This window comes from Prevotella sp. lc2012 (genome assembly GCF_900107065.1).
GTDB lineage: Bacteria > Bacteroidota > Bacteroidia > Bacteroidales > Bacteroidaceae > Prevotella.
Genome location: NZ_FNUF01000001.1, coordinates 1 through 57,671, shown reverse-complemented (window position 1 = coordinate 57,671; position 57,671 = coordinate 1). Strand labels below are relative to the sequence as shown.

General features: G+C 48.8%; 48 protein-coding genes and 2 pseudogenes (1 of these 50 running past the window's edge). 22 read left to right on the top strand and 28 right to left on the bottom strand.

The window, feature by feature from the left end; translation table 11 throughout:
* The 5 genes in view from BLU99_RS00245 to mnmE are tightly spaced (at most 40 nt apart) and all read left to right on the top strand, a layout consistent with a single transcriptional unit that may run on beyond the window.
* Window positions 1–1,425: the 3' portion of a bifunctional dihydroorotate dehydrogenase B NAD binding subunit/NADPH-dependent glutamate synthase gene (locus tag BLU99_RS00245; protein WP_091899191.1), read on the top strand. 957 nt of this gene lie to the left of the window's left edge; only the last 1,425 of its 2,382 coding nucleotides appear in the window; its start codon lies off the left edge, out of view; the stop codon is at window positions 1,423–1,425.
* Window positions 1,412–2,206 carry a PP-loop family protein gene (locus BLU99_RS00240; RefSeq protein ID WP_091899190.1) on the top strand — a complete coding sequence of 265 codons (795 nt, stop codon included), beginning with the start codon at window positions 1,412–1,414 and terminating at the stop codon, window positions 2,204–2,206. Before BLU99_RS00245 ends, BLU99_RS00240 begins: the two co-directional genes overlap by 14 nt.
* A 3-nt stretch (window positions 2,207–2,209) precedes the next feature.
* Complete coding sequence (locus tag BLU99_RS00235) at window positions 2,210–3,379, top strand: hypothetical protein (protein ID WP_091899189.1); 1,170 nt, start codon at window positions 2,210–2,212, stop codon at window positions 3,377–3,379.
* Window positions 3,380–3,393: 14 nt separating this feature from the next.
* Window positions 3,394–4,269 carry a nucleoside phosphorylase gene (locus BLU99_RS00230; protein WP_091899188.1) on the top strand — a complete coding sequence of 292 codons (876 nt, stop codon included), beginning with the start codon at window positions 3,394–3,396 and terminating at the stop codon, window positions 4,267–4,269.
* A gap of 40 nt (window positions 4,270–4,309) precedes the next feature.
* Window positions 4,310–5,680 (top strand): tRNA uridine-5-carboxymethylaminomethyl(34) synthesis GTPase MnmE, encoded by a 1,371-nt coding sequence (gene mnmE, locus BLU99_RS00225; protein WP_091899187.1) that lies wholly within the window; start codon window positions 4,310–4,312, stop codon window positions 5,678–5,680.
* 371 nt (window positions 5,681–6,051) lie between these two features.
* Here mnmE and BLU99_RS00220 read toward each other — a convergent pair whose 3' ends face one another.
* The 13 genes and pseudogenes from BLU99_RS00220 to BLU99_RS00170 all read right to left on the bottom strand — a co-directional run bounded on the left by BLU99_RS00220 (window position 6,052) and on the right by BLU99_RS00170 (window position 16,626).
* On the bottom strand, window positions 6,052–6,699 hold the full coding sequence (locus BLU99_RS00220; RefSeq protein ID WP_091899186.1) for a hypothetical protein: 648 nt from the start codon (window positions 6,697–6,699) through the stop codon (window positions 6,052–6,054).
* Between the two features lie 207 nt (window positions 6,700–6,906).
* A complete protein-coding gene (locus BLU99_RS00215) occupies window positions 6,907–8,070 on the bottom strand; it encodes a hypothetical protein (RefSeq protein WP_091899185.1) in 1,164 nt (387 codons plus the stop codon).
* Window positions 8,071–8,088: 18 nt separating this feature from the next.
* A complete protein-coding gene (locus BLU99_RS00210; protein ID WP_091899184.1) occupies window positions 8,089–8,961 on the bottom strand; it encodes an RES family NAD+ phosphorylase in 873 nt (290 codons plus the stop codon).
* 32 nt (window positions 8,962–8,993) lie between these two features.
* Window positions 8,994–9,797 (bottom strand): nucleotidyl transferase AbiEii/AbiGii toxin family protein, encoded by an 804-nt coding sequence (locus tag BLU99_RS00205; protein WP_091899183.1) that lies wholly within the window; start codon window positions 9,795–9,797, stop codon window positions 8,994–8,996.
* The gene (locus BLU99_RS00200) at window positions 9,794–10,597 is read right to left on the bottom strand and encodes a type IV toxin-antitoxin system AbiEi family antitoxin domain-containing protein (protein ID WP_091899182.1); all 804 of its coding nucleotides are present in this window, start codon (window positions 10,595–10,597) and stop codon (window positions 9,794–9,796) included. Before BLU99_RS00200 ends, BLU99_RS00205 begins: the two co-directional genes overlap by 4 nt.
* A 616-nt stretch (window positions 10,598–11,213) precedes the next feature.
* Window positions 11,214–12,038 (bottom strand): MerR family transcriptional regulator, encoded by an 825-nt coding sequence (locus tag BLU99_RS00195; RefSeq protein WP_091899181.1) that lies wholly within the window; start codon window positions 12,036–12,038, stop codon window positions 11,214–11,216.
* Window positions 12,039–12,143: 105 nt separating this feature from the next.
* The gene (locus tag BLU99_RS12355) at window positions 12,144–12,404 is read right to left on the bottom strand and encodes a winged helix-turn-helix domain-containing protein (protein WP_255397432.1); all 261 of its coding nucleotides are present in this window, start codon (window positions 12,402–12,404) and stop codon (window positions 12,144–12,146) included.
* A gap of 24 nt (window positions 12,405–12,428) precedes the next feature.
* Window positions 12,429–14,102: pseudogene (locus tag BLU99_RS00190) on the bottom strand (Na/Pi cotransporter family protein); the annotation flags it as partial.
* Between the two features lie 110 nt (window positions 14,103–14,212).
* Entirely contained in the window at window positions 14,213–14,590 is a 378-nt protein-coding gene (locus BLU99_RS00185; RefSeq protein ID WP_091899180.1) for an MmcQ/YjbR family DNA-binding protein, read from the bottom strand.
* 32 nt (window positions 14,591–14,622) lie between these two features.
* Window positions 14,623–15,036, bottom strand: a complete 414-nt coding sequence (locus BLU99_RS00180; protein ID WP_091899179.1) for a secondary thiamine-phosphate synthase enzyme YjbQ — start codon at window positions 15,034–15,036, stop codon at window positions 14,623–14,625.
* Window positions 15,037–15,104: 68 nt separating this feature from the next.
* A complete protein-coding gene (locus tag BLU99_RS00175) occupies window positions 15,105–15,578 on the bottom strand; it encodes a GNAT family N-acetyltransferase (protein WP_091899178.1) in 474 nt (157 codons plus the stop codon).
* A gap of 28 nt (window positions 15,579–15,606) precedes the next feature.
* Window positions 15,607–15,750, bottom strand: a complete 144-nt coding sequence (locus BLU99_RS12205) for a hypothetical protein (RefSeq protein ID WP_176770994.1) — start codon at window positions 15,748–15,750, stop codon at window positions 15,607–15,609.
* A 60-nt stretch (window positions 15,751–15,810) separates the two neighbouring features.
* Entirely contained in the window at window positions 15,811–16,626 is an 816-nt protein-coding gene (locus BLU99_RS00170) for a helix-turn-helix domain-containing protein (RefSeq protein WP_255397391.1), read from the bottom strand.
* A 149-nt stretch (window positions 16,627–16,775) separates the two neighbouring features.
* Between BLU99_RS00170 and BLU99_RS00165 the strand changes: the two genes are divergently transcribed.
* The 4 genes from BLU99_RS00165 (at window position 16,776) to BLU99_RS00150 (ending at window position 20,619) form a co-directional block, all read left to right on the top strand.
* On the top strand, window positions 16,776–17,378 hold the full coding sequence (locus BLU99_RS00165) for a flavodoxin (RefSeq protein WP_091899177.1): 603 nt from the start codon (window positions 16,776–16,778) through the stop codon (window positions 17,376–17,378).
* Between the two features lie 12 nt (window positions 17,379–17,390).
* Window positions 17,391–18,236, top strand: coding sequence for an aldo/keto reductase (locus tag BLU99_RS00160; RefSeq protein WP_091899890.1), 846 nt, complete (start codon window positions 17,391–17,393; stop codon window positions 18,234–18,236).
* A 64-nt stretch (window positions 18,237–18,300) separates the two neighbouring features.
* Window positions 18,301–19,323 (top strand): carboxymuconolactone decarboxylase family protein, encoded by a 1,023-nt coding sequence (locus BLU99_RS00155; protein ID WP_091899889.1) that lies wholly within the window; start codon window positions 18,301–18,303, stop codon window positions 19,321–19,323.
* Window positions 19,324–19,479: 156 nt separating this feature from the next.
* Window positions 19,480–20,619, top strand: a complete 1,140-nt coding sequence (locus BLU99_RS00150) for an alpha/beta hydrolase (RefSeq protein ID WP_176770995.1) — start codon at window positions 19,480–19,482, stop codon at window positions 20,617–20,619.
* 89 nt (window positions 20,620–20,708) lie between these two features.
* Here the strand turns inward: BLU99_RS00150 and BLU99_RS00145 are convergent, their stop codons facing one another.
* Both BLU99_RS00145 and BLU99_RS00140 read right to left on the bottom strand, forming a co-directional pair.
* On the bottom strand, window positions 20,709–21,932 hold the full coding sequence (locus BLU99_RS00145) for a hypothetical protein (protein ID WP_091899175.1): 1,224 nt from the start codon (window positions 21,930–21,932) through the stop codon (window positions 20,709–20,711).
* A gap of 34 nt (window positions 21,933–21,966) precedes the next feature.
* Window positions 21,967–24,087, bottom strand: coding sequence for a TonB-dependent receptor (locus tag BLU99_RS00140; protein ID WP_091899174.1), 2,121 nt, complete (start codon window positions 24,085–24,087; stop codon window positions 21,967–21,969).
* Window positions 24,088–24,381: 294 nt separating this feature from the next.
* Here BLU99_RS00140 and BLU99_RS00135 point away from each other — a divergent pair, with 294 nt between their 5' ends.
* Together BLU99_RS00135 and BLU99_RS00130 are read left to right on the top strand one after the other, a co-directional pair.
* Window positions 24,382–27,402, top strand: a complete 3,021-nt coding sequence (locus tag BLU99_RS00135) for an FAD-binding and (Fe-S)-binding domain-containing protein (protein ID WP_091899173.1) — start codon at window positions 24,382–24,384, stop codon at window positions 27,400–27,402.
* A 26-nt stretch (window positions 27,403–27,428) separates the two neighbouring features.
* Window positions 27,429–29,042 carry an L-lactate permease gene (locus BLU99_RS00130; RefSeq protein ID WP_091899172.1) on the top strand — a complete coding sequence of 538 codons (1,614 nt, stop codon included), beginning with the start codon at window positions 27,429–27,431 and terminating at the stop codon, window positions 29,040–29,042.
* 47 nt (window positions 29,043–29,089) lie between these two features.
* Here BLU99_RS00130 and BLU99_RS00125 read toward each other — a convergent pair whose 3' ends face one another.
* Together BLU99_RS00125 and BLU99_RS00120 are read right to left on the bottom strand one after the other, a co-directional pair.
* Complete coding sequence (locus BLU99_RS00125) at window positions 29,090–30,601, bottom strand: phosphatase PAP2 family protein (protein WP_091899171.1); 1,512 nt, start codon at window positions 30,599–30,601, stop codon at window positions 29,090–29,092.
* 17 nt (window positions 30,602–30,618) lie between these two features.
* On the bottom strand, window positions 30,619–31,689 hold the full coding sequence (locus tag BLU99_RS00120) for an MBL fold metallo-hydrolase (RefSeq protein WP_255397390.1): 1,071 nt from the start codon (window positions 31,687–31,689) through the stop codon (window positions 30,619–30,621).
* Between the two features lie 148 nt (window positions 31,690–31,837).
* Between BLU99_RS00120 and BLU99_RS00115 the strand changes: the two genes are divergently transcribed.
* Window positions 31,838–32,353 (top strand): thioredoxin family protein, encoded by a 516-nt coding sequence (locus tag BLU99_RS00115; RefSeq protein WP_255397389.1) that lies wholly within the window; start codon window positions 31,838–31,840, stop codon window positions 32,351–32,353.
* 5 nt (window positions 32,354–32,358) lie between these two features.
* The gene (gene greA / locus BLU99_RS00110; RefSeq protein WP_091899169.1) at window positions 32,359–32,829 is read left to right on the top strand and encodes a transcription elongation factor GreA; all 471 of its coding nucleotides are present in this window, start codon (window positions 32,359–32,361) and stop codon (window positions 32,827–32,829) included.
* A gap of 23 nt (window positions 32,830–32,852) precedes the next feature.
* Here greA and ettA read toward each other — a convergent pair whose 3' ends face one another.
* On the bottom strand, window positions 32,853–34,568 hold the full coding sequence (ettA, locus tag BLU99_RS00105) for an energy-dependent translational throttle protein EttA (protein WP_091899168.1): 1,716 nt from the start codon (window positions 34,566–34,568) through the stop codon (window positions 32,853–32,855).
* 38 nt (window positions 34,569–34,606) lie between these two features.
* Window positions 34,607–36,046 (bottom strand): pyruvate kinase, encoded by a 1,440-nt coding sequence (pyk, locus tag BLU99_RS00100; protein ID WP_091899167.1) that lies wholly within the window; start codon window positions 36,044–36,046, stop codon window positions 34,607–34,609.
* Between the two features lie 188 nt (window positions 36,047–36,234).
* On the opposite strand from pyk, the gene BLU99_RS00095 reads away from it, so the two are divergent.
* The 5 genes from BLU99_RS00095 (at window position 36,235) to BLU99_RS00075 (ending at window position 41,933) form a co-directional block, all read left to right on the top strand.
* Complete coding sequence (locus BLU99_RS00095; RefSeq protein WP_091899166.1) at window positions 36,235–36,510, top strand: HU family DNA-binding protein; 276 nt, start codon at window positions 36,235–36,237, stop codon at window positions 36,508–36,510.
* Between the two features lie 229 nt (window positions 36,511–36,739).
* Window positions 36,740–38,314, top strand: a complete 1,575-nt coding sequence (locus BLU99_RS00090) for an Rne/Rng family ribonuclease (RefSeq protein WP_091899165.1) — start codon at window positions 36,740–36,742, stop codon at window positions 38,312–38,314.
* A gap of 20 nt (window positions 38,315–38,334) precedes the next feature.
* Window positions 38,335–39,519 (top strand): glycosyltransferase family 2 protein, encoded by a 1,185-nt coding sequence (locus BLU99_RS00085; protein WP_091899164.1) that lies wholly within the window; start codon window positions 38,335–38,337, stop codon window positions 39,517–39,519.
* 78 nt (window positions 39,520–39,597) lie between these two features.
* Window positions 39,598–40,857 carry an ATP-binding response regulator gene (locus BLU99_RS00080; protein WP_091899163.1) on the top strand — a complete coding sequence of 420 codons (1,260 nt, stop codon included), beginning with the start codon at window positions 39,598–39,600 and terminating at the stop codon, window positions 40,855–40,857.
* A 17-nt stretch (window positions 40,858–40,874) separates the two neighbouring features.
* Window positions 40,875–41,933, top strand: a complete 1,059-nt coding sequence (locus BLU99_RS00075; RefSeq protein WP_091899162.1) for an endonuclease/exonuclease/phosphatase family protein — start codon at window positions 40,875–40,877, stop codon at window positions 41,931–41,933.
* A 32-nt stretch (window positions 41,934–41,965) separates the two neighbouring features.
* On the opposite strand, the pseudogene BLU99_RS00065 reads toward BLU99_RS00075, so the two are convergent.
* Window positions 41,966–44,094, bottom strand: a pseudogene (locus tag BLU99_RS00065) (alpha-amylase family glycosyl hydrolase).
* Window positions 44,095–44,171: 77 nt separating this feature from the next.
* A complete protein-coding gene (gene fabD, locus BLU99_RS00060; protein ID WP_091899159.1) occupies window positions 44,172–45,065 on the bottom strand; it encodes an ACP S-malonyltransferase in 894 nt (297 codons plus the stop codon).
* A 192-nt stretch (window positions 45,066–45,257) separates the two neighbouring features.
* On the opposite strand from fabD, the gene BLU99_RS00055 reads away from it, so the two are divergent.
* From BLU99_RS00055 to BLU99_RS00045, 3 genes are read left to right on the top strand one after another with little or no spacing between them, the layout of a single operon-like run.
* Window positions 45,258–45,866, top strand: a complete 609-nt coding sequence (locus BLU99_RS00055) for a thiamine phosphate synthase (protein WP_091899158.1) — start codon at window positions 45,258–45,260, stop codon at window positions 45,864–45,866.
* A 30-nt stretch (window positions 45,867–45,896) separates the two neighbouring features.
* Window positions 45,897–46,835 carry a ribose-phosphate pyrophosphokinase gene (locus BLU99_RS00050; protein ID WP_091899157.1) on the top strand — a complete coding sequence of 313 codons (939 nt, stop codon included), beginning with the start codon at window positions 45,897–45,899 and terminating at the stop codon, window positions 46,833–46,835.
* Window positions 46,836–46,842: 7 nt separating this feature from the next.
* Window positions 46,843–47,409, top strand: coding sequence for a DUF4369 domain-containing protein (locus BLU99_RS00045; RefSeq protein ID WP_091899156.1), 567 nt, complete (start codon window positions 46,843–46,845; stop codon window positions 47,407–47,409).
* Between the two features lie 63 nt (window positions 47,410–47,472).
* On the opposite strand, the gene glgP is transcribed toward BLU99_RS00045, so the two are convergent.
* Window positions 47,473–50,049: an alpha-glucan family phosphorylase gene (gene glgP / locus BLU99_RS00040; protein ID WP_091899155.1), complete on the bottom strand. Its 2,577-nt coding sequence runs from the start codon at window positions 50,047–50,049 to the stop codon at window positions 47,473–47,475.
* 55 nt (window positions 50,050–50,104) lie between these two features.
* On the bottom strand, window positions 50,105–51,829 hold the full coding sequence (locus BLU99_RS00035; RefSeq protein ID WP_091899154.1) for a glycogen/starch synthase: 1,725 nt from the start codon (window positions 51,827–51,829) through the stop codon (window positions 50,105–50,107).
* A 138-nt stretch (window positions 51,830–51,967) separates the two neighbouring features.
* On the opposite strand from BLU99_RS00035, the gene BLU99_RS00030 reads away from it, so the two are divergent.
* Complete coding sequence (locus BLU99_RS00030; RefSeq protein ID WP_091899153.1) at window positions 51,968–52,387, top strand: hypothetical protein; 420 nt, start codon at window positions 51,968–51,970, stop codon at window positions 52,385–52,387.
* Window positions 52,388–52,558: 171 nt separating this feature from the next.
* Here the strand turns inward: BLU99_RS00030 and BLU99_RS00025 are convergent, their stop codons facing one another.
* The 5 genes from BLU99_RS00025 to BLU99_RS00005 all read right to left on the bottom strand — a co-directional run bounded on the left by BLU99_RS00025 (window position 52,559) and on the right by BLU99_RS00005 (window position 57,359).
* Entirely contained in the window at window positions 52,559–52,960 is a 402-nt protein-coding gene (locus BLU99_RS00025) for a (deoxy)nucleoside triphosphate pyrophosphohydrolase (protein ID WP_091899152.1), read from the bottom strand.
* Window positions 52,957–53,583 carry a very short patch repair endonuclease gene (locus BLU99_RS00020; protein ID WP_091899887.1) on the bottom strand — a complete coding sequence of 209 codons (627 nt, stop codon included), beginning with the start codon at window positions 53,581–53,583 and terminating at the stop codon, window positions 52,957–52,959. Before BLU99_RS00020 ends, BLU99_RS00025 begins: the two co-directional genes overlap by 4 nt.
* A 196-nt stretch (window positions 53,584–53,779) precedes the next feature.
* Window positions 53,780–54,778, bottom strand: coding sequence for an HNH endonuclease (locus BLU99_RS00015; protein ID WP_091899151.1), 999 nt, complete (start codon window positions 54,776–54,778; stop codon window positions 53,780–53,782).
* The gene (locus BLU99_RS00010) at window positions 54,775–56,082 is read right to left on the bottom strand and encodes a DNA cytosine methyltransferase (protein WP_091899150.1); all 1,308 of its coding nucleotides are present in this window, start codon (window positions 56,080–56,082) and stop codon (window positions 54,775–54,777) included. The genes BLU99_RS00015 and BLU99_RS00010 overlap by 4 nt, the downstream gene beginning before the upstream one ends.
* 881 nt (window positions 56,083–56,963) lie before the next feature.
* A complete protein-coding gene (locus tag BLU99_RS00005) occupies window positions 56,964–57,359 on the bottom strand; it encodes a hypothetical protein (protein WP_144006061.1) in 396 nt (131 codons plus the stop codon).
* Window positions 57,360–57,671: the final 312 nt, after the last annotated feature.

The following is a 57,671-nucleotide window of genomic DNA, read 5'->3' as shown; positions in this document are numbered from 1 at the left end:
CGCAAGGAGCTCCGTGCTTCGATGAAGCCCAAAGAGCGCACACAGATAGAACGTGTTGTCATGCCAGAACTCGATCCCGTATATCGTGCCACAACGCGTACTGAGGAAGTTAACATCGGGCTCACCAAGGAAATGGCCATGACAGAGGCCAAGCGTTGTCTTGACTGCGCTAAGCCCAGTTGTGTAGAGGGTTGTCCTGTGAACATCAATATCCCGTCGTTCATTAAGAACATCGAGCGTGGAGAGTTCCTGGCTGCTGCCAAGGTACTGAAGAGCACCTCAGCCCTACCCGCTGTCTGTGGTCGTGTTTGTCCGCAGGAGAAGCAGTGTGAGAGCAAGTGTATCCATCTGAAGATGAACGAACCCGCTGTGGCTATTGGCTATCTGGAGCGTTTCGCTGCCGACTTCGAGCGTGAGAGCGGAAATATCTCTCTGCCTGAGATTGCCCCTGCCAATGGTATTAAAATTGCAGTCGTAGGCTCTGGTCCTGCGGGACTGAGCTTCGCTGGTGACATGGTGAAGAAAGGCTACGACGTATACGTGTTCGAAGCCCTGCACGAGATTGGCGGTGTGCTGAAGTATGGTATCCCCGAGTTCCGTCTGCCCAACAAGATCGTGGATGTTGAGATTGAAAATCTCGCCAAGATGGGTGTTCACTTCCAGACCGACGTCATCGTTGGCAAGACTATCAGCGTAGAACAGTTGGAGGCACAAGGCTTCAAAGGTATCTTTGTAGGCTCTGGTGCCGGTCTGCCCAACTTCATGAATATCCCTGGTGAGAACAGCATCAACATCATGTCGTCGAACGAGTATCTCACACGTGTGAATCTGATGGATGCTGCCAATCCTACCACCGACACCCCATTGAACCCCGCCAAGAGCGTGCTCGTAGTGGGTGGTGGTAATACCGCTATGGACTCTTGTCGTACGGCTAAGCGTCTGGGTGCTGATGTAACACTTGTCTATCGTCGTTCAGAGGTAGAGATGCCTGCCCGTCTCGAGGAGGTGAAGCATGCCAAGGAAGAAGGTATCAAGTTCCTGACACTGCATAATCCGATTGAGTATATCGCCGATGAGCAGGGCGCAGTTAAACAAGCCGTACTTCAGGTGATGGAGCTTGGCGAGCCAGATGCATCAGGCCGCCGTAGTCCTGTCCCCGTTGAGGGAAAAACCGTCACACTCGATGTCGATCAGGTCATCGTCGCTGTTGGCGTATCCCCCAACCCACTCGTGCCAAAGAGTATTGAGGGCTTGGAATTAGGCCGCAAGAACACCATTGTCGTCAACGAAGCCATGCAGTCATCTCGCACAGAGATCTTCGCCGGAGGTGACATCGTGCGCGGTGGTGCCACAGTGATCCTCGCCATGGGCGACGGTCGCCGTGCAGCCTTGAACATGGATAAGCATCTTCGTGGAGAAGCTTAATCAGAATAAAGAGTACCGTCGCCTTGAGCACCGTTTAAAAGAGCGGTTCATCAAGGCGATGGTTGCTTATCATCTGATAGAAGATGATGATCATATCCTCGTGGGACTATCCGGTGGCAAGGACTCGCTCCTGCTGACGGAACTCTTAGCGAAGCGCGCTAAGATCAGTCACCCACGATTCGAGGTAGAAGCCCTACACGTAAGGATGGATAACATCCATTACGAGACGGACACCAGCTATCTGCAACAGTTCTGCGATGACCTAGGGGTGAGGCTCCATGTGAGAACAACCCGCTTTGAGATCGATGCTGTTGAGCAAGCAACTGCGGCACAGCAGTCCACAGAAACCACCGCTCGCCTGCGCAAGCAGAAGCAGCCCTGTTTCCTCTGTTCATGGAACCGTCGTAAGATCATGTTCAACCTCGCTCAAGAACTGAGTTGTAATAAGATAGCCTTGGGTCACCATCAGGACGACATTATTCACACTGCTCTGATGAACCTCACCTACCAAGCCCGTTTCGCCACAATGCCCGTGAGTCTGAAGATGCGAAAGATGCCGCTGACCATCATCCGTCCGTTGTGTCTGATTCCAGAGACCGACATCAAGATATGGGCAGAGATGCAGGGATATCAGAAACAGCAGAAGCTCTGTCCCTACGAGACCTACTCGCATCGCACGGACATCAAACAACTATACGATGCACTCGAGCAGATGAACCCTGAGGTACGTTACAATATCTGGGGAGCTCTCGAGGCCGACAACAAACTTATGGAGGAATAGAAGATGAATCTTAGGAAGGTTGCCATACTCACGCTCGTCGTACTTCTGCCACTCTCATTATGTGCTCAGAAGCGTAAGAAGCGTGTGTTGAAGAAAGAGCCCGTTATCGAGGTACCACAAGAGGATCCCCGCATCACCAACATGCGTGAGATGACTCAGCAGATTATCATCATCGACAGCGTTGTCACAGACAAGGAGCATTTTCTGACGGTGTTCCGTCTCTCTTCCGAGACAGGTACGCTCACCACTTGCCAGGAGTTCTTCGGTAAGTCTGTGGAGGGTTATCTCTTCCGAAATGAGATGGGCAACAAGATCTATTTCTCCCTACCCGACGACAGTCTGCGTCAACAACTCTACACGAGCGACAAGTTGGGTAACGAATGGAGTCAGGCAGTTCCCCTTCAGGGTATCAGCGAGGGCATCAGCGAAGCCTCGTTCCCCTTCATGCTGACTGACGGTGTCACCTTCTACTTTGCCGGTAAAGGCGAAGAGAGTATCGGAGGCTATGACATCTTCCTCACTCGCTACGACTCTCGTAGTAACCGTTTTCTAAAACCAGAGAACATCGGCATGCCTTTTAATTCAGAGGCCAACGACTATATGTTTGCCATCGACGAGACCAACCGGATTGGTTACTTTGTCAGCGACCGTCGTCAACCCGAGGACAAGGTTTGTGTCTATGTGTTTATCCCTGCTGATAGTCGTAAGACCTACGACTCATCCGTATATACGGAGCAACAGATCAGCGATTTCGCCAACATCACAAGTATCGCCGACACGTGGGGCGATGGTAAGGAGCGAGAGAAGGCACTCGCGCGTATGAGTTCGATGAATGGCAAGTCCAATGTCTCTGTCGACTCACCCCGTCGGCACACAGGTGCCAACCCCGTGTTCGTCGTCAGTGATGCCCTCACCTACTCCGATGCCAGTGATTTCCGTTCTCCCAAGGCCGCCTCGCTCTACAAGCAACTCATATCTGCCCGTAAACTACAACAGGATCTCGAGGATAGACTCGGTAAGTCGCGCGACTACTATGCCAAGGCAGATAGCGCAGAACGACAGGCCTTACGCCAAGATATGCTCCGCTCCGAGGAAGAACTGCAACGACTCAACACTCGTGTAAAGACGCTCGAGAAACAGATACGCAACGAAGAAGTAAAAGTTATTAACTAAAACATATCAAGTCTATGAGTAAGAAACATTTTCCAGAATCAGAACTGATCATCAATGCAGACGGCTCATGCTTCCATCTGCATCTGAAGCCAGAGCAGTTGGCCGACAAGATTATCCTTGTGGGCGATCCCGCCCGTGTAGATACAGTAGCAGACCACTTCGACACGAAGGAGTGCGAGGTCAGCAGCCGCGAATTCCATACCATCACAGGTATATATAAAGGCAAGCGCATCACAGTACAGAGTCATGGCATCGGCTGCGATAACATAGATATCGTAGCTAATGAGCTTGACACACTCGCCAATATCGATTATCACACCCGTGAGGAAAAGAGCGAGCACCGCACACTCACGATGGTGCGCATCGGCACTTGTGGCGGTCTTCAGCCTAACACCCCAACCGGTTGCTTTGTGGCCAGCGTGAAGAGTATAGGTTTTGACGGTCTGCTGAACTACTATGCCAATCGTAATAAGGTATGTGACCTGAAGCTCGAAGAGGCTTTCAAACAGCACATGCAGTGGAACCCCATCAAAGGGTCGCCCTATGTGTCTGTTGCCGATGCCCAGCTCATCGACCAGATAGCCAAAGACGACATGGTACGTGGCTACACCATCTCTTGTGGGGGCTTCTATGGACCTCAGGGACGTGTGCTTCGTGCAGACCTCGAAGACCCCAAGCAGAACGAGAAGATCGAGAGTTTCGAATACGATGGCATGAAGATCTGCAATTTCGAGATGGAATCCTCTGCACTGGCAGGAATGGCCTCGTTACTGGGGCACCGTGCCATGACTTGTTGCATGGTCATTGCCAACCGCTATGCCCAAAAGATGAACACGGAATATAAGAACAGTATAGATACCCTCATCCAGAAAGTTCTTGATCGCATATAATCCCGACATTCATCTTTGCTAATACTTGGACTAAGAAGAAATGAATATCAACGAGACGATCTGCGCTCTGGCCACCGCCCCTGGTGGCGCACTAGGTATAATAAGGATCTCAGGCCATCAGGCGCTTGAGATTCTTTCTCATATCTTCTCCAAAGACCTCTCCGAGGCAGAGGCCAACACCATTCACTACGGCTATATCAAAGACGACACAGAGATCGTCGATGAATGTATGGTGAGCATGTTCCGTGCTCCCCACTCCTATACCGGTGAGGATTGCGTAGAGATATCGTGCCACGGTTCACGCTATATCTTAAATAAGGTTCTTGAACTCCTGATTCAGAATGGATGCCGCATGGCAGAACCAGGCGAATATACCCAGCGAGCTTACCTCAATGGCAAGATGGATCTCTCACAGGCAGAAGCCGTTGCCGACCTGATAGCCTCTTCCAATAAGGCCACACACGACATCGCACTGAACCAACTGCGAGGACACTTCTCATCAGAGCTTGCGAACCTTCGTGGACAACTGCTAAAACTGACCTCCCTCCTCGAACTCGAACTCGACTTCTCAGACCATGAAGACCTGGAATTTGCCGATCGTAGCGAGTTATTGGACATTGCGAATAAAATAGACAATCGCATCACATCCCTCGCCCATTCATTCGAGACTGGTCAGGTTCTGAAAAGCGGTATTCCCGTAGCCATCGTCGGCAAAACTAATGTTGGAAAATCGACCCTCCTCAACCGTTTACTCCACGACGACCGAGCTATCGTCTCTTCCATACATGGAACCACCCGAGACACGATTGAAGACACGATTGATATCAATGGCGTCACCTTCCGGTTTATCGATACAGCAGGTATTCGTCAGACCACAGATGAGGTAGAACAGATTGGTATCCAGCGCACCTATGCCGCTATCGATAAAGCCAGAATCATACTATGGATTATCGATTCCAACCCTGCCACAGAAGACATTCACGAAATGCTCGAACGGACGAAAGACAAGTCACTGATTATCATCAGAAACAAGATAGACATCGCACAGCTCTCGGATGATGCAGCCTCAACGCTTCCAGCCTTGAAAGACATGACCGTCATCAATATCTCTGCCAAACACGGCTCCAACATCAACCTATTAGAAAGCGCCATCTTCAAATCAGCCGACATCCCGGAACTCACAGAGCAGGATATCATCGTGACCTCAGCCCGACAGTACCATTCACTTACCAAGGCCCACGACAACCTCTCACGGGTACTCTCAGGCCTTGAGTCAGACCTTAGCGGAGACCTCATCTCTGAAGATCTGCGACTTGTCTTAGACGACCTTGCCGACATCACCGGCCAAGGCCGCATCGTCACAGACGAAGTCCTCGGAAATATCTTTAAAAACTTCTGCGTGGGAAAGTGATTTTTTGCAAAGAAAAGCATACTATCTGCAAATACAGCTCGTAATTCGCTCTATTTCAAGCATTAAGAATTGTGCCTATTTTTGCAGATTTTTGAATTTTAACTTCGATATTTGCAGATTATCACCCATTTTGTCCCCCGGTTGTCCCCCGAGATAGTCGAAAATAGCCGAGGGACAAAAATATCTCATAGGTGGTGATTTACGTCTTCACATGTGATTTTGGAAGATATACATTCCTGCTTAAACAATGTAAAGCGCCACCTTCTTTTGAAATCTCTGCATTCAGCACTATGGTATTTAAAGATGATGATATCACATCCAGAGGCTTTTATCAATAATCCCCCCCCATTTATTCGCCATCTGCAGCTTTGTCAAATAAGAATCAAACAAGCATCGCTTTTACTATAAATAACTTGAGAATTTTCATCTACAAACACAATGTCACCATGCTTGTATTTACTATTCTTGTCCCATACAGGAAAGTATAATCGTCTATATAATCTGTCTATAAATGGTATATCTTCAAAATCATTTTCAACTGACTGTGGTAATATGAAATCAAATACTCCAAATTTATAGAAGGTGCTATGATTGAGAAAATCAATTTCTTCTTTCGACAATTCTCTTACCTGATAATTAAAATCATCAGTATATGTATGGTATTTGGAAAACATTAATGAGAAAGCCTTAACAGTTTCGTCGTCATCATCTTCAAAATCACCTATTGTACTGCTTATAAAGGATTGCCAATCCCGATAGTCATATACAGCACCAAACAAGTCCGATAATAATTCATTATACTTAGGATCCTTGGATGAAGAAAGTTGTTGAGCCTCTATTGATGAATCTATAATCTTTTTCCAATAATTATAATCTGTCTCTGGTATTGGCAGAATTTTATTATCTTGACATTCTTCAAAAAATATTTTTCTATGCAGATAAGCAAGAGTAATGTAGATGATAGCATTAAGACGATCGCCAAATGAGAAACCAGTAATGCCATTTGGATAACATGTCATACTGCTCTCATTTAAATCACTGGACACGGATTCAGACCACAATTTCAAAGAATTGTATAGTTTTCCATTCTGCGTAGCATAAATGCGTAATGATTTAAAAATATTCATATACTCTTTATTTATAAAACTTTGATTTATCAACTGAAAGAACTACGTATATTGTATGTACCCTTGTCCATATTTAACTCAAAAACACCTTTTGACTTTTTATTTCTTGAATTGATCCTTAGTCAATACTCTATTGACAAACATTGATGGTTGCCAACCATTGATTATTTTATCGCCAGCAAATCCATCTAAAAAAGTAAGTGCTCCACTTACAAATGAGCCTACTATTGGAATACTCCCCGTAACAATTTGTGCAAAAGTTCTTATTCCTTTAACCCATAATTTATTGCTATTTTGATTTTGTATTGCTTTATAAAGTTCGCCAGATATTGGCTGACCTTGCGGGATTTTCGAAAGCCACTCGCGAAATTTAATACTATCGTCACTATTCATGCTGTTAACTAATTCTTTTGGGGTAATCAAGCCATCTACGAATGACTGCCCTGGAGATAAATAATCATTGGCTGTCATTTCATGGAAATGATCTATATCATCTATAGTTTTATCTATCTGTTTTATACTCTCATTTATTCGGAGCTTATACACTTCACTCCAACGCTGGTTCACCATCATTTCTGCTTGTAACTCCGAGGCCAAATAACAATCCATATGGGTCTCACCTAATGCCATTAGAATTGTAGAATACCCAAATGCACCAGAATATCCATTCTGATAATGCATTTCATTCAATTCATTTATTCGAAGATTACCACCTATTTTATAGAATGTCATAAAGGAAGATGCGGATGGGACTGCCTTAATATGAATATCTTCAACGTTCCGATAATTTGGATAATATTGTTTAATAAAGACTTGTGTTACCTTCGACAATAAATCTTCATTCTCAACATCTTTGTACAATGAATCATTTATTTCTTTGGGATAGCGGTATTCAGACAAGACTTTAGAGAATCTGTCTGCAAATCTTTTATTCTCCTTGAAATCATTGGTCGTTTCTTTATGAAAATTAAATAAAAGCTCATCAAAAGAACGGAAATTATGGCGAAACAAACCTACAGAATCCAACTCCCCATATTTGGAAGCACCTATGTGTTGATCGCAAAGGTGAGCAATTAAGCGTTTTGACGTAATTAATTCATAAAAAATGTCTTCACCAAATACTGCAAGCAATTGCTTCAATTCAAACTGAGAAATGACAACATGCACTTCGTTAAAGTAGAACATCATATCTACAACATCTGCAATGGATAGATATCGTTCTGCCACATTAGAACCTGATTTTATAAGAATCTTATTGAACATATCTATACTTATTTTAATTCAAACTTTAGCCTCTATCAGCTTCCCACTATCCCAATCCATCCTCATTGGAACATTGTCCCTTATATACTCAAATCTTCCATCAATATTTTCTGCGCCGAAAGCAGGTCGCAAGCTCATTTTCACTTCCTCAAGTCTTAGATCCGTAGAGAATATTGCTTCGCACTTCGTAACATCAAATACAGTCAAATTGTACCCACCTTTATGCAGTGAACTACCATATCTAATTCCATCATACCCCTGTTGCCGTAAGTATTCTGCAATAATTTGAGATGGGATATAATCGTTCGGATTATTAGTGGGAGTCGAGAATGCCAACTGTACAAAATACAACAACCACTCATCTTCGCTATTATCCTTCTCGGGATCGAAGGCAATATTCACTGCAATATTTGCAATTGACAGTTGTTCCTTAACTTCTATTCCTGCCACATTGACTGCACAACGCAAAAGTGGACGAACCTCAAAAACTGCAGTTGTCGGGCTCTCTGCCATATACAAGAAACGAATGAACTTAGCATTCGAACGGCCGTCTCTAATCAAATCTGGGTTTGGTGGCACATACGAGCCCTCCTTTGACAAACCTCTAAACTTATTTGCCTTATTTCTGTACCATTTACGCTCATCCTCCGTCTTCCCCAGACCGTAACAAATTCCTATCATATGTTCAGCAAGAGCATTATCATCAATGATTCTGGCCCGATAATAAATCTCACCAGGTTTTACCGTCAGTTCATTTTGCTTTGCAAAAACAGCGAGTTTATCCAGTACTGGATGAGAAGGATAAAACCTATGGTTATACATCACCTCATCTCGAAAGGAAGTCCATAACTGCAAGGCTCTTTCACGATTAGTAGATTCAGTATTGTTCATCTTGATTTTGTCTGATATATAGACATGATTATTCAATCTCTCTTTCCCTCCATCCTATCAATAAAGGTCTCATAAATCAATGGATAAGCATCACTCGCATTGAATGTTATACCCGGACGCAAGAGAGATTGCATATCATTGGTAAACTCTGGATCTTCCATCTTTTCCTGCATATTGTTGACAAACTGCTTGTAAGACGGAGCCTTGTCCACGACAAACTCCATATATTTCTTGTAGCATTGAAGGACTTTATCAACATCCACATCCTTGCGCTGTAAAGCGATATAAAGGTCAAAGAGGTCGCGACCTTTCTTGCGCTGATAAAGAGCACGAAGTTTGGTTCCCAACAATTCCTCGAAATGATAGGTCGTCAGTTCTGCTTCACCCGTAAACCATGAGTTCTCCACTTTGAACGGAATCTTTGTCAGTCCAAGTACATTGAAATGTTCGAAGCAATTGATTTCAACTTTCAGACGTATCTGTACCGTAGGTGGTATTTCAGACTCCACGCGGAACAACATAGTATTATTGTATCGTTTCTGCTTAGTTACCCTGTCTGGCAGCCAATCAAGAACTTCGCCCAATCGATACATAATAAGCTTGATAGGTCCAGGAGTAACCTGAACCAAATCAATGTCCTCACTATAGCGTGGCTGAGGCGAGAGATAGAGTTTATGTAGGGCTGTTCCACCTCGGAATGCCAACTGCGATGCAAGGAACTCATCGCTAAAGATGGAAACCAAGGCACGACATATAATCAGATCTTGCTCTATCTGCGCATTATCTATCCATGGAGCATGCTCACTCCACTGTTGTATCACTGTTCTGTTAATCATATATCGTCTGTTTCTATTTCTACGTTTATGTTTATCTTCCACCGGCTGTCTCTGACAGATGGATTATCTTCTGCCGATGTACTCAAAGGTTGATATTTGAAATAACCCGATGATGTACGAAGCTGTTCATACAATTTATCTGCTAACTTCTTTTCCCCGACAACATTTTCAAGTATATAGCCAAGTCGTTGCCATACAACCTTTTTCACATAAGTTGCAAGTGGCGCAAACTGCTTATTAATGTCAATCTGCTCTGAAAGTTCTTCAAGTATGGTGGCGACTCGCGACAATCCACCCACATGTTGCTGATATTGCACTAAGTCAGCGGCGGTTAGAAGAGGATTTGATATACGGATAGTTCCCGTTTCAGTATTCTTTGTAATCAGGGCTTCCTCTGGCAGTCCATCCCGATAATACCAATCAATGGTCACATTACGAGTAGAGACGACCCGACGCTTAGGAAAAGTCGTCATAACAGAGAATTGCTGGGGACGTTGATGAGCAGCGCCAAGTAGCTCTGCTGCACTAAGCATACATACATAGTAAGGCTTTTGCAGATACGACATTAACTGATCAATATAATAGGTTGCTGGCACAGATCCACGCAACACATATTGAGTGGGAATAATAACGTAATACCCTCTATATACACTGGCTATAGTCTTGTTTGAACTAAGTCTGGAAAGTTCATTTTGAAGAATCTGTTCAGAAGAACACAAGTCAGCAGCCCTTACATCCTCAATAGAAAACGTAGGAAAACCATGAATAGCTCTATCTTCAATCCACTTTTGTAATGTCATACTGAGTAATTTTGGTGCAAATATAATAAAATAAATATTAGCTTTGTACTGTTTTCGCCTAAAATCACTCTATTTTATAGAATTTTATCTCCAAATTCGCATTTTTAGCGAACTTGAAAGCAAAAAGCATGCAGAATATGCCTGAAAAGGTTGTATTGTTATAACCTTTTTATCATCACATTTGTAAACAAAAGAAATATGAAGAGTAAACAATATCCGTACGAAGTCAACACCGTTAGGAAAAGATAGGAAGTAGACAAGTAGACAAGTAGACAAAAACATTTTGTCTACTTGTCTATTTGTCTACCGATGCCCATGACATCAAGGAGGATATTGACAGAATAAATTTACAAAATCTGGACTTCTGAAGACAAGGCTACAGAAGGTTTCCTGCAACGTCATACTTTGCTCGGAGGAAAACGAGGGTTTCGTCGGAGGAAAGTCGGACTTTCCCCGAAGGAAACCCCGAGGGCGCTGAAACGCCCTAAAAACGGGGTTCTCAGGATTGTTCGAACACTAGGTAAATTTTGTTTACTTCCGCAGATGCCTTACATCGCCATGCTAATGGCGTTTATATTCAAAGAAATAGAAGTCTGTCCACACATGATCACCTATCTTATTCTATTGGAATCTGAATGACTGATAGCCATTTTTCTGGGTTCTCTTGATTCCAGGCGCCATCAATATAACAGGTGCGGTGCTGGCCGACAGGTTTATAACCCTGTTCCTCGATATAACGGAAGGCCTCGGTAAACGATTCGTAAAAGCGCTCATACGGACCAACATGTTTCATACAAAGGGCTTTTGGCACAGCAGGCAGACGTTTAAACTGGATGATAGGACTATCCTCGCCCATCTCCATCACCTGTTCACAATACTCGATATCGACATCTGTCGGTTTGTACTCCTTATCGTGTTCAACGGTAAAGCAGTAACCTGGCAGTGGACATTTGCAACCCATACGCTGCATCTCTGGAGCAATCTTTTTGACATACATAGGACCTATGGCAGCATAGTTGGGTAGAACTTCACGATGACTTACCACGATAATCTCTGGTAGTGACTGAATACTGAATTTTTCCATTGTCTTCATTTTTTTGCGAGCATTTCTCCATTCAAGCAGTCGGTTACGACGGGCTATCAGTTTCTGCAGTTGAACCTCCGTTTCCTTTATCTTCTCAGTCAGCTGGCGGATACTGGGCGTATGCGAATATGAATCACATAAGTCTTTGATCTCATCCAACGAGAAACCAAGTCGTTGCAGATCGCGGATGGTCTGCAACTTCTGCATCTGTTCTATACTGTAATAACGGTAGCCCGTCCACTCATCTACCTCGTCAGGCACAAGTAGTCCTTTCTGCTCATAATGACGTAAGGTCTTTACTGTGACCTGCATCAACTGTGAGAACTCTCCGATTTTTAATTTCGTTTTATAACTCATTCGCGCGATAATTTGCTAAGCGATTACAAAGTTATAACCTTCCCTTAGGGACGAGTCAAGAGAAACAAAGAATTTAACATTAATTTAACACATCAGTATACCCCTCTACTCCTCAAACAAATATCCGAAACCTGTACGGCTGATGATGTTTTGGGCATATGGTCCTAGTTTTTTGCGCAAGCGAGTGATATTGACATTGATGGTATGGTCTGTCACGATGACACCTGCCCAGACCGTATCCATCAGTTGCCTGCGGGAGAGTACATTTCCGCGATTGGTCAGAAGCAGTTGGAGCAGATCAAACTCGGTGCGGGTCAGATTGACGGGATTGCCATCAACAGTCACCGCTTTTTTGTCGAGATTCATGCACAGGCCGTTATAGCTGAGCAGGCGCTTACCCAGACGGGCTTCAACGATATTCATGACATAGTCGCCGATTTTCTCGCAGTCGGATACGATATCATTATAGAACGTACCAAGTGCATAGGAATACTGATGCGAGTTAACCCCCATCACCGTCTCGCTCCTGAGTTGGTTGCGAAGCTCATTGATGTCGTCCTCGATGGAAAGAGAGTCTGCCAAAGAGAGGTCATTACGCCGTCCGCTCACCACGACAATCATCTGCACGAGCGCCTCGTTCACCAGTCGTAGCAAGTCGTGCATCCTGTCATATTGACCAGCAGTAAAGTCCTCCTTGTCTTCGCGTAGATGGCGCACAGTGCGGGCAATCTTATAACAGGCATCACCGATAGATTCCAGTTCACCAATCTGGCGAAGCATGATACGTGTCTTTTCTTTTGAATCGTCCGATAGATGCTCATTGCCCACCTGTTCCAGATATTTTGCGATCTCAATCTCCATGTTGTCAGCTATGGTCTCATAGCGTTCGATACGCGCATACTGACTCTCTATCTCTTTCTTATCCGTCTCGTCTATCAGAGCGCATGCCATCCCAAACATACTGTGCATACGTTCAGAGAAATGAACGATTTCCTTCTGCGCCTGAAGTATGGCAATCTCAGGAGTCTGCATCACACCGCCACTGATGAAGTGCAGCGTGGTAGGCTGTTTCTCCGCCACTGCCATGTCAGGAAGGATCCTACAGACAAGGCGTTCCATCTGGGGAATCAACCCGATGAGCAACATCGTGTTCAGCACATTAAAGCAAGTGTGAAACATGGCGAGCACGACAGGTATCCGCTCGGCCTGTCCAGACATAGAGGGAGTATAGCCGACGAGTCTGCACACCATATCGACAAAGGGATAGAATACAGCCAATACCCACACGACGCCAAACACGTTGAACAACAGATGGGCCAGTGCCGCCCGTCGTGCCTCTGTACCAGCACCAAGGGCTGCAAGATTGGCTGTGGCTGTCGTGCCGATGTTCTCGCCCATCACCAGGGCAACACCCATATAGATGGGCAACACCCCCGTAGAGCATAGGAGGATGGTGATAGCCATCACTGCTGCCGATGACTGTACCACACAGGTGATAACAGTGCCGGCCGCCAGAAAAGCAAGGATCGTGAGATAGCTGCCTGTGTCGAATGAGGCGAAGAAGTTAACGACATCGTCATTATGGGCCAGATCCATATCGCGCCCCACACTGCTCAGCATAACCAGCGACCAGAAAAGGAAAGCCAGTCCGAAAAGAAAATCACCCGCGACTCGGTGGTGTTTCTTATAAATGAGTACCATGCCGATGAAGAAAGCAGGAAACACAACTGCGGTCAGGTCAAGATTATATCCCAACGACATGATCCATGCCGTGAGTGTCGTGCCGATGTTGGCACCCATGATGACTGATATGGCCTGCGCCAGCGTGAGCAGTCCTGCTGAGACAAACGAGACCGTCATGACCGTTGTGGCCGACGACGACTGCACGGCGCAAGTCACCATCGTTCCTGTCAGCATGCCACTCAGCCGATTGCCTGTCATACGGGCTAATATGTGTCTTAAACTTGGTCCCGCCATTTTCTGCAAGGCGTCGCTCATCGTCTTCATACCATAGATAAGCAATGCCAGCGAACCAAGCAATCTGAAAAACAACCCCATCGTCATATCCTTGCTTATTTTTCTGCAAAGATACAAAAAACAAAGTCATACACACCAAAAATGGTGGTTACAATTCGGTTACGACTTACATTTTATAAGATTTGTTAAGCAATCATTCAAGTTGGACACTCGTATTTCTGTCGAACAGCTTTGGGGAGTTTAGATGCGACCAGGTGATACGACTCTTTTATCCATGCTTTCACAAGCGTGTCCTCCACTTGTTCATAATAGACATCGCTCCAATGCTTCTTATTCCAATGCCAGGCTGGTGTCACGGCCGGACATTGTTCCCTTAGTTCCTCATTCCTGGCTGGCAACAACTTCAATGCCAGTCTTGGGGCAGAGTCTTTCATATCATCATTCTCACTGCCTAAGGAAAGACAGAGAAAGATCTTGCCCTCCAGGCGGAAGGTGATAATATCATCGCCAAACGGTTGGTCTTCTGTTACACCGTAAAGCGACAACGCGTATTCCCGTACTTGTTCTATATTCATAACTCAAATAATCATTCATAACAAAAAAAATGCTATTCTCCGATGATGGTCACAACCAATCGTCTTGAACCGCCGTAATTCCGATACTCACAAAAATATATGCCTTGCCAGGTGCCGAGGTTCAGACGACCATCGGTGATGGGAATGGTGATGCTGACACCGCTCAACGTTGACTTGGCGTGGGCAGGCATGTCATCGGCCCCTTCCAATGTGTGTTCATATTCCGGTCTGTTCTCCGGAACCAGACGGTTGAAGATGGTTTCCATATCCACACGCACATCTGGATCGCAGTTCTCATTGATACTTAGTCCACAACTGGTATGTTGCGTGAAGATGTTCATGATTCCCGTCTTCGGTAACTTTGGCAACTGGCTCATAATCTCACTCGTCACCAAGTGGAAGCCTCTATGCTTCGGCTTCAGGGTTATTTCAATCTGCTGTACCATATACTTATATTCCTGTCTGGTTCTCTCATTTCATTGATCTTACCTACGTATCACCTCATGCGGCGGAACTATGACGTCTGGTCGATCATCATCTCCATAGTGGTCTTCTGCACCTGCATCCCCATGTTCCTGTAAAAAGCACAGGCCGGCTCGTTCCCCTCCCAGACGTTGAGCGTGATATGATGACAGTCGATTGATTTGGCATAGTCACGTACATACTCATAGAGTGCCTTCCCAACATGTTTGCCACGGGCTTTCTCATCGACACAGATATCATCGATATACAATGTCTTGACATCCTGCAGCAGATGATGGCCCTTCACCTCTGTCACCACACAAAAGGCGTGCCCCAGCACCTCCCCGTCGTCATACACGAACACGGGCTTACTGTCGTCACCGAAGAGTGCTTCCAGTTCCTGCTCATTATACTTCGTCGTATTGGGCTTAAACAGGTCAGGGCGTATCCGATGATGCACCATATCCACCTGATGCAACAAATCGATGATGCGTCCGATATCGTTTTTATTTGCTTTTCTGATCATATATCCCTTTCTTTTCAAATCACATGGGTTAAAGGTCGTTGATATAGGCCTTGGTAGACATATCGTAATACAATGCCTCCAACTCCGATAAAGTCAGTTTCTCAATAGCGTGCTCGATGATGCGGATCAGTTCATCGCGCCGATAGTCATCCGACTGGGTAAATCTATTCATATAAGCCATCATTCATTAATTGATTGTTAATAAGCTGATACCACTGATGCAAACCGCCCATCACTTCGGCTGAAGACTTTGTCTGTACTCACTAGGCGACTGCCCCAGGTGTTTCGAGCAATAACGGCTGAAGTAAGAGAGCGACGAGAAATTCATGCTGTCGGCAATCTGGGTGAGCGACAGCCGTTCATTATTCAAATAGTCTTTTAGGATGGGTATGGTGTGACGATCGATATACGAGGTGACGCTACGGCCCGTCACACGCTTGATCGTGGCCGACAGGTATTTGGGCGACACGTTCAGTCGCTCGGCATAGTAGCTCACATCACGCTCCGTACGACTGATGCCCGTGGCAAGCAGAGCCATCAGCTGTTTCACGATATAGGTCGTACGGTCGGTATGCGTGTCAGAGGCATCGCGTTGGGCATGTGCCTCGAAGATGTCGTACATCATCGTCAGACAGAGACTTCCCATCAGTTCACGATAGAACTGCAGGTGACGGTCTTCCATGCGGTCGCGCAGACGGTGGAAGTCCTGCAACAGATGCTGTGCCTGCTCGTCGGTAAGTCTGATAACAGGGTCCTGACTCAACGAGATACTTCCACCGATACTATAGTTGTTCGATGGCAAAAGATTCTGCAGCAATCTATTATCAGCTGCGAACCATTCCACTTTCATGCCAGTATGCGCAGCCAGGTTCCTCACCCTCCCAGGTGTTGGTGTCACCACCAGATCATTCTTCGTAATGTGGTAGCAGCGCTCATTGAACACAAAGCTTCCCTCCCCTGCCGTACAGAGCAGATGCATACAGGTATGACTCAACTCTGGGGCATTCATCCCAAAGAAATCTGTGGAATAGTGAAAGTCCATCTTCATATTGCATGATTTAACAATGCAAAAGTACATTATATTTTAAACAAAAACGAACGATTTATGCAAAAAGTGAAAATCGTGACGTATTTTGTGAAACATAAGTATAGAGCAATTATCGTAACTTTGCCATCGGAATCAAGCTACAAACAACAATGAACATCAAGAGTATCATCACGGCTACCATAGCACTGTTTGTATCAACGGCATGCAGTGGCGGCACAAAACAGGAGAAAGTTATGGAAAAAGGTAAGAGTATTGTGGTGTTTTTCTCACATGCAGGAGACAACTATGCAGTAGGAAACATCGAGGTGGGCAACACGAAGATTGTGGCCGATTACATCACGGAACTGACGGGTGCAGAGCAGTTCGAAATTGTAACCCACAAGTATGACGGCATGGCTTATACCCCGCTCATCAAACTGGCACAGGAAGAAGCCAAGAATGGCGAAATGCCCGAGTATGAAGGAGATGTGGACTTAACTCCCTACGACACCGTGTTCATCGGCGGTCCCGTATGGTGGGGCACCTATCCGCAGGTGATGTTTACCTTCTTCAAGAAGCATGCGAACCACCTCAAGGGCAAGACCATTATTCCCTTTACCACCCATGAGGGTAGCGGACTGGCCAATTGCGTAGAGGACGTAAAAGAAGCCTTCCCTGATGCTTACGTTCAGAAGGGCTTTAGTATCTACGGTCACGAGGTGCGCACAGAACGGGCGAAAGTAGAAAAATGGATTAAAGGACTTGGATACTAAGAACAGAAAATGATGGAGTACATTAAACTATATAACGGCGTTCAGATGCCGACTTTGGGCTACGGTGTGTTTCTGGTAAGCCCTGACGAGTGTGAGCGTTGCGTGACGGATGCTTTGAGCGTAGGCTATCGCCTGATAGATACGGCACAGGCCTACCAGAACGAAGAAGGTGTGGGCAATGCCTGGCGCAAGAGTGGACTGAAGCGCGAGGATCTGTTCTTGGTGACGAAGGTTTGGATATCCAATGCCGGTGAAGAGAAAGCAGCCAAAAGCATCGATGAAAGCCTGCGCAAGTTGCAGACGGAATATATCGATCTGCTGCTCATCCATCAGGCCTATGGCGACGTGTTCGGCACATGGCGGGCAATGGAGAAGGCCTATCGTGCTGGTAAGGTTCGCGCCATCGGCGTGAGCAACTTCCAGGCTGGCCGCTTCTTCGACTTTGCCCACTATGTGGAGGTGAAGCCGATGGTGAACCAGTTGGAGTGCAATACCCTCTCTCAGCAAACAGGAATAGAGCCTGTTCATGGCGAATTTGGCACTAAGATGATGGCCTGGTACCCGCTCGGTGGACAAGGCACGGACGGCATCGTGAAGAGTGAATTGCTGGCTACTATCGGTGCCAAGTACAATAAGACAGCTGCTCAGGTAGCTCTTCGTTGGCTTACCCAGCGCGGCATCGTGGCCATTCCCAAGTCGAGCCATAAGGAGCGCATGGCGCAGAACATCGACATCTTCGACTTCTCGCTGAGTGATGACGATATGGCTCAGATTGCCGCTATGAACCAGCACGACGCAGGTACCAGAAATTTCGGTGACCCACAGTTCGTGAAATATCTCATCCAAAATTACGGATAACTCTATGAAACAAATTCTTCTAATATTGGCATCCATGTTTGCCACAACAGCATCTTCACAGGATATGACACTATCAATAAAACAACAGGCACTCGTAACTATAGCAGCCAACGAAGCCAAGGGAGACATCAAGGGACTTAAAGCAGCCTTGAACGACGGACTTGAACAGGGACTGACCGTGAACGAGTCCAAAGAGGCTCTGTCTCAGCTCTATGCTTACACAGGTTTTCCGCGTTCACTGAACGCACTAGGCGCCTTGCAACAGGTCATCAAAGAACGCACAGAGGCAGGACTGCGAATAGATGAAGGCCGCGAGGCCGACCCACAACCGAAAGACTACAATGCACTGAAGCAGGGTACTGAAGTGCAGACCAGGCTCTGCGGAGGGCAACCTTTTACTTACACCTTTGCCCCACAGACCGACTACTATCTGAAGGCGCACCTTTTTGGTGATATCTTCGCTCGCAACAACCTGACGTTTGCCGATCGTGAGATCATTACGATTGCGGCCATCTCTGCCCTACCTGGCTGCGAACCACAACTGCAAGCCCATGTGTCAGGAGCCAGAAACATGGGAGTCAGCGATGAGGTACTCATGGAGATGCCAGCATTGCTCGAAACAAAAATAGGAACAGCCGAAGCTGAACGGCTTCGTTGTGCACTAGCTACAGTCTTCGGACAGGACCATAGTCCTGTGCAGACCGTTGATTTCTCGGTCTGGCCCAAGGGTGAGCCCAACACAGCATACGCCCAGTTCTTTGTCGGCAACAGCTATCTGGCCCAGATGGAGGATGGTATGACCAATGTCACTTTCGAGCCCCGCTGCCGCAACAACTGGCACATCCACCACAAGCAGGTGCAGGTATTGATTTGCGTTGCAGGTCGCGGTTGGTATCAGGAATGGGGCAAGAAGCCGCAAGAGCTGACTCCCGGCACCATCATCGCCATCCCTGCCGAGGTGAAACACTGGCACGGAGCGCAGAAAGATTCGTGGTTCCAGCATCTGACGTATCATAAAGATGTACAGAATGGAGCAAGCAACGAGTGGTGTGAACCTGTGACAGATGAAGTGTATAACTCGCTATAGTAATATCTGCATCACACAGTCGTTGACAGCAGATGCCACAAGCATCAGCAACACCAAAAGCACAACCACAGAACATGGTGCTTACTATTCGCAGAATGGACAGAGAACGGAACATCCGTCGAAGGGGATATATATTATGAATGGTAAAAAAAACATATGAAAAAAATATTATTAGCAGCAGCGCTGGTGGGAGGTATGCTCACAGCTTGCACAAACAAAGAACGAACTAAAACGGAAGAAAATATGACGACACTGAATTTGACACAGGAGTGGGACAAGGTATTCCCGCTGAGTGAGAAAGTGAACCACCGCAAGGTGACGTTTCAGACACAATACGGTCTGACACTGGCGGCCGACCTCTATACGCCAAAGGATGCTGAAGGCAAACAGGCAGCCATTGCGGTCTCTGGTCCCTTTGGAGCCGTGAAAGAGCAGTCGAGCGGACTCTATGCCATGAAGATGGCGGAGCGTGGTTTTGTAACACTGGCCTTCGACCCTTCCTATACAGGAGAAAGTAGCGGTGAACCGCGTCGTACGGCTTCGCCCGACATCAATACGGAAGACTTCATGGCTGCCGTCGATTTCTTGTCTAAGCAGGATAATGTGGATGCCGAGAAGATTGGCATCATCGGCATCTGCGGTTGGGGTGGAATCGCCCTGAATGCTGCCGCTGCCGACACGCGCATCAAGGCTACCGTAGCCTCAACGATGTATGATATGACGCGCGTCAGTGGCAACGACTATAACGATGCTCTCGACAATGAACAATGGCGTCATAGGAACCGTGAGAATCTGTCCAAGCAGCGTCTCGCCGACCCCAGCGCGATGGCTGGCGGTGTGCTGGATAGCGTGCCCCCACAGGCTCCCAACTTCGTCCACGACTACTACGATTATTACAAGACTCCACGTGGCTATCATGCCCGTTCAGGCAACTCGAACGACGGGTGGCGCGTCATCGGCACACAGGCCTATGCCAATAATCGTTTCCTCTATTATATCAACGAGATCCGCTCTGCTGTTCTCGTGATGCATGGTGCTAACGCACACTCGCGTTACTTTGGCGAGGCAGCCTATCACTATATGGTAGATGGCAAGGCCGATGGCTACAAGTTTGTTGGCGAACCCAATCCCAACCCTGAGAACAAGCATCTGCTCATCATCCCCGATGCCACTCATTGTGATCTCTACGATGGCGGCTACGAAGAGAAACAAGCTCGACCGAAGGTCAAGGGACAGCCCAAAAACATGATTCCCTGGGACACTTTAGCCGACTTTTTTACAGAGCATCTCAAATGATACTTTCTACCATATGGCGACCATCAAAAGAGAAAAAATGTCCCCTGGAGGCAGATGCCTTCAGGGGACAACACTTTTAAAATCACCACTTACTCGAAACTGTAGAAGAATGAGGGGAAGCCTTCGACAGTAGCAACCTTGGTCTCTACCTCACCCGTGTTGATGTCGACGGTCGAGAAACCATTATATGCGTCGTTGGCTGAGCCGAATACCATCTTATTACCATGACGTCCCATAGCCACACCGTGACCGTTGGACCGTGGCAGTCCGTCGATGACCTTTATGGTCTTCTGGTAGAGATCGACCAAGAGCGCCACTCCGATACGAGCCGTGAAGGTGTTGGTATTGGTGGGGTCAAGCGCTGGCGCGAAGCCGTAGGCGTACATCTTTCCGTTGCCGGCATAGCGGCACATCATCAGCACATTCACATAGTCGCAACTCAGGCCGCTGACTTTCTCGGTGGAGAATTTGATACTATAGGTCTCGTCAAATTCGGTCTGGCCCTTCTTAATGCGGGCGATACCGGAATTGAGGCCTGGGATATAGCCGAACGAGCCTGTACAGTTGATATAGAGGTCGCCCTGCTCGTCCTCGAAGATGGAGTGGTTATCGATAGGACGTGTGGGACCGCAGAGCCCCAGTGAGGTGTTACGTATCTTCTTGATGAACTGGTCATCGGCCACGTTGTAGAGGGCCATCTCGAGGGCGTTCTCGCTAGGCATCCACTGCGAGTTGTACTGCTCGAGGGCGACGTAGAGGATGCCATCGCGGATATATAGGGCACCAGGATAGGCCGAGACACCCTCATTGTGCAGGCTGGAGACATCAATACGCCCTGTCTCGGTCATCGTCTCGGGGTTGAACACGATGATCAGATCAAGGCTCTGACAGCAGATATAGGCCTTCTCCTGACTGGCCTCAACAACGATGGCCGCACTGGAGTTGGCCGGGAGCATCATAGAACCCTTGAGTTCCAACTGGTTGTCGGCATTGAGCACATAGCGGCGCAGTTTCAGTTCCGTACCTCCCATATAGTCAGGGAACACGTAGATATTGCCGCTCTTGCAGACACAGGGATACGAGCCGAAACCCAGTGGGATAGCGTTGGCATTAGAGTAGCTGACACCTCCATCGAGCTGGCCTACGGCCTGCAGATAGCCGCTGCCGCTATCGCCTGAGGGGTTGGTAACGGTGGTGGAGAACAGGATCTTACCTGCTGCGGTGTTGTCGTCCTTGCGGTTGACATCGTCATCGTCGCAGGCGGTCATGGTGAGTGCCAACGCTGCGACCCAAATCAAATGCTTGAAGTTCATGTTTCTATAGATTTATTAATGTGATAAAAACTGGTTATTTCAGAATGTATTTCACCTTGAAGGCGACATTACGACCAGGCAGAGGGCGGTTCAGGTCGGAATAGACCACACGGTCGGTGAGGTTCTTCACCTTGAACGTCAGTGTCCAGCGGTTATTCTGGAAACTATGCTCGATGCCGGCATCGAAGGTGAGCGAAGTGGGGATCTTACGGTCCTGGTAGCGACTCATCTCGAAGTCGTAGAAATATTTGTGGATATACGACGCATCGACCAACAGGCGGCTGTTCTGTGCGCGGCCACCAAAGAGGTTCTCCTTGTGTAGTTCGAAACCTGCGTTTGCCAAGAAGTAAGGGATGTTAGGCATGCGTTTGTTGTAGGTGGGGTTGGCAGCCGTCGAACCAACCTCGAACTTACGTTTGTCGCGCAGGTTCTGATAGGTGGCATTGATGTAGAAATACAGGAAAGGGGTGGCGTCGCCCTTCACCTCACTATCGACGCCGTTGGTCACCACCTTGCCGAAGTTAGCATAGCGCGCCATCGAGGGTATCATATCAGCCTGATAGCGGATCATATTATCGAGCTGATTCCAGAAATAGTTAGCCTCGACCTCGATAAAGCCGTAGTCACTGGGACGGTGGTAGATGAATCCGGCATTGATACCTTTGCAACGCTCGGGCTCGAGATTGGTGGCGGGCAGTATGGAGTAGCCGTTGCCTGTGAGTTCCTCAGCCGTGGGGATGCGCACCTCGGAACTGAGCGACACCTTTGCCATGAGCTCTTTGGTGAGCTTATAGCGCAGAGCCTCACTGGCACCCCAGTAGTTACGATGCAGACTGATGCTGGTGGGATTGTTGATAAAGGTATATTCCAGCACACGGGTGCGGGAGGAGTAGCTGAAGTTCTTCAGTGTGGTTGCACTCATAAAGCGACCGCCAAAGAGCGTCAGATCGTAGGAAAGACCCACCGTGAAACTGCTCATATGACTGGGGAAGTTGGTCTGATAGCCAAAGCTCTTGTCCATCAGCTCGTTCTTGGGGTTCTGACGCGTGTGGGTAGCATACAGGTTGATATTGAAAGCATGGTGCTCGTTCAACAGGTAGTTCAGGTTCAGCTTACTTGCCAAGTCGTGGGTATGGTTCTTTGAGTCGGAGGCATAAGAGCCCTGTTCACCGCCATAGGGCGAGACGGCAGGATAACGGTGACCGTCCCAGTCATAACGGTACATAGCATCGTCTTTCAGTCCGTTCTCGCCGTAGCTGTAGCAGCCGTCGAAATCGAAGTCGAGACCGTCGAACAGGAAGTTGTCGCGCTTCAGCGTGAGAGCGGTGATACCCGACATGCCGTGGTTGTAGGCCTCGCGGATATCGCTGTCAATGCCCTGTATCTCGGCTTTCGTACCAGTGAACACAAGTTCGAGTTTCGCCTCGTCAAAATACCACTTAGTAGCTTTCAGCGACGCACCCATCATCATCTTCTGAAACGTGTCATGGTCACGCCTCACCTTACGGTTGCCAAGGTTCAGAAGTTCCATCTTGTAGTTATTGTCGGAATAGGTTAGACAACCGCCAATGCCAAACTGCAGGCCCGTGTCTTCGTTGGACCGCTTAAACGTGAAGTTGAGTTTGTGGGTGTTGAATGAGGCGATCTCGTAGCTGGCGTCGAGATAGAAAGGCGGATACTCTTTGGTCACGACATTGACCACACCGCCCAGGGCAGAACCGCCGAAACGATATGGCACAATACCTTTATATATCTCGATGCGCTCGATCATATCTGTGGGAACGTCGTTGAGCGTCATGTAGTCGCTCAGCTGACCAATGGCCGCCTCATCGATATAGACCCCCATGCGCTTGCCTTCGAGACCACGGACGGAGATGCGCGAGGCACTGCCCACACCACCTGTATTCCTCACGGTGATGCCTGCCGTACGGGCCAGTGCATCGTTAAGACTGGTAGTTGTTCCCTCGAGCTGGCGCACCCCAAGCACGGTCACTGGCATGGCTGCCTCGCGCATCTTGCGTACCGTGTTATGTGACACCACCGTGACACCCTGCAGTTCTCTGTTGAAAACGATGCTTGTGTCAGAATCGGCACTCTCCTGCGCTGATACGGTCATGACCGTCGTCAGTACGAACATCATCATTTGAATCCTCATTTCTTACAATCTTTTTACCTTAATATTTTTGAGGTGCAAAGGTACGAGGTTTATTTTTTTCTTACAATACCTAAAAATATGTATTCGGAAAACGGCTCTCTGCTATGGGATACTATCAATTAGGGACAGGCCCCACCCTGAGCAGATGAAGGGGCAGAGATTATTTTTTGTAGGAATTACTTTGATGGTATCGGATTATTTCTTATATTTGCAACATCGCTGACCTAGAACAGGCCTATTGACACCTATATAATAAATAAGTCGTATGTTGCTTTTAGCCAAATCCTTTAGAATATGAATACAGCCTATCAAGAATTCCTTGCAGATATCAAACAGTTTATCTGCAAAGACCGCATCTATACAGATGAGTTGCGCACCTTGGGATGGGGAACGGATGCCAGTTTCTACCGTCAGATTCCGCAGATCGTCATCCGAAGTGACGGTGAGGAGGAGTTGTCGAGAATCGTGAAGACCTGTCGTAAGCACAGGCTGCCTTTCACTTTCCGCGCGGCAGGCACCTCACTCTCAGGACAGAGCTGCTCTGACTCGATACTCATCGTGGCAGGCAAGCACTGGGAGAAATACGAGATCGGAGAGAATCTGAATACCATCCAACTGCAACCTGGTATCGTGGGGGCACGCGTCAATGAGATCCTGAAGCCTTACGGACGAGTGTTTCCGCCCGACCCTGCCTCCATCGGCTCGGCCATGGTGGGCGGCATCGTGGTGAATAATGCCTCGGGTATGAACTGCGGCGTTCATGCCAACAGCGACCGTATGATGGTGTCGGCACGTCTTATCTTGACTGACGGCACAATCCTTGACACAGGCGATGAACAGAGCAAGGAGGCGTTCCGTAAGAGTCACCCCGACTTTCTCAGACGGATTGAGGAACTGCGCGACAAGGTGCGCGCTGACGACGAGCTGGCATCGCGCATCCGTCAGAAATACAGTATCAAAAACGTGACAGGTCTGAACCTGCGACCGCTGATCGCCTATGATGACCCCTTCGACATCATTGCCCACGCCATGGTGGGCTCAGAAGGTACGCTGGCCTTCCTCGCCGAGGTAACGATGAAAACGCTACGTGACTACCCCTACAAGGCCTCGGCAATGGTATACTTCCTCACGATGAAGGAGAGTTGTGAGGCTGTGGTGGCCATGAAACAGCTCAAGGCAGGCGATGAGGATCTGGCGATGAGTGCAGAGAACCTGATGGTGAAAAGTGCCGAGATGCTCGACTATATGTCTCTGAGTGCTGTCGACGATCCCGTGTTCCTACAGTACAAAGAGGATGTGGATGCAGGCAGGATCGAGGGGGTGGAACCTGGCGACTACCACAATCTGACAGCTATCCTGACCGAGACCAAGGGTATCACCCATGAGCAACTGTTGGAAAAGATTGAGAAGATCAAGGCATGCTTGGAACAGTTCAGGCTCTATGCGCCCTTAGAGTTTACTGAAGACCCGCAGATCTACGGTAAATACTGGGCCATACGCTCGGGCATCTTCCCCTCTGTAGGTGGCACAAGACCAGTAGGTACATCATGCCTTATCGAGGATGTGGCCTTCCCCATAGAGAGTCTGCCAGAGGCAACGGTCAAGTTGCAGAAGCTCATTGCCGACCATGGTTACGGCGATGCTTGTATCTATGGTCATGCCTTCGAGGGCAATTACCACTTCATCCTTAACCAGAGTTTCAAGAGCGAGAGTGAGGTGAACCGCTATGCAGAGATGATGCGCGACGTGGCCAAACTTGTTGTCGAAGATTACGACGGCTCATTGAAGGCCGAACATGGCACAGGCCGTAATATGGCGCCATTCGTGAAGTATGAGTGGGGCAACAAGGCCTATGATGTCATGAAGGAGCTGAAGCAAATCTTCGACCCGGAAGGACTGCTGAACCCTGGCGTTATCTTCAACGACGATCCGGATTGCTTCATCAAATGTCTGAAGCCGTTACCGGTGCTTGATTTCGATTTCGACAAGGTACCCGACGGTGGCCATTACCTGATGGATCCCAGTCTCTCCACATCTAAGGAGACCATCGAACAGGTGAAACGGGCCAACAAGTGTATCGAGTGCGGCTTCTGCGAGGTCAACTGTATGTCGTGCGGCTTGACCCTTTCCTCCAGAATGCGTATCGCCGTACAGCGTGAGATATGCGAGTTGGAAGCCACGGGTGCCGATCCCCAGCGTGCCGCCACCCTACGTAAACAATATAAATACTATGGTGACCAGACCTGTGCAACCGACGGTCTCTGCTCGACCTCGTGTCCGATGAAGATCAACACAGGCGAGCTGACCCACCTGATTCGTCAGATGGACATGAACAACAATCCTACCGGCTATAAGATCGGTGAGTTTGCAGCCAACCACATGGCTGGCATCAAGCAGGGACTGCGTGTTGTGCTTGACGTGGCCCACCTCGGTCACATCACCCTCGGACCGACATTGATGACAAACGTGTGCCGTACGATGAACAAGATGGGACTGCCGCTCTGGACAACGGCCATGCCTAAGAAGAAACGTCAACCGAAGCCGTCGGACCTCACGCAGTTTATCATCGAAAAGGGAATCCCACAAAAAGAAGAGGAACACTCACCGCTGAAGGTCGTCTATTTCCCCAGCTGTATCAACCAGACGATGGGTACATCGAAAGAGAGCAAAGACAAACGTACACTGGTTGATGAGGTGATCCATCTGCTTGCCAAGGCTGGCTATGAGACCATCTTCCCTGAGGGCATGGAACACATGTGCTGCGGCCAGATATGGGAAAGCAAAGGTATGCTCGATATTGCCGACCGCAAGAGTGCAGAACTCGAAGAAGCCCTATGGAAAGCATCCGAGCACGGCAAATACCCCGTACTCTGTGCCCAAAGCCCGTGTCTGCACCGCATGCGTAAGGTGATGAAAAAGATGAAACTATACGAGCCTGCAGAGTTCATCATGACCTACCTCGTAGAACGTCTCGAATTCCACCCTATCGATCGTCATATTGCCCTTCATCTCACCTGTTCTACCCGTGAGATGGGAGTCGACAAGGACATGATAGCCCTTGCCAGACTCTGCTGTAACAATGTCTATCTGCCCGAAGGTGTTGGCTGCTGTGGCTTTGCCGGCGACCGTGGTTTCACCTTCCCAGAACTGAACAAGTATGGCTTACGTAAGTTACGTCCGCAGATAGAAGCGAACGCCATCGAGGTAGGCTACAGTAACAGTCGTACCTGTGAGATAGGACTCGAGACCAATACAGGCATCCCATACATGAGCATCATCTATCTGGTCAACGAATGTACTACCCCCAAGAAATAGAATTATTCACAAAACCTATATTAACTATGGCAGCAATCATATCTGTTATCCCTATCCTACTACTCTTTGTGCTCATGATGGGTCTGAAGGTGTCAGGATGGAAGAGTGCACTCGTTACCCTCGTTGTAACCATCTTATTGGCATTGTTTGTCGTTCCCTCGATAGGCATCGTGCCCGCGAAATATGCGGGAGCGTCCATCTACGGTATTGCCTTCTGGTCGGTGATCGAGGGCTTTCTCAAAGCCTGTTTCCCCATCATTCTGATTGTCATATGTGCCATCTTCAGCTACAGTATCCTGTGCGAGACGAAGGAGATCGAGACCATCAAGGCACAGTTCATCCAACTGACAAGTGACAAAGGACTGCTGGTGCTCCTGCTGACATGGGGCTTCGGTGGCGTGCTCGAAGGTATGGCAGGCTTTGGAACGGCTGTGGCCATCCCTGCAGCCATCCTCATCGGACTGGGTTTCAAACCGATGTTCTCGGCCGTTATCTGTCTGGTCGCCAATACCGTGGCCGTGGGCTTCGGTGCCGTCGGTCTACCGGCAACGACACTGGCCAATGAGGTAGCGGGCGAATTGACGGGTGGTATGGCGAGCCATGAGATGCTCTGCTCTATCTCCACCTATATCATTATCCAGCTCTCACTGATGTTCTATATCACACCGTTCTTTATCCTGATGATGACCGACAGGACCAAGCTCTTGAAGAACGTGACACTGGCATTCTTCGTCGGCACGTTCTCCATCCTCATCCAGTTCCTATGCGCCCTGTTCCTCGGTCCGGAGACGCCTGCCATCCTTGGAAGTGTCGGCAGTATCATCGCCATGCTGATATACAACAAACTATTTATCCGTCACCACGCAGAGAATGACGTGATGTACGTCGAGAAGAAGAAGTTCGGTTTCGCTAAGACCTTCCGCGCCTGGAGCGTCTATGGGTTCATCATCTTCTTCATTCTCATCTCCAGCAAGATCTGTCCGGACATCAACGCACTCTTGAAGTCTACGCTTGTCACGAAGTTCCAGATACCCGTCATCGGCAACACGTTTTCTTTCAGCTGGCTCTCGAATGCCGGACTGATGGTGTTCCTCGGTGCCATCATTGGCGGTCTCATCCAGGGAATGAGCATCGGACGACTGATGAAACTGCTCGGCAAAACGGCTTATAACCTACAGAAGACGGCGCTGACCATCTGCTGTCTCGTAGCCCTCGCCTCACTGATGAACAACACTGGCATGACGCTGGCCATCGCCACGGGACTCGTCGCCATCACAGGCGTCGCCTACCCGTTCTTCGCACCGCTTATCGGTAGCATCGGCACGTTCGTCACCGGTTCGGCCACATCGGCTAATATTCTCTTCGGTAAACTGCAGGCAGCTGCCGCCGGACAACTCGGTCTGGTGAACGATGCCAACTTCTTTGGTGTTTCCGGCAACGAGACCAACTGGATAGCTGCAGCCAACTGCGCCGGTTCGGAGGGCGGAAAACTGATCTCGCCACAGAGTATCGCCATTGCGACTGCCGCCTGCGATATGGAGGGACAGGATGGTGATATCATGCGCAAGACCTTACCTTTCGCCATCTTCTGGATACTAATGAATGGGCTGATGGTCTTCCTCGGACTGCACGTTATATAGCTGCTGTCCTTTGGACATGGCTAAAAAGAAAGGAACGCTGAGATATGTCAGCGCTCCTTTTTAGCTTCTTCGAAGAGGACACCGTAGTCAGATGTCGCACGACAGATAGGATTCATAACACTTCCGATTATCCTACCTTGTATGATATCACTATTCCAGTGATAACGACTGACAGTCCTTGACACGGCGAAATCGTTGGCAGCCCTCATGATCAGATCGGCCTTCTGTGGATAGAGTTCCATCAATGTCATGGCAGCCGACCATATTCCAGCAGCGTGACCACTTGGGTAGGAATTGGCATACAACAGATCCTTGCCCAGAGCCTCATACTGCTCTGGCGACTGTACCGTCGCATCGGTCCAGTTGCCGTTCTCATCATAGTAGTATTTTTCCATGCCGTCACCACTATACGATGCCTTATGTCCGTCATTGTCCTCAATCACAAAACAAGACAGTACATTGAACCGGTCGTCCGAGTCAGACTTGCGCTTTCCTTCCTGTTGTTCAGAGCAGCCAGGTCTTAACCGGCCATATTCATAATGACCAAGCGCAGGACTTGCGTGTTGGAGAATGCCTCTTGCTGAATTTCCTGCCTTCTGCACCAGAAGGACAAGCGCCGCAATCTTCCCTTCAGGGTTGATGATCTCACCGATCGTCGACTCGCCAAATACAGCATTGAAATCATACATGCCTCCAACATTCCTCTTATCCGTACCAAATATGTGACGCATATCACTGTCTTCGTCGGCAATGGCTTGAACCGTTCTCTGGTCCGGCAGGTTCCGTTCTGCGACAATACTGTTGTAGATATCCATATCCACCTTCAAGCAGCCATTGGCCGTCTTCTCGTCGGGGAAGGTCGGATTAATGCCGCCACGATCCGCGTATGCCGGCACATAAGGACCAGGAGCACTTGCCATGAACTTACGCAAATCAACATAGAAAGCATCATCGGTAACATGATTACGCGACTCTTCCGCGAGCATCACTGCCAGATGCGTATGATACCGGACGCCGCCGACTTCCTGCCTCATGATATCAGTCTTAGCCATAGAGTATGTATGCAAGGCCGCATAGACAGCACTTGCAACCAGTCGTGCCACATTGGGATCTGAATCGAAATGGTAGCCGTAGATAGGACTGTTCATGCCATAGCCACCGGCCTCATATCCCGCCTTATAGAGGGCATTACGCTTGGACGGATCAAGTTCGGATAACTGCATGGCACATAACCAGCCTATCATGGTCTTCTTGACGGCCTTGTTATCGCCCCGAGTTCCCGTGTAGTAATTGTACACAGACGGAAAGTTATTCTCCTTATAGAGTAAAGGCAGGGCATACTTACTCTTGCCTTCCGACTGATACAAGGCCTCTTCAGTCAGTTTTTGCAGATGTTCATAAGTCTTGCTGTCCTTACGCACATCGATCAAACCATTAAAACTCTCTTTGAGCACTTCATCAAGAAGTACGTCGGCCTTCTCTGCTAAACTCCTGTTACTATCGTCGCACTCACATGCAACAAAGACGAAAGGCAATATCAACAAAAGTATTTTTCTCATATCCTACAGCATATTCTTTACTCATAATGCCTGATTCTCACATCTATCCCCTCACCTTGCAGTTGTGAAGGAATGGTGGTCACGTCCGTCTGCCCATAGTGATAAGGAAACAGCACCTTGGGCTTGATCACCTTTGCCGCCCTGACCAGTTGTTCCGGCGTCATCGTGTAGGGCTGGTTACAAGGCAAGAAGGCAATATCGATATCCTTGATGGTCTCCATCTCAGGAATATCCTCCGTATCACCGGCAATATAGACCCGCAGTCCGTCAAGAGTCAAGATATATCCATTATCACGCCCTTTGGGATGGAACTGCAGATGACCTTCAGTTGTATTATATGCAGGAACAGCCTCAACCGTGACATCGTCTGCTATCTGTAACTTGTCACCGTTCACCATCACCTTTGGCTGATGCTGTCCATCAGAACCGTACATATCAGCGCAACGCCGGTTCATGATCAATTGTGTTTGCTCCGCAGACAATAGTCTGATAGTCGATGCATCATAATGGTCGGCATGTTCGTGCGTCACGAAGATATAGTCGGCCTTGGGCATCATCGTATAATCCACGACTCTCCCGCCCAGCTTCGAGCACGGGTCAATTTCTATCTCCTTGCCGTCGTACTCGATACGGATACAGGAATGCATCAGAGCGTGGAACTTGATGTCTTTTCCACCCTTGGTTTTGAAAACATCTACCTCGTAGACATCAGTGGTCACCGCCATCCCAGCCTCTTTCCAGGCAATGATGCCACCCTTCAGGTTCACACACTTATAGCCCGCGGCGGCCAGTCGACCAGCAGCATTGGCAGAACGACGACCACTTCTACAATAGATGGCAATCGTCTTGTCTGCAGGAAGAATCGCCTTAATCTTCTCTATAAAGTGATCCTCTCCCTGGTCGATATTGAGAGCTCCCTCAATATGCCCTTCGGTGAACTCCGCAGGAGTACGCACATCCAGTACCACGACACGAGTATTCTCCATCAGCTCTGCGAAAGCCTTCACATCAGCATTCTCAAAGTTCTCCTGACCACAAGCTGTTGTCAGCCCTAAAACAGTCAGTAAGCAAGTCACTATCTTTTTCATACAATTCTATGGTTATCACACCGCTCCTCTAAAGCGTCGAATGATGCAAATAATCCGTAAATACTATTAAATATTTCCGCAAAGATACGCTTTTAGATTGAGATATCAGAGACTTTTTTTAATTTTGCAACCGATTTTACAATTGTTTATGATTAGAATGAGAAAGAGCATCATCACGACCCTATTTGTCGCCCTCTTTGCTGTCACAGCGAACGCACAGACGACATTAAAGAAAGTATACAACGAAGATATCAACCCCATCGAACAGATAGACCAAGCCATTGCCAAAGCTCAGTCTGAAGGAAAGTTCGTCATCTGTCAGGTTGGTGGTAACTGGTGTCCGTGGTGCCTGCGCTTTGCCGATTTCATCACGAACGACAGCACGATCAGTCAGGTTATTGACGACAGTTTCGTGTATATCCACGTCAACTACAATCCACGTAAGTCTCAAGATGACGTAGAAAAGGCACAGCAAGTAAAGACCATGCTACAGCGCCTGAACCACCCCGAGCGTTTCGGATTCCCCGTCTTCGTCGTGCTTGACGAGACCGGTAAGGTCGTCCATATCCAGGATTCGAGCTTTCTGGAAGAGGGCAACGGCTATCATCAGAAGAAAGTGCTCCGTTTCTTCAATAACTGGACTCCAAAGGCCGTGAAAGGGTAATAATCATGAGTTTCGAATATATGTCGCAAGAGGGCTACGATAAGCTCGTAGCCGAACTGCATCAGTTGGAGAGCATAGAACTGCCACAGGTGAAAGACGCCATCGCCGAGGCCCGCGACAAGGGCGACCTTAGCGAGAACTTCGAGTATCATGCCGCCAAACGAGAACAGTCTCGTCTATTGGGTAGGATACGTTTCAAACAGCGGGTGCTGGCCAATGCACGAGTCATTGACATGTCAAGACTCGGCACCGATAGTGTCCAACTGCTCAGTAAGGTTGAGATGACCAATCTGGCCAACAACAGTAAGATGACCTACACGATTGCTAGTCCCCACGAGGCAAACATCCGCGAAGGGAAGATATCCATCAAGTCACCTATCGCACAAGCCCTCCTCTACAAGAAGACAGGCGACATCGTGGAAGTACGTGTTCCGGCAGGAACGCTAAGACTCCGCATTGAGAGCATCTGCCTCTAAGACGGCGGAAGCCTTAGTCACTCCTATTCCTCCATCAGTTTACGGTAACGGATACGTTTGGGTTCTTCAAGACCCAGACGCTGTGCCTTGTTCTGTTCGTACTCGGTATAATTGCCTTCGAAGAAGAACACGTTCCCCTCTCCCGACCCATCGGCCGGTGTCTCAAAGGCAAGGATATGTGTACAGATACGATCCAAGAACCAACGGTCGTGACTGATGATGACAGCACAGCCTGCAAAGGCATCCAAGCCCTCCTCAAGAGCCCGGAGTGTGTTCACGTCGATATCGTTTGTAGGTTCATCGAGCAACAGCACGTTTCCTTCCTGTTTCAAGGCGATTGCCAGATGCAGACGGTTACGTTCACCACCAGAGAGTACAGCACATTTCTTCTCCTGGTCGGCACCATTGAAATTAAAGCGAGAGAGATAAGCACGTACATTCACGTCGCGCCCACCCATGCGGATGGTCTCATTGCCACCACTGACCACCTGATAGACCGTCTTCTCCGGATCAATATCCTTATGCTGCTGATCGACGTAGCTCAGTTTTACGGTCTCTCCTACCTCGAAGGTACCGGCATCAGCCTGTTCCTGTCCCATAATCAGACGGAACAATGTGGTCTTACCAGCGCCATTAGGTCCGATAACACCGACTATACCATTAGGCGGCAACACGAAGTTCAGGTCGGTGAAGAGTTGTTTCTCCGGATACGACTTCGTCACACCATGTGCCTCGATCACCTTATTACCCAGACGCGGACCATTCGGAATAAAGATCTCCAACTTCTCCTCCTTCTGCTTCTGTTCCTCGTTCAGCATCTTATCATAGGAGTTCAAACGAGCCTTTCCTTTGGCATGACGCGCCTTCGGAGCCATACGCACCCATTCCAGCTCACGTTCCAAAGTCTTACGACGCTTTGAGGCCGACTTCTCCTCCTGTGCCAGTCGCTGACTCTTCTGCTCCAGCCACGACGAGTAATTACCTTTCCAGGGTATACCCTCACCACGATCCAGTTCGAGTATCCACTCTGCCACGTCATCGAGGAAATAACGGTCATGCGTCACGGCGATGACCGTTCCCTCATACTGCTGCAGGTGCTGCTCCAACCAGTCGATAGACTCCGCATCGAGGTGGTTGGTCGGCTCGTCAAGCAGGAGCACATCCGGCTTCTGAAGTAGCAGTCGACAGAGTGCCACACGACGACGCTCACCACCGGAGAGGTTCTTCACGCTCCAGTCACCGGGAGGACAGTTCAATGCAGCCATCGCACGATCGAGCTTCGAATCCATATTCCAGGCATCCGTCGCATCGATGATATCCTGCAACTCAGCCTGGCGCGCCATCAGTTTCTCCATTTTGTCGGGATCCTCGTAGTATTCGGGCAGTCCGAACTTCACATTGATCTCATCATATTCTGCAAGAGCGTCGTACACATGCTGCACGCCCTCCATCACATTCTCCTTCACCGTCTTATCCTCGTTCAGTGGCGGATCCTGCGGCAGATAGCCCACTGAGTAGCCGGGGCTCCACACCACATTACCTTGATACTGCTGGTCGAGACCGGCAATAATCTTCATCAGAGTCGACTTACCGGCACCGTTCAGACCGATGATACCGATTTTCGCTCCATAGAAGAAGCTGAGATAAATATTCTTGAGAACCTGTTTCTGGTTTTGCTGGATGGTCTTGCTCACGCCGACCATGGAGAAAATCACTTTCTTATCGTCTACTGTCGCCATAGGATTATTTCTTTTCTGTTATTACATCAACACTTGTCTTAAATCTGTGGCAAATGGAAACGGTACTGGTTGTTGAACACCTCCTTGACCGAGTTGATCTCGAGGAATTTCGTGCCACCGCCCTCACCGACATTTCCACTCAGGTAGGCAATCTTGTCCTCATCCTGCACATAGCCCTTCTGACGCAGCATACGGACGGCAGCATGGAACAGTTCCTCATTGCTGATGTGTTCTTTCTGATAGACAGGAATCACACCATACGACAGGTTCAAAAGACGCTGAAGCTTGTCGTTGTAGCAGATGGCAAGCACGGGGTTCGGTCCTCGGAAAGCTGCTAGATTACGAGCCGTATCACCCGTATTAGAATCCGTGATGATACCCTTCACGCCCAACTTCTCCGTGGCTTCGATAGCCGAATGAGCCATAAACTCACGGATATCACATTGAGGCGACAGAGGCACCTCGATATCGTTCTCACGCATCTTATCCTTCTCTGCCTGCTCAGCTATGGCAGCCATTGTCCGTACAGCCTCCACTGGGTACTTACCACTGGCCGTCTCGCCCGAGAGCATCAGAGCGTCGGTACGATAGTATATCGCGTTAGCGATGTCGGTCACCTCAGCTCGCGTAGGACGAGGGTTCTGTATCATCGAATGAAGCATCTGCGTGGCCACGATAACAGGTTTCTTGGCCCTAACACACTTACGGATAATCTGTCGCTGGATACCTGGAATACGCTCGATAGGTACCTCAATACCTAAGTCACCACGTGCGATCATGATACCATACGAGGCCTCAATAATCTCATCGATATTATCCACGCCCTCCTGATTCTCAATCTTTGAAATAATCTTGATATCCGAGTTATAGGCATCCAATATTGCCTGTACGGCACGCACGTCAGCGGCAGAGCGGACAAAAGAGTGAGCGATAAAATCGATATCCTGATCGATGGCCAACATGATATTCTTACGGTCCTTCCCAGTCAGTGCCGGCAGGGCAATATGGACACCAGGCACGTTGACGCTCTTATGAGAACCCAGTACACCGTCGTTCTGCACCTGGGCAATCACCGCAGGACCATTGATACCAATCACCTGCATATCCAGCGCTCCGTCATCGAAGAGGATATGGCATCCCTCATACACGTCAGCAGCAAAATTCTGGTAGGAAAGATTGATGATATCATGAGTCGTATCCATCTCCGGGCGTCCAAAGATCTTCACTACATCACCCGTCTTATAGGCGATTGGCTCCTCGCACCCCGTGGTGCGTACTTCTGGCCCTTTCGTATCGATAAGGATACCTATATGATGACTGACAGACCGCACATTATTTATAATCTGCTTAAGACCCTTCTCATCGGCATGGGCCGTGTTCATCCTGACTACATTCATCCCCGCTTCAAACAGACTGCGAATGAAATCCACCTCACACCGACGGTCACTTATACTGGCTACTATTTTTGTCTGCTTCATACCTGTGTTTTTGTTTTTTCAGGTGCAAAGGTACAAAAATCCGCCCAAACGGTATAGAAAATAGCAAAATTTTGAAAAAAAACGCGAGAAAATTTCGGTATCCCGCTGAAAAACAGTATCTTTGCAGTCCGAAATCGAGATTATTCGGTTTTTCACATTATTAATATATAAGAAAAAAAAGGAAAGAAATGACAAAGGCAGAAATCATCAACAAAATTGCTGAGGAGACAGGTGTTGCCAAGAAAGACGTAGCTACCACGGTTGAGGCGTTCATGGAAGAGATCCGTACTAGCCTTGCCGAGAACAAGCAGAATGTATACTTGCGTGGTTTTGGTACATTCGTAGTAAAGCATCGCGCACAGAAGACCGCTCGTAATATCTCAAAGAACACGACCATCGTGATCGATGCTCACGATTTCCCCGCTTTCAAGCCCTCAAAGAGTTTCATTGAGAAGATGAAGTAATTAACATTTAAATATTATAAGATTATGCCAAACGGAAAGAAGAAGAAGGGTCACAAGATGGCCACTCACAAGCGCAAAAAGAGACTGCGCAAGAACCGTCACAAGAGCAAGTAATTACTTGCGGTGACCCCGTAAAAAAGAAATGAAAGGAGTGTGCCTGCTGATTCCCAAGAGAATAGCGACACACCCTTTTGAATTTAACGACCCCCAAGAAAAGATTGAGAAGCAAATGACAAGTGAAGTAATCATTGATGTCCAACCGAAGGACATATCGATTGCTCTGCTCGAGGACAAACAGCTGGTTGAGTACCAGCAGGAGCAGCGCACGGCATCGTTCTCGGTGGGTAACATCTATGTGGCAAAGGTAAAGAAACTGATGCCCGGCCTCAACGCATGCTTCGTTGATGTCGGTGCTGAGCGCGTGGCTTTCCTGCACTATCTTGACCTGGGCAGTCAATTTTACTCTTATGAGAAGTACCTGAAGCAGGTAGTCAGCGACCGAAAGAAGCTCTACCCCATCCAGAAAGCCCACATCCAACCAGAATTACCCAAAGGCGGTAGCATCGCCAATACACTGAAAGTCGGTCAGGAGATCCTTGTCCAGATTGTCAAGGAACCCATTAACACAAAAGGTCCCCGACTGACGTGTGAGTTAAGTTTTGCAGGCCGTTATCTAGTGTTGATACCCTTTGACGACAGTGTATCCGTGTCCACGAAGATCAAGCGTGGTGAGGAGCGAAGTCGATTGAAGCAACTCATTCAGAGTATCAAACCGAAAAACTTTGGCGTTATTGTCAGGACAGTGGCAGAGGGAAAGAGAGCTGCAGAGCTTGATGCTGAACTGAAGATTCTGCTGAAGCGTTGGGAAGACGCCATCACGAAAGTCCAGAAGACCACAGAACGCCCCCAGTTGTGCTTTGAGGAGGAAAGCAGAGCCGTGGCGCTCCTTCGTGATCTGTTCAACCCCACCTACGACGGCATTCACGTCAACGACAGCGGAGTCCATGATGAAATCAAAAACTATCTGGGTCTGATTGCTCCAGAGAAGAAAGACATTATCAAGCTTTACAACGGGACAGTACCTATCTTCGACAACTTCAACGTCACCAAGCAGTTGAAGTCGGGCTTTGGAAAGACTGTAAACTACAAGCATGGCGCCTATCTGATTATTGAACATACGGAGGCTATGCATGTGGTTGACGTCAACAGCGGTACACGTATCAAGAAGGAGAATGGTCAGGAGGCCAATGCCTTGGAGACCAACCTCGGTGCCGCAGACGAACTGGCACGCCAACTTCGTCTGCGTGACATGGGAGGCATCATCGTCGTCGACTTTATCGACATGAAGCTCCCAGAAGACCGTCAGTTGCTGTACGAACGGATGTGTAAGAACATGCAGAAGGACCGTGCCAAGCACAATATCCTACCGCTTTCAAAGTTCGGTCTGATGCAGATTACCCGTCAGCGTGTCCGTCCAGCCATGAGCGTAAACGTCGAGGAAGTCTGTCCGACCTGTTTCGGAAAAGGCACGATTAAATCCAGCATTCTGTTCACAGATACTCTCGAGAATAAAATTGACACTCTGGTCAACAAGATCGGAATCCACAAGTTCTATCTACACGTGCATCCCTATGTGGCTGCCTTCATCAACAAAGGCGTGTTCAGTCTAAAGCGCCAATGGCAAATGAAATACGGACTCGGTGTCCGTGTGATTCCATCCCAGAAGCTGGCTTTCCTACAATATGAGTTCTACGATTCCGACAAGCAATTCATAGACATGCAGGAAGAGATCGAGACCAAGTAAAGCCAAAAGAACGAACGCCTATGATAACACTGAAAATCCTGTTCTGGGCATGTCTGCTCATCGTATTCTACACCTATCTAGGTTACGGAATACTATTATATATCATCATCCGGCTGAAGCGGTTCTTCACGAGAAACACTCGTGAAGCCGCGATGCCGAGTGACGATGAGTTGCCCACGATGACCCTCATGATTTGTGCTTATAATGAGGAGGATGTCGTCGCAGAGAAAATGAAAAACACCAGAGCACTCGACTACCCCAAAGACAAGTTCCATATCATGTGGGTCACTGATGGAAGCAACGACCACACCAACGAACTGTTGGCTGCCTATCCTGAGGTTGACATCGTATACAGTCCTGAGCGTAAAGGTAAGACCGCAGCCCTCAAGCACGGCCTTCAGTCATTGAAGACGCGCTATGTCGCGTTCACCGATGCTAATACGATGATTAATCCCGGTGCCCTCCGTGAGATTGCCCGTCTGTTCATGGATCCCACGGTCGGTTGTGTGGCCGGAGAGAAACGTGTTGCAGCCAAGACAGTAGGAGAGATGGCAGCCGAGGGAGAAGGTCTGTATTGGCGGTACGAAAGTACATTGAAAAAATGGGACAGTGAGCTATTCTCTGCCATGGGCGCAGCCGGTGAGCTCTATGCCATGGATCCCACGCTCTGTCGTGACGTGCCCGACGATGCCCTCCTCGACGATTTCATGATGTCGATGTACGTTGTACAGGCAGGAAAGCGCATTGCTTATACCTCCGATGCCTATGCCATGGAATACGGCTCTGCCAATCTCTTTGAGGAGTCGAAGCGTAAGCGCCGCATCGCAGCCGGCGGTCTGCAGAGCATTTGGTGGCTCCGGAGCATGCTCAACCCCTTTCGCCGACCTTTGGTCACCTTCCAATATGTCAGTCACCGTGTACTCCGTTGGAGCATCACCCCCATCGCTCTGGTTCTTCTTCTCATCACCAACATGACAATAGTCCTCATGGGTGCCGAACGTTTCTACCTGATTACCTTAGGGTTACAGCTTCTATTCTATGCAATGGCCTTCGGAGGCTGGCTGTCCTACCGTCGCGGTCGTCGGAACAAATTGCTCTATACCGTCTATTATTTCGTCTTCATGAATCTGAATGTATTCCGTGGCATGTACTATTTGAGAACACATGGAAGAAATGGTGCTTGGGAAAAAGCGAAGAGAAGTTGAAAAATTTCTTTATTTATGCGTATAATTAAAAATAAATTATTACTTTTGCACCGAATAACATTGTAGATTGTAATTGTAATGGAAAAGGACGAAAGGGAGATACTGTTACAGAAATTTGCAGATGCGAATCGAAAGCTGATGCTCGTCAACGAGCAGCTATCGATCGCTAACCGAAAATTAAAGGAATACGAAGAAAAGGCTCTGAAAGCTGAGAAAGCCAGTAAGATGAAGTCCCTTTTCCTGGCAAACATGAGTCATGAGATACGGACTCCATTGAATGCCATTGAAGGTTTCTCCCGAGTGATTGTAGAGACCGACTCCCCTGAAGACCGAATGAAGTACTTTGAGATTATCGAAAGTAACAACAACCGTCTCATGAGTCTGGTCAACGAGATTCTCGATTTGTCTAGAGTTGAGTCAGGCGAAATCGTGATGAAGAAGACCCCGACCGACCTCCATGAACTTTGCTCCAGCATTAAGAATATCTTTAAGTTCCGTTGTCCGGAAACCGTACGTCTGACCTGGAACAAGCCCACGATGAAGGTAATCTTCAACACAGATGCCAACCGTCTCACCCAAGTCTTTTCCAATCTTATCAGCAATGCTTTGAAACACACCTCTCGTGGTACTATCAGTTACGGTTATCAGATTATCGACGATGGTCAGGATATCGAGTTCTTTGTCAAGGACACAGGCTCAGGTATCGAGAAGAAAGACATCAGTCATATCTTCGAGACCTATATGTCGCGAGACGCTGAGACATCCAAGAACAGCTATGGTCTCGGACTGCCGCTCTGTAAGATCATCGTAGAGCGTCTGGGCGGTAAGATCAGCGTCGAGTCAGAAGAAGGCAAAGGATCAATGTTCCGGTTCACCTTCCCGTTTGATGGAAGCATCGGCGGCTACGACCAGAACAAGACCACCACGACGAGCAATGTGCGCACCATCCGAATCAATGAGCGCGCCGATCAGCCGAACATGAAGACCATTCTGGTGGCAGAAGACGAGGACAGCAACTACGAGTTGGTAAAGATTGTGCTTCAGAAGCGGTATCGCCTGCTCCGTGCCCATAACGGCATCGAGGCTGTTACAATCAATGAAGACGAGAAGCCCAATCTCATCCTCATGGATATCCGTATGCCCGAGATGAACGGTCTCGACGCCACCCGAATCATCAAGGAGGTCACGTCCACACCAGTCATCGCCTTGAGTGCCTACGCTTTCGAGGAGAATATCCGTGAGGCCAAGGCCGCCGGCTGCGACGATTTCCTGGCCAAGCCATTCAAGGTTGAGAACCTGATTGAGATCGTCAAGAAATACATCGATAAAGAATCGTAGCAATAGGAAAACGTCGTATGGGAAAGCTCGCCGTTCAGAAATATTTCGCTCTTATGATGTTGATCATCACGTTTCTGTTGATGATTATGACATTTACTGGACTCTATGGTGGTCATGTGCATCCCGGTGGTAACACAGCACGGGCCATGTTGGTCTATGCGCTACCCATCCTGATCATCGGCAATGCTATATTCCTGATATACTGGCTTATTCTGCGTAGGTTTCACTGGGCTATCATGCCGCTGGTCACCCTATTGTGCTGCATCCCCTATATCGGTACCCTTTATCAGTTCCGTTCATTCGACGAGAAGACCGATGCCAAGCCAGGCATCAAGGTGGCCACCTACAACGTGGCGATGTTCGGTCGTGAGACCTCCGGTTTCATGGCACAGGACATCCTGTCGGAGATGAAGAAGCAGAAAGTGGATGTCGTCTGTTTCCAAGAGTACCTCGACCAGAGCGGAGACAAGAAGAACTCCGACTCCTACAAGGACTATTTCCCCTATATGGCCGTTGGCGAGAGCGACATGGTAATCTACAGCAGATATCCGATCAAGCAATCCAAAAACCTGCCCTTCGAGATGACCAATAACAGTGCGATGTGGGCAGAGGTGGAGGTCAACGACCATGTCTATCGTATCTACAACGTTCATCTGGAGACCACAGGCATCAACGGCACCCTGCACCGGGCTGCAAAGATTGCCCGTAACGGTTTCGACGTGCAAAACAACACGCTTATCAGCGCCATCTACGGCAACTACACGGTAGGAATGATAGCCCGCTCAGGCCAGGCAGATGTCGTGGCAATGGACATGCGCGAGTCGAAGGTGCCCATCATCGTCTGTGGCGACTTCAACGATGTGCCCTATTCCTACGTCTACAACACCTTACTCGGCGACAAGATCGACGGTTTCAAGGAGTGTGGCGATGGCTTTATGTTCACCTACCGCGGCAATAAGAAAGTGCGTATCGATTATGTCTTCCACGACCAGCAGTTGGAAGGCATCTCCTATTATAAGCGCGAGCTCAGTTATTCCGATCACTACCCGGTGTTCATGAAAATGTCACCCAAGTGATCTACGGGCATCCGTCATCGATTCCGACACCCTTACTGTACAATCTTAAACCTCACTCTGAAGGAGCGTTCCTGCTCGTCCCAATTGGTGCCGAGCAATTCGAAACGCCCGATCTGCGAGGTGCTACGTACATGACGACCGATACAAGGACAGACATCATAGTCGCCGATACGCACCAGACGGATGGTCTCAGAGGCATCATCAGGCAGACGGTCGAGACTCACCTCCTCCGGTAGCTCGTCACGCGTCACAAACTCGAAGGTCACGGGTAGATCCTCCTCAATCAACTCGTTCATCCGCTGTTCGATCTCCTTCTCCTCTTGACGAGTCGGTTTATGGTCCAGATGAAAGCTCATCTTACTCTTCTTCCGTTCCACATGAGCATTACATGAACGCCCGCAGTCGAAAAGACGGATCATCGTCTGGTTGAGCAGATGCTCAGCCGTATGTGCAGGAGGGAACTCCTCCTTGTTGTGTTCGTTTAGGATATAGTCAGCCATTTATATTTCTATGCTTTGAATTTCATTACAACGGCCCCCAAGGGCTTTAGACTGACAGCAACCGGCATGTCACGCTGCAGTTGCAGTCTGATACGCTCCCCCGTCAACAAGTCCGTAGAAACAGTCCCATTCTCCTTCATGTTCAGGAAATCGAAGGCATGAGCAGGTATCATGACATCCATCACCACAGGCAAGTCGTCGAAGTTCACGACCACAAGCAGCACCTCACTGTCAGCCTTACGCAGGAAAGCATATTGTCGCTGGTACTGTCCGTTGACGTACATCAGATCGAACGAATCCCCTTCGACGATGCTCTTCTCCGACCGTGCGATGTTCAGCACCTTATCGTATTGAGCCTTTAACACCTTCTCCTCTGCCGTGAGCTTCCGTTGGGCAGCCCTGACCAACGTGTCTATACACCAGTAATCGAAGATCGTTGTCCGTCCGTCACGCCCACTGAATCCCTCCTGATCCATGCCACGCTCCCCATACTCCTGTCCGGCATAGACCATCAATGGGTTCTGCTGCAGCAATGCCGACACAACGAGTGCAGGCACACCTTTCCGTGCATCACCGACAAAGAAGTCACTGGCAATACGCTGTTCGTCGTGATTCTCGAGGAAGAAGAGCATGTGATCCCGTATATCATCAGTCTGCTGCCAGGCACTGGTGATGGCATGTGTTGACAGACCGCCACCCATCACCCCACGTAGCGTGTCGTACATTCCCACCTTATCATATAGATAGTCGAAGCCAGCACCCAAGTAACTGCGATACTGATTCGGGTCGTACACCTCGCCAACGAAGATTATCTCTGGGTAACGGTATTTCACCTTGTCGATTGCCCAATGCCAGAAGGCCGTCGGCACCATCTCCGCCATATCGCAGCGGAAGCCGTCGATGCCCTTACCAGCCCAGAAGAGCAAGATATCCGTCATCTTATCCCACGTGTCTGGAATCGGTTGGAAATGCCCTATCCTACCGGCATAGTAGTCTACGCCATAGTTCAACTTCACCGTCTCATACCAATCGTTCACCCCCGGTGCATGATGAAAACAGTCGTTGCCCGTAGCCTTGGCCGGTTCCTCATGATACGGTTGCTCCGCCCCATGATACAGATCGAAGTAAGGCGAGAACGACTGACCGGGACAGTAGTAGAAGTTGTTCTGCGGATCAAAGCCATGTTGCGGATTGTCATCCTCTCCCAGATCCCTCACCCCCTCGGGCTTACAGATGGAGTGATACTGACGAGCCACATGGTTGGGCACGAAGTCGATGATCACCTTCATGCCAGCCTGATGCGTGCGTTCCACGAGCTGTTCAAACTCCAGCATACGCAGATCCACGTCCGTAGCCAGATCTGGATCAATATCATAATAATCGGTGATGGCATAGGGCGACCCCGCCTTTCCCTTCACCACAGCGGGATGGTTCACGGGAATACCATGATCCGAATAGTCGGTCTGCGTCGCATGTCGGATCACCCCTGTATACCAAACATGACTGACACCCATGTTCCTGATCTTCTTCAGAACCGTCGGTGTCAGGTCATTCAGTTTACCGCAGCCGTTCTCTTCGATAGAGCCGTTCTCCTTCCGAGAAGTATTCCTGTTTCCATATAGCCGCGTAAAAATTTGGTAAACAATGATTTTATTGTTCATGTTTTAGTAGACCGTTAATAGATTGAAATAGTGCCAGTCCCACCACGATCGGTCAGACTGGCACCATCAAGGGATTATTATTCTTCAATACCGTGAGCAGACACCTCTCTGTTGATCTTAGCGATCATACCCTGGAGGGCCTTACCGGGACCACACTCCGTGAAGTCGTCGGCACCATCGGCAATCATATTCTGTACACTCTGTGTCCAACGCACCGAACTGGTCAGCTGGGCAATGAGGTTTGCCTTGATCTCAGCAGGATCCGTATGAGGCTTAGCATCGACGTTCTGGTAAACAGGACACTTCGGCGCCTTGATCTCCGTCTGCTCGATGGCAGCCTGCAACTCATCCTTGGCGGGCTGCATCAGCGGAGAGTGGAAAGCACCACCGACCTTCAGGGGCAGTGCGCGCTTGGCACCGGCAGCCTTCAGCTGCTCACAAGCCTCGTTGATGGCATCGATATTACCAGAGATAACCAGCTGTCCGGGACAGTTATAGTTGGCCGGAACGACCACACCCTTACCCATCTTGCTCACTTCGGCGCATACCTCCTCGATCTTCTCATCAGGAAGAGCGATGATAGCAGCCATTGTTGAGGGCTGTGCCTCACAAGCCTTCTGCATGGCCATGGCACGTGCATAGACCAGCTTCAGGCCATCCTCAAAGCTCAGTGCTCCGGCAGCGGTCAGCGCAGAGAACTCACCCAGTGAGTGACCAGCCGTCATCTTCGGGTCAAAGGCCTCACCCAAGCAGAGGGCAGAGATCACACTGTGCAGGAAGACGGCAGGCTGTGTCACCTTCGTCTGCTTCAGTTCCTCGTCTGTTCCCTCGAACATGATATCGGTAATACGATAACCGAGAATCTCGTTTGCTTTCTCAAAAAGTTCCTTTGCAAGCGGGTTGTTATCATACAGATCCTTACCCATGCCTACAAACTGTGCTCCCTGTCCGGGAAAAACAAATGCTTTCATTTTTTGGATTATTTAAATTTGGTAAATCTTTCTTATCTTTATGGCGAGCCATTCCTGCTCGCCATTTCTGAGTTGCAAAATTACGATATTTTTCTGAAAAACGCCTCTCAATCATCTTTTTTTTAGTCAAAGTGGTCAGAATATCGAAAAAAATGTGTAAGTTTGCACTTCAGAAAGAGAACGGATACCAAAATGAAGCTCATTGTAATGACCAAGCCCACCTTCTTCGTCGAAGAAGATAAGATTCTAGCCAATCTTTTCGAAGAGGGACTGGAGAATCTCCATCTATACAAGCCGGGCGCCTCTCCCATCTATTCCGAGCGTTTGCTCACCCTGTTGGGAGAAGACTTTCACAGTAAGATCACCGTTCACGGTCACTTCTACCTGAAAGAGGAATACCGTCTGAAGGGCATTCATATCGACGATGCCTTCACAGAGCCCCCCATCGGGTATAAGGGCAACGTCACCAGAACCTGTCATAGCATCAGCGAACTGAAAGAGGCAAAGAAACAGTCCAACTATGTGTTTCTCCACTCCATCTACGACAGTCAGACCAATGCCGACGAGAAAGCGTCGTTCACTCACGAGGAGTTAGAAGAAGCCTCCCGTCAGGGTCTGATAGACAAGAAGGTCTATGCCTTAGGAGGCATGAACCTCAATAATGTCAAGGAAGCCAAGGCCCTAGGTTTTGGTGGTATTGTCATCTGTGGTGATCTGTGGAACCGTTTCAATATCCACAACGAGCTCGACTACAAGGCTCTGCTCACCCATTTTGAGCGTTTGCGTAAGACAATAGATTAAGGAAAGACGATATAAAAACGAAATTAACTCATGAGTGAAAAGAACTCTTACATGGTTTTCTCAGGTACAGCAACGAAATACCTGGCAGAGAAGATCTGTCAAAGCCTGGGTTGTCCACTAGGCCAGTTGCAAATCACCAAATTCTCCGACGGGGAGTTTGCCGTCTCGTATGAAGAGAGCATCCGCGGTCGCGACGTGTTCCTCGTACAGAGCACCTTCCCCAGCTCAGACAATCTGATGGAGCTGCTGCTGATGATCGATGCAGCCAAGCGAGCCTCCGCCCGTACGATCAACGCCGTCATCCCCTATTTCGGATGGGCCCGTCAGGATCGTAAGGACAAGCCCCGTGTCAGCATTGGTGCCAAGCTAGTGGCCGACCTGTTGAGTGTGGCAGGTGTGAACCGTGTCATCACCATGGACCTGCATGCCGACCAGATCCAGGGATTCTTCGACGTACCCGTCGACCATCTGTATGCCTCGGGCGTCATCCTGCCCTATCTGCAGAGCCTCCATCTCGACGATCTTGTGATCGCCTCGCCCGATGTAGGCGGTTCGAAGCGTGCCAACACCTATGCCAAGTACCTCGGTTGTCCGCTCGTACTCTGTAATAAGACACGTGCCCGTGCCAATGTCGTGGCCACCATGCAGATCATCGGTGAGGTAGAAGGTAAGAACGTGGTTATCATCGACGATATGGTTGACACCGCCGGTACCATCACCAAGGCCGCCGACCTGATGAAAGAGCACGGAGCCAAGACCGTCCGCGCCTGTGCCAGTCACTGTGTGATGAGCGGTCCTGCCAGCGATCGTGTCCAGGCCTCAGCCCTTGAGGAGATTGTGTTCACCGACTCCATCCCCTACACGCAGCGCTGTGCCAAGGTCAAGCAGTTGTCCGTTGCCGACACCTTCGCCGAGGCCATCCGTCGTGTCATCAAGAACGAGAGCATCAGCGACCTCTATATTATTTAGTGGTTTCATGAATAGCAAGTCTATAGTTGGACTGGCAGCGATGAGTCTCATGCTCACCGCCTGCCAGTCCAACTCTTATCGTATCGACGGTTTTGCCGGCATGTTCCTTGAAGGCGACACGGTGGTGCTGGCCGCCGATACCACCCCCGATGCCCCCCTTGCCGTCACCCTTGTCCACGACGGGAAGTTCCTGTTTGCGGGCGAGACCGACACCGTGGGACTCTGTACCGTCTATCAGAAGCAGTTGCCCGATCAGCGGCTGACCTTCTTCCTGGAGCCTGGTAATATCACCATCGAACTGAACCGTGCCCCGGTATGCTCCCGAGTCTCCGGCACCATTGTCAACAACGAGTGGCAGGCCCTCACCGACTCTATCCAACTGTTGTCCAAGGGTGTCATGCGCCTGTTAAAAAAACCAGCCACCGACAGCGCCGGTCAAGTGAACCACGTGCACGCCATCGACTGTCTGCATCGTCGGATGTCATCCTGCATCCAACATGCGGCACAGCGAAACCGCGACAACGCCTTAGGTCGTTATATCCTCGACCACTACCAGGCGCCAGCGTTTCAATAACCCCAAACAAAGAGCCCGAGTTCCATTGAACCCGGGCCCTTTTCTATCTCAGCGATACCTGTCTTAGTTGTTGAAGGCAGGAAGCTCCAGCCACTTCACGTAGCAGAAGTCCTGACGGTGAGGCAGGTTCGTGTTCTTCGGATACATACGGACGGCACTCTTGTACTGTCCGGCCTGCTGCGGCTTCAGCGTAGCCTCGAAGGTATAGTTGTTACCCTCTTTGCCCACGAGCTTCAGCGGTTCGATCGAGAAGATACGCTCCTCACCATCCTTGTCGGTACAGAGGTTCACCTTCTCCAGAGCCACGGCATCGTCGAGCCCCTGCTCGTCGATGACATAGCGGAGGGTGTACTTCGATCCAGCCTCACCACCACCGGCAGGGAAGTTCCAGTCGGCAGCCACCACATGAATGGCATCCCAGCGCTCGGCCACCGTCTCCTTCCACTGAGCGATCTCCTTGGCCAGACGGTTGTCGTCCTTAGCAAGTGCCTTGAAACGCATAGCCTGCTTTGTATAGAAACGATCGTAGTAGTCGTCGAGCTGACGCTTCATCGTATAGTGCGGTGCAATCTGAGCGATAGAGTTCTTGATCACCTTGACCCAGCCCTCGCTGATGCCCTGTTCGTTCTTATTATAATAAAGAGGAATGATCTCATTCTCCAGCAGACCATAGATCGTGGCAGCATCGAGCTGATCCTGATAGCCCTGTGTCTGATAGGTACGCTTCTCGGTGAGTGCCCATCCGGCGCCCTCACGATAGCCCTCCAGCCACCAACCGTCCTTAACCGACAGGTTGACCACGCCGTTCATCTCAGCCTTCTCGCCCGATGTGCCAGAAGCCTCCAGCGGACGTGTCGGCGTGTTCATCCAGATGTCAACACCCGATACGAGGCGACGTGCCAACAAGAAGTCGTAGTCCTCGAGGAAGATAATCTTACCCAGGAACTCCGGACGCTGAGATATCTCATAGATCATCTTGATGAGTCCCTGACCAGCACCGTCGGCGGGGTGCGCCTTACCAGCGAAGAGGAACATCACCGGATGCTCAGGATCGTTGACGATCTTCGACAGACGCTCCAGATCCGTAAACAACAGATGAGCACGCTTATATGTAGCGAAACGACGGCAGAATCCGATGACCAGCGCGTTCGGGTTCATCGAGTTAAGCAGCGTCACCACACGAGAAGGATCACCCTGGTTCTTCAGCCAAGTCTCACGGAACTGTTTTTGGATATAGTCGAACAGTTTTTTCTTCAGAGCCATACGCGTCTCCCACACCTCCTCATCGGGGCAGTTGTAGATGCCGTGCCAGATCTCCTCATTCGACTGGTCGCTCATGAACTTCTTATCGAAGTATTTCGCATAGACCTTACGCCACTCTGTGGCAGCCCATGTGGGGAAGTGCACACCGTTGGTCACATACCCCACGTGGTTCTCCTCGGGGAAGTAACCGTTCCAGATCGGTGCGAACATCTTCTGGCTGACCCAGCCATGAAGCTTCGACACACCATTGACCTCCTGACAAGTGTTGCAGGCGAAAGTCGACATACAGAACTTCTCACTGTGATCATCAGGGTTGGTACGACCCATGCCGATGAACTCATCCCACGAGATACCCAGCTTCTGCGGATAGCCGCCCATATACTTACCGAACAGTCCCTCCTCGAAGTAGTCGTGACCGGCGGGCACCGGTGTGTGCACGGTATAGAGACCCGAAGCACGTACCAGTTCCAGAGCCTGGTTGAATGTCAGGCCCTCCTCGATATAGTCGCACAGACGCTGCAAGTTACAGAGTGCTGCATGCCCCTCGTTACAATGATAGATATCCTTCTTGATACCCAGTTTCTTCAGCAACAGCATACCACCGATACCCAGCAAGATCTCCTGCTTCAGACGGTTCTCCCAGTCACCGCCATAGAGGCTGTGCGTGATAGGCTTGTCGAAGTCAGAGTTCATCTCGTTGTCAGTATCCAACAGGTAGAGCTTCACACGTCCCACGTTCACACGCCAGACATAAGCATGCACCTGATAGTTGGTATAAGGCACGTCGACCACCATCGGGTTACCGTCCTTGTCGAGCTGACGCTCGATGGGCAGCGAACCGAAGTTCTGCGACTCATAGTTAGCCACCTGCTGTCCGTCCATCGACAGACTCTGTGTGAAATAACCGAAGCGGTAGAGGAAACCGACAGCGCACATATCGACGTTCGAGTCAGAAGCCTCCTTCACATAGTCACCGGCGAGCATACCCAGACCACCAGAGTAGATCTTCAGCGCCGAGTGCATACCATACTCCATGCAGAAGTAAGCCACCGACGGACGCTTGGCATCAGGCTTCACATCCATATACTTACGGAACTGGTTGTACACGCTCTTGATGCGCTTCATCAGTTCCTTGTCTTTGAGTACCTCCTCCTTACGGGCGAAGCTCAGACGCTCCAAGAGCATCACCGGATTGTGCTTCACCTCATGATACAGCTCCGGGTCAAGGTCACGGAACAAGTCACGCGCCTCATAGTTCCATACCCACCACATGTTGTGGGCGATCTCATCCAAACACTTCAACTGCTCGGGCAGGTTCGACTTCACAGTCAGATCCTTCCACGTAGGTGTATTCGTGTAATCAGCTTTTATTTTCATACTCTCTCAAATTATAAATTCTAATCAGTTATATCTCTCTCAATTCTAAATGTTTCTATTTCCTGGCTTCCGCTTTCCGCAGGGCGATGTCGTATGCCTCCTCATAATAGCCGATGAACTCACTCCACAGCGCCTTCTTCGACAAGGCCTCCGCCTGTTTCCTACAAGCCTCCACCTGTTTCTTCGTCATGCACGAGAACTCCGCCACCGTGTCCTTGATACAGTCGGCCACCTCAGAGTAGTTATAGTCCGTACGGTGAATCACCTTCACGCCATCCTCGACCTCCCCCTCCTTGCCGAACACCTTGTTAGCCCAGAGTCCGAAGCCCGCCAGATCCGTGGTGATACAAGGCACCCTGAAGGCGATAGCCTCCAACGGTGTGTAGCCCCATGGCTCATAGTACGAAGGATAGATGCAAAGATCGTTGCCGAGCACCACATCATAATAAGTCATGTTCACGATACCATCATGCCCGTCGAGGTAACAAGGCAGGAATATCACCTTCACCCGGTCCTCCTTGCGGTTATGCATATCGTAGTATTTCATCATGCCCAGCACGTTGTCGTGACTCATGTTGTGCAGCCAGTGTGTCACCTGCGGCACTTCCAAGGGGCCATTGAACTTAGAACATTGCGCATCGGTCTTTGAGCTCTGAGCTTTAGACTTAGAGCCTTGAACTTGAGCCAAGCGCTCCTGCAGATCCTTACGAGGCTCACCGACCCATCCCGGAACCTCGATGAAGGCCACCACCTTCTTTTTCAGGTCACGGTCACGGAGCAGACGGTTCATCGCCTCCACGAACACGTCGATACCCTTGTTACGGAACTCATAGCGGCCCGACGTCGATACGATCAGCGTGTCGTCGTCGAGTTCCTCACCCAACAAGGCACTGGCCACTTGCAGCATCTTCCGCCGGGCGGCATTACGCTTACGGGTGAACTGCGCGGCAGTAGGCACAAAGCTGTTGTCGAAGCCATTAGGCAGCACCACGTCAGGACGCTTGTCCAGCAGTTCCTCACACTCCTTCGCCGTGATGTCGCTCACCGTCGTGAAGCAGTCCACATAGTGAGCCGTCTGCTTCTCTATCGAGTGCTTGCTCTGCATGTTCAGCTCCTCGGCCATCTGGTCACCATTATAAGCAAACAGATAGTCGTAGAGCGGTTTCATGTTACCAGCTATCGAGCGTCCGATGCTTGTGGCATGCGTCGTGAACACCGTACCGATCTGCGGCAGCCGGTTGTTGATATAGAGCGCACCCAGTCCGCACATCCACTCATTGGCATGGTATATCACCTTCTTGTCGCTGTCCAGATAATGATGATAGAAACTCTCCACCACCAAAGCAGCAGCATACGAGAACATCGAAGCCTCGTCGTAGTCGCCATAGGCATGCAGACTGTCTACGCCGTAGTGTTCCCACAGCCAGCCATATATCTCATTCTTTTTCTCGAAAAACGGTTGGAAGTCCACCAAGATGGCGATAGGTGTGCCAGGCACCGTCCATCGGCCCACCCTGGCACGCAGTCCTGGCAATCCGAGTTCACGGTTACCTTCCTTGGCTTCGCGCTGCCAGTCGGCAAAGAGCGATTTGTCCTCTTTGAAATAAGGACTCTCTTTCTCTTTCCAGCAATCAGGACCTATGAAAATGATCTTATCCTGAAGTATCTTTTGCAGGGTCTTGGCGCGTGTCGAAAGAACGGTATAGATTCCCCCTACTTTATTGCAGACTTCCCAACTTGACTCGAAGATGTAGTCTGGCACTAAATGCTTTTTTGCCATCTCTCTATATATAATCGGTAGCAAAGATACTTAAATATTTCTAAAATATTCAACCATTATACAAATATTCTCTCATTTTTCCTCGAAAACATGATATAGATTAGTAACTTTGTAAGCAAATAAGAAAGTGCACAGAAAATGAAGAAGTTAATCCTCGCCACCCTACTGGTTATGACGGCCATTTCCGTCTCGGCGCAACAAGAAAACAGGCCATTTCGGGCCCACCTATACAACAGCGAATACGATGTTTTTCTGCGTATCGATTTCTACGACGAGAGCATCACCGTCCCCGGTCAGGACCTGTACGGCTCACTACCCGGCTACCTCGGTAAGACCCACAACTCGTTCTGCTGGCTCATCACCACGGCCAAGGTGAAAGGCCACACCGCCCACATCGCCCTGATCAACGACTACGGCAGCGAAGACCTCACCGCCACGCTCACCGTCAAGAACGACTCCATCTACGAGCTCAAGCAAGTAGAAGGAAGCGCCCTGAAAGTCCCCAAGGACGGGAAATGGCAGAAGCTACCTAAGGTACTGACACTCAAGCGCCGTTGAGTATGCTCCCCTCGCCTCGCACCATCTTGACAGGCACCGCCCATTCAAGACCTATTCCTGTTTCTTATTCCAGTAGATGAACACACCGATAGCCACCAGTGCCACCACCGCTATCACATGAAGCCAATCCATAACCAAGTGTTTTGAAGGTACAAATATAGTCAAATCATCTCACACCGCAAAAGAATCCGCCTTTTTAATAGTCTCCACGACCGCCCTGTCGGCCGGCAGCCAGTCAACACTATCTATCTCCGAGAGCCCGAGCCACCGTGCTGCCTCATGCTCCTTCAGCGTGAGCGATCCACTCTCCACACGACACCAGAAGCAGTACATCGTCAGGTGAAAGGCCGGATAATCCCAGTCCACCGTCTGCACCAGCCGTTCCACGTCAATACGCGTCTCCAGTTCCTCCCATATCTCACGCCTCAGAGCCTCCTCCGGCGTCTCCCCAGGTTCCATCTTCCCCCCAGGAAACTCCCATCCATCCTTATAGTCGCCATACCCCCGCTGCGTGGCGAAGATACGCCCCCCATCGTCATGTATGATCGCTGCTACGACTTCTATCTGTTTCATTCTGCATCTTCCTCCGCTGCCCTCAGGTAGTCTCCATCTTCCTCCTCCAGAGTCGGGTAAGACCTCCCCACCACAGCATGCTCCTCCAACCATATCCTATTCAACGTAAACGCCAGCGACGTCAACGTCGCCTCACGCTTCGACGGTTTCAATTCACACTCCCACACGGTGATACAATGCCATCCCATCTCCGCCAGCCGTCTCTGTTCCTCGCTGTCACGCTCCTGGTTCCTGCGTATCTTCGCCACCCAGAACGCCCTGTTCGTCTTCGGAATCCTACAACACTCACTATTCTCCACCTCCCCAATCCCAGAGCCTGTCGCACTCTTTGCGGTCCCTGAGCCTGTCGCGCTCGAGCTCTGCTCGCTTGCTACCAACGGGACGCAAGAAGGGCAAGAAGGAAATTCCACATGATGTCCATGCCAGAAGCACCCATTCACGAATATGCACGTCCTATATTTCCTCAGCACCAGATCCGGATGCCCCGGCAACCGTGGTGAGTTCAGCCTATAACGGAAACCCCTACTCCACAGTCCCCTGCGCACAATCATCTCCGGCTTCGTATCCTTCCCTCGGATCGCCGCCATATTCCTGTGTCGCTGTTCTACAGAGAGTTTGTCCATAACAAATGGCATATCAGTTTAGAGGGACAAAGATACCACAAAGAATTATAATTGTGGTACATTTATATAAAAAATATTGCCTATAATAGAAATAATTCGCATATTCGGCAGGGCCTACGTATTATAAAAGCGGAAGATAAATAATATACACAGTAAACCAGGTTATTTCCGGTTTACTGTGCACATTGTTTCATTATCATCCCTTAAACACAGTTCTTCGGTGATAATCTAAATAATGTGCCCTTTCATCATTCATCGGAAGGAATTGGAAGAGTTGGTTCTCTTTGATACCAATACGTTCTTTGACCTGTCGCGAAAGCCAATTAGAGATTGAAACACGCTTATCATTGCTAAATGTGATGTAGCCACGGTCAAAAAGCTTATCATAGAGCGGTGAGAAAATGAAACCGTTATTCGGGTCAATGCGTTCTCTAGAGTCTGAAACCGCCCAAGGTTTAATATGGCTAGCTATGAGTAGTGACTCCTCATTTATCATGGTAATGGGGCAAAAAGGACATTCCTCCAATAGTTTCTTCCGATATTCGTCTTGACCTTCGCGACCATACCTTACAGATGGTTTCTTTTTCTCCACTTCTTCTTCATAAACGCCGATGAGATTTTCCTCCTCAGCTTTCTTGAAAACTCCATAATTTTCGATATAAGCTTTACGCTTCTCTATCTCCTCAAAATCTGTGAATAGTTTCAGGTAAAACATGAGTTGACCGTTATAGTCAAGCCGCATGACAGAAATATACGACACAAGAGGCAAAGAAATTTCACGTATAAGTCTGTATATTCTGTCAGACGAATTCACATAACCTCGCGCCCCCACTAAATGCGATTGTTCACGAAGAGTGAAAAAAACGATATCATCTGACAATGCATTTATCTTTTCCATTCGCTCCTTCCACAGCAAACGCATCTCATCTTTACCTCGATAATCCTGAGACGGCATTAGATACTCAGCCTTAATAGCATGCATGTAAGCCTGCAAATCTTGTCGAAGTACAAAGCATGTTGCCGTAAAACCAATTTCGCCAAAAAAAGCCTCCATCTTGTCGCGTGATCCAACATAGAGTTTGGCCTCTCCATTTCCATCACCCAGTTTGTTCTTGGGCATCACCCAGCTGTCGGCCACAGTAATTGGTGTATCAAATGTGCCATCAAATATGAATTTCTCACCTGCGATAATCATAACTTCACTCCGTATTTTGTAATATCCATCTGCTTCAAAATAGCTATCAACACATCGACAACGATGCTATTACCGGCTTGCTGATACATCGAAGTGTCAGACACAACAATCTTGAAAGTGTCCTTAAATCCCATCAGACGCAAGCACTCACGAGGTGTGAGTTTGCGAATGCGTCCTTTGTGCGTCACATAATTGTCAACACCTGCTCGATGCATTTTGTGCATCGATTGGAGCAGCGGACGCGCCACATTAAGATCGGTCTCCGTCGATGTCTTAAAATTCTTGGTACCACCTGCTAATACATAGTGAGCCACCTTGTCAGAGAGGTAATATTTTTCCTCCACGTCGCGGACGTCGAAAACGAACTCATCAAAAGCTTCGTCCGATGGAGTCAACTCAGAATCCGGATGATATACAAAGTCTCCATGCCAGTTGAATTGCTGGTTGCGCTTTTGGCAAAGTTGTATCTCACCATTTATCTGCGTGTAAAACTTATCATGGTTCTTATGACTTGTCACGAATTTTATTCCCTTCTCTTTCAGAAAATACTTTGTGTCGATGTAGTCCTCCAAGAAGTCATACATTCTATATTCTAGATCAATGGGCGCTGGAAACTCAAACTTTGTTTTCTTTTTGAAACCGAGGCAATACACACGTTCACGATGCTGAGGTATGCCATAGTCACAACTATTCAGTACGCGGAACTTTACATCATATCCCAGTTCATTAAAGATATCGTACATCACGTGCCAAGTGCGCCCTTTGTCGTGATTTAAAAGTCCACGAACGTTCTCAAAAAGAAACACTTTCGGCTGCGTCTCTTTCACCACACGTGCAAACTCGTAAAAAAGCGTTCCTCGAGCATCCTCGAAGCCCAGTCTATGACCGACCATCGAAAAAGCCTGACAGGGAGCGCCGCCAATGATAAAATCTACTTTCCCCTTATACGGCCGGGCATCAAAATCGCGGATGTCCGTAAACCAGTCCTCCTTGCGTATGTCATAGTTGGCAAAGTAGCTCTCTCTGCATTTCGGTTCGATATCGCCGGCGAACATAATCTGATGCCTCAGTCCGAGCCGTTGAAAAGCGTGCTCAATGGCGCCAATACCACTAAATACGGTACCGATACGCACCGTATTTTCTGGTTGTGAGAACTCCAGTTCTTTCCACATTGTCCCATTTGCCAAGGGCGTCTGCTGAATCTTTTTCCTGTATTCCAGTGCCAGCGCACGGTCTAGTACGATACGCTTTACCTTGTCTATCTTCTCTGAACTCTCATTGATATCCTTGTCTACCGTAGCCATAAAAAAGCCCTCTTTCGATTTCGAAAAGGAGGGCGTGGAAGAGAAGGTGTTTAAGCAAGGCCTACCACAGCCCACACCAGACAACAATCTAACTGTCCACGCCCGTATGAGCGTAAACATCCAGTTGCTTGTCCGACTGATGTGTTCTGTAGTGTGGTAATTCTGCTTAACCAGTCAAATCAAGGATGTCAAAATCTCTATATTACCTTATCTAATTTGTTTAAATATTTATAGTTGTCCGTAAGCATCCAAAATCGAACAGTAACACTTATAGTTTACTACAAACAAAAAGCGTGAATGCTTACACCTGCCCGTTTGACAATCCGGCCTACCACAGCCTAAGAGGAAAACAGACAGAGAAACATCCACGCCAAAGTATATAGCTAACCGTTAAGTGTGCGTTGAGGATACACGATCCTCGCAGCACACTACGGAGTATGATATACACCCCGTGGCAGTCACCTCTGCAATGCTTTTGTCCTCATTTCGATGTGGTAGTTCGATTGTCCAAAAACAAAGCGCGATAACGCCTTTCAATATGTAGTGCCCTACCCTGCGGCTCCACACAACTCATTATGCATCGCGGCCATCAGGGCAGATGACAGATGCAAAAATACAAAGAAAACTTGAAATAAGAAAAGAAAGTGGAAGAAAATTCTTTTTCTAAGATGATTCCTCCATAGGATGTGAGCCATCTTTCATCTCGACCATCTTCCTGACGTTAGGAAAACGGTTCTCAGATGTTGAGAGTTTTAGAGGGGGAAGTGGAAGAAATCTGGAGGGTGGTTTGTGGGTACGAAAATGCCCACCAGGATTGTTCTGGTGGGCATTCGATTAGCTTGTAGATGATCTGTCAGATTTCGCTGACAGTTGGCAGAATCTTATTTATTGAAGAGGCCTTTGAAGAAGCCGCCAATCTGCTGACCGACACGGTTGGCAGTCTTGGCGATGCTGTCGCCAGTGGCCTGAAGACCGTCGGAAAGACGGTCGCCACGATACTCAAGCATCCGCTTGGTGTAACGTCCCTTCAGACGGTTGTACTCTCCTACCTGATCGTCATTCAACTGGGGCTTGATCTGACGGTAACGTTCTACGATACTGTCCTGATAATTGATAATAGAATCGGCCTCTGACTTGGTCAATGCAGGCAGCTCTTCTACATACTTCACAAACTCTCGACATCCGTTCATGAAAATGGCGGTGTCTTGTCTCTCTTCCTGGGCCTGTGCTGTCGTCAATGACATCAGGGCCATCATTGCAATTGTTATCCTTTTCATACTAACACATATTTATGGTCGTTGCAAATATAAGAAAAATAGGGCTTCGGGAGAAACTTTTTTGTTTTATTTAATGAGAGATAAAGTTTATTGGCATCATTAGGAGTAAGTGTTATTTTCTCTTTAACTTGCATGTATTTAGATACATAACGGCATCTTAGTTGGTTGGAAGGTATCTTTTACACCATAAGACTTATCTTCTCTTACAGTAAAACAAGTTGTTTTACCTTCATGGAAGGCATCTCCATGACTCGTAACTCCTATCTCCACGACAGTAAAACAACTTGTTTTACTTCGAGAGATGATAGGGGA

Coding starts and splice junctions, on each gene's coding strand:
- BLU99_RS00045 (WP_091899156.1), top strand. CDS start 46,843: ATGAATAGCAAGTCTATAGTTGGACTGGCAGCGATGAGTCTCATGCTC.
- BLU99_RS00055 (WP_091899158.1), top strand. CDS start 45,258: ATGAAGCTCATTGTAATGACCAAGCCCACCTTCTTCGTCGAAGAAGAT.
- mnmE (WP_091899187.1), top strand. CDS start 4,310: ATGAATATCAACGAGACGATCTGCGCTCTGGCCACCGCCCCTGGTGGC.
- BLU99_RS00050 (WP_091899157.1), top strand. CDS start 45,897: ATGAGTGAAAAGAACTCTTACATGGTTTTCTCAGGTACAGCAACGAAA.
- BLU99_RS00170 (WP_255397391.1), bottom strand. CDS start 16,626: ATGAAGATGGACTTTCACTATTCCACAGATTTCTTTGGGATGAATGCC.
- BLU99_RS00135 (WP_091899173.1), top strand. CDS start 24,382: ATGAATACAGCCTATCAAGAATTCCTTGCAGATATCAAACAGTTTATC.
- BLU99_RS00205 (WP_091899183.1), bottom strand. CDS start 9,797: ATGATTAACAGAACAGTGATACAACAGTGGAGTGAGCATGCTCCATGG.
- BLU99_RS00085 (WP_091899164.1), top strand. CDS start 38,335: ATGATAACACTGAAAATCCTGTTCTGGGCATGTCTGCTCATCGTATTC.
- BLU99_RS00130 (WP_091899172.1), top strand. CDS start 27,429: ATGGCAGCAATCATATCTGTTATCCCTATCCTACTACTCTTTGTGCTC.
- BLU99_RS00210 (WP_091899184.1), bottom strand. CDS start 8,961: ATGAACAATACTGAATCTACTAATCGTGAAAGAGCCTTGCAGTTATGG.
- BLU99_RS00020 (WP_091899887.1), bottom strand. CDS start 53,583: ATGGACAAACTCTCTGTAGAACAGCGACACAGGAATATGGCGGCGATC.
- BLU99_RS00230 (WP_091899188.1), top strand. CDS start 3,394: ATGAGTAAGAAACATTTTCCAGAATCAGAACTGATCATCAATGCAGAC.
- BLU99_RS00140 (WP_091899174.1), bottom strand. CDS start 24,087: ATGAGGATTCAAATGATGATGTTCGTACTGACGACGGTCATGACCGTA.
- BLU99_RS00075 (WP_091899162.1), top strand. CDS start 40,875: ATGGGAAAGCTCGCCGTTCAGAAATATTTCGCTCTTATGATGTTGATC.
- BLU99_RS00150 (WP_176770995.1), top strand. CDS start 19,480: ATGAAAAAAATATTATTAGCAGCAGCGCTGGTGGGAGGTATGCTCACA.
- BLU99_RS00015 (WP_091899151.1), bottom strand. CDS start 54,778: ATGATTATCGCAGGTGAGAAATTCATATTTGATGGCACATTTGATACA.
- BLU99_RS00005 (WP_144006061.1), bottom strand. CDS start 57,359: ATGAAAAGGATAACAATTGCAATGATGGCCCTGATGTCATTGACGACA.
- BLU99_RS00090 (WP_091899165.1), top strand. CDS start 36,740: ATGACAAGTGAAGTAATCATTGATGTCCAACCGAAGGACATATCGATT.
- BLU99_RS00185 (WP_091899180.1), bottom strand. CDS start 14,590: ATGAATATAGAACAAGTACGGGAATACGCGTTGTCGCTTTACGGTGTA.
- ettA (WP_091899168.1), bottom strand. CDS start 34,568: ATGGCGACAGTAGACGATAAGAAAGTGATTTTCTCCATGGTCGGCGTG.
- BLU99_RS00235 (WP_091899189.1), top strand. CDS start 2,210: ATGAATCTTAGGAAGGTTGCCATACTCACGCTCGTCGTACTTCTGCCA.
- BLU99_RS00035 (WP_091899154.1), bottom strand. CDS start 51,829: ATGGCAAAAAAGCATTTAGTGCCAGACTACATCTTCGAGTCAAGTTGG.
- BLU99_RS12205 (WP_176770994.1), bottom strand. CDS start 15,750: ATGAATAGATTTACCCAGTCGGATGACTATCGGCGCGATGAACTGATC.
- BLU99_RS00120 (WP_255397390.1), bottom strand. CDS start 31,689: ATGAAAAAGATAGTGACTTGCTTACTGACTGTTTTAGGGCTGACAACA.
- BLU99_RS12355 (WP_255397432.1), bottom strand. CDS start 12,404: ATGAATCTCGACAAAAAAGCGGTGACTGTTGATGGCAATCCCGTCAAT.
- BLU99_RS00195 (WP_091899181.1), bottom strand. CDS start 12,038: ATGAGTTATAAAACGAAATTAAAAATCGGAGAGTTCTCACAGTTGATG.
- fabD (WP_091899159.1), bottom strand. CDS start 45,065: ATGAAAGCATTTGTTTTTCCCGGACAGGGAGCACAGTTTGTAGGCATG.
- BLU99_RS00180 (WP_091899179.1), bottom strand. CDS start 15,036: ATGGTACAGCAGATTGAAATAACCCTGAAGCCGAAGCATAGAGGCTTC.
- BLU99_RS00125 (WP_091899171.1), bottom strand. CDS start 30,601: ATGAGAAAAATACTTTTGTTGATATTGCCTTTCGTCTTTGTTGCATGT.
- glgP (WP_091899155.1), bottom strand. CDS start 50,049: ATGAAAATAAAAGCTGATTACACGAATACACCTACGTGGAAGGATCTG.
- BLU99_RS00165 (WP_091899177.1), top strand. CDS start 16,776: ATGAACATCAAGAGTATCATCACGGCTACCATAGCACTGTTTGTATCA.
- BLU99_RS00010 (WP_091899150.1), bottom strand. CDS start 56,082: ATGGCTACGGTAGACAAGGATATCAATGAGAGTTCAGAGAAGATAGAC.
- BLU99_RS00215 (WP_091899185.1), bottom strand. CDS start 8,070: ATGTTCAATAAGATTCTTATAAAATCAGGTTCTAATGTGGCAGAACGA.
- BLU99_RS00115 (WP_255397389.1), top strand. CDS start 31,838: ATGATTAGAATGAGAAAGAGCATCATCACGACCCTATTTGTCGCCCTC.
- BLU99_RS00030 (WP_091899153.1), top strand. CDS start 51,968: ATGAAGAAGTTAATCCTCGCCACCCTACTGGTTATGACGGCCATTTCC.
- BLU99_RS00160 (WP_091899890.1), top strand. CDS start 17,391: ATGGAGTACATTAAACTATATAACGGCGTTCAGATGCCGACTTTGGGC.
- BLU99_RS00155 (WP_091899889.1), top strand. CDS start 18,301: ATGACACTATCAATAAAACAACAGGCACTCGTAACTATAGCAGCCAAC.
- BLU99_RS00220 (WP_091899186.1), bottom strand. CDS start 6,699: ATGACATGTTATCCAAATGGCATTACTGGTTTCTCATTTGGCGATCGT.
- pyk (WP_091899167.1), bottom strand. CDS start 36,046: ATGAAGCAGACAAAAATAGTAGCCAGTATAAGTGACCGTCGGTGTGAG.
- BLU99_RS00095 (WP_091899166.1), top strand. CDS start 36,235: ATGACAAAGGCAGAAATCATCAACAAAATTGCTGAGGAGACAGGTGTT.
- BLU99_RS00200 (WP_091899182.1), bottom strand. CDS start 10,597: ATGACATTACAAAAGTGGATTGAAGATAGAGCTATTCATGGTTTTCCT.
- BLU99_RS00175 (WP_091899178.1), bottom strand. CDS start 15,578: ATGATCAGAAAAGCAAATAAAAACGATATCGGACGCATCATCGATTTG.
- BLU99_RS00145 (WP_091899175.1), bottom strand. CDS start 21,932: ATGAACTTCAAGCATTTGATTTGGGTCGCAGCGTTGGCACTCACCATG.
- BLU99_RS00080 (WP_091899163.1), top strand. CDS start 39,598: ATGGAAAAGGACGAAAGGGAGATACTGTTACAGAAATTTGCAGATGCG.
- greA (WP_091899169.1), top strand. CDS start 32,359: ATGAGTTTCGAATATATGTCGCAAGAGGGCTACGATAAGCTCGTAGCC.
- BLU99_RS00025 (WP_091899152.1), bottom strand. CDS start 52,960: ATGAAACAGATAGAAGTCGTAGCAGCGATCATACATGACGATGGGGGG.